Source organism: Photorhabdus hindustanensis (assembly GCF_002968995.1).
In the GTDB taxonomy this organism is placed as follows: domain Bacteria; phylum Pseudomonadota; class Gammaproteobacteria; order Enterobacterales; family Enterobacteriaceae; genus Photorhabdus; species Photorhabdus akhurstii.
This window is the reverse complement of the sequence record NZ_PUWT01000082.1, coordinates 1-46,990: the sequence shown is the minus strand read 5'-3', so window position 1 is coordinate 46,990 and position 46,990 is coordinate 1. Positions and strand designations below refer to the sequence as shown.

Below are 46,990 nucleotides of genomic sequence, written 5' to 3'. Positions count from 1 at the left end.
TACCTTCCGCCATACAGCCCAAATTTAAACCCGATAGAGCGATTATGGAAGGTCATGAATGAACAGGTTCGAAATAACCGTTATTTCGCTGATAAACATGAATTTCGAGACAAAGTCTTCAAATTTTTCACCACAACGCTACCTGATATAGCGAACTCGCTGATGTCTAGAATTAACGACCATTTTCAGGTGCTAAAAACTGCATCTTGAAGTTTCTTGGGTATATCAAAACACGTTAGGAGTTCTGGAATATGTCCGTATTAGATGAAGCAACAGCAGTAATAATTTGGCTGTTTATGATTTACGTATTGTATTTCGGTCATTTCTGGTATATCTCTGTTCCGTTAGGCTTATTTTTTGTATTCACGACAGTTAAAACGGCTAAAACAGTAAAAATTAAAATTTTATGTGCTGGATTAGCGTTGTTTTTTTTTAATTGCACCAATTACTGCATTACTAAAATATAGGGAAATTTTTTATTTGGAGTAATTTTCTGCGATCATATTAATGAGCAATTAATGTTATCCATGCGCCAATGGAAATATGTCGAATGTGGTGCTAAACGTCACTTCGATATAAATACGACTATTAATATTGCTGCAATATCTGCTTTCAATTTTTCCGGTTCATATGCCATGAACAGCAGGATATTGGTATCTAACAACAAATCCATTAGGAGTATTTTCCTTCAAACATATCAATAATTTCTATGCTGTTCATATCGTCAAAATTGGTGGGGACGCTACCTTTGCCTTTGAAGAAACTAACGATATTGGTATTCGTCTTATCGAAATTTTAAGCAGAACTTTTGGTGAACAAGCCTGTACTCAGGAATTAGCTGCCCTGCTAGCTCACCAACAACATTCGCATCCGCAAAACTGCGTTCTATCGTCCCCTTTCGTCGTTATTTCCGATTCCTAAACTCCCGCTTCAAAAACAGTTTTCATTTGCATTATGACAACACACAAGTAGAGTATCGACAAAGTTGATACTTAAAATTAAAACTGATAGAGTATCTTCATTGTTGATACTTTGAGGATTTAAAAATGGCACGAGTAGTAGTGAAAAAATGGGGTAACAGCCCTTCTGTACGTCTTCCGGTAGCTATCATGCAAGCCGCCTCACTTAATGTCGATGATACTGTTGATATTACTGTCGAAGATGGCCGAATTATCATTATTCCAGTCAGGGCGAAAGAGTATTCTCTAGATGCGCTATTAGCAGGAATTACACCGGAAAATATTCATGAAAAAATAGATTTTGGTTCTCCCGTGGGTAAGGAATTGATCTGATGGTTTCTCGTTTTGTGCCTGATGCTGGCGATATTATCTGGATTGACTTTGATCCTGTGACTGGACACGAACAGGGAGGCCATCGCCCCGCAGTAGTACTGAGTCCATTTGCATATAACAATAAAGTGGGGTTACTACTCTGTGTTCCTTGCACAACGAAGGCAAAAGATTATCCTTTTGAAGTTGAACTATCAGGAAGCCGCGATAGTGTCGCCTTAGCTGATCAGGTAACATGCGTTGATTGGCGAGCCAGAAAAGTGACAAAAAAAGGCAATGTTAATTCTTCAGAACTGGAAGATATAAGAGCTAAAGCAAAAGCGCTTATCGGATAACGAGGTTTTACATGACCAGACTCCAAACTCCTTAGTCTTAGATCTCGGAAGAAAAATATTTGAAATATAAAATTGCATTCATTGGGGAAATATAAAATTCAAATAGAAACTTACGATTTAAATTTCGTAGTCAAATATTACATTGTTGTAAATATCATTAATATATAAACATATATTTACAACAATTTCCTATCATAGATTTATATCTATCTCCGTTTTAACCTCCGAGCATAACGTTGCGCCAATACTGCACACACCATCAACTGAATTTGATGAAAAATCATCAACGGCAACAACATTACACCAACCGTCGCAGCCGGAAATAGCACATTCGCCATTGGCACGCCATTAGCCAGACTCTTTTTCGAACCACAAAAAACAATCGTAATTTCGTCTTCTTTATTAAAACCCAACCAGCGAGCGGTATAAGTATTAATAATCAGCACAATCGCCAACATAATGCAGCAAATAACCCCAATCATCAGTAGCGAATAACCATCAATTTTATGCCATATGCCCTCTACAACCGCCTCACTAAAAGCCACATAAACCACCAAAAGAATTGATGACCGGTCAGTTATATTCACTAGTTTTTTATGTTTCTCCACCCAACGTGCAATTAATGGCCGTGACAGATGCCCGATAATAAAGGGAACCATCAATTGAAGGACGATAGATTTTATTGCTGCCAATGTATCGGGGCTGCCTTCTCCCTGCGTATGGATCATCAGTCCGACTAATATTGGCGACAAAAACACGCCCAAAATACTGGATGCCGAAGCACTGCAAATAGCCGCGGCAACATTACCACCAGCAACCGAAGTAAAAGCAATAGCTGACTGAACTGTAGCCGGTAATGCGCAAAGATAAAGGAATCCCCAATAAATCGTTGGTGTCATGACTTCGGGTACTAGTAAATTCAGTCCTAATCCGATAATTGGGAATAAGACAAAAGTACTGAAAAAAACAACTAAATGAAGCCGCCAATGTCCCATGCCGGCAATAATAGCTTGACGAGATAATTTAGCGCCATGCATAAAGAACAACAGAGCAATAGCCGCTGTGGTTAACCGTCGAAATCCTACTTTTATTTCACCTTCGCAAGGAAAGAATGTTGCAATAACAACTACCGTCACTAATACCATCAAAAAAGGATCTATTTTTAATCTTTGCCACCAAGTCATTTATCATTTTCCTTGCTTTGCAAATAATTAGCCCGGCAAACCAGGCTAAGTAGTAAATTAAAAAGTCACAACAAGGTAGTAAGTTTAAATTGCCACTGTACGTTGTTGTTCTGCCGACTGAATACCGGCTTCAATTAATTTCATGATTTGAATTGCTTCACTTGCCGTGACTGGATTAGGTTTACCTAGCGTAATCGCATCACGGATAGCAGCATAATAAGCAGAATAATTACCAGGCAAAGTCGGTACATGTTCAGTCACTAACTCCTCTCCACTTAACAGTGTCATAACACCGTCACGAATATCATATCCCCAATCGGCATGCGGCGGCCTTTCCCCTGCTTTCAACCGTTCTTCCTGAGGATCAAGACCATATTTCACATAACTGCCTTCCATACCATGCAACGTATAAACAGCAGATTCAGCAGCCGCCACGGTTGTTGCATGAAGAACCACTTTAATATCCGAATAATTCAACAACACGTGGAAATAATCTACTGCTGCCGCTTGTGGGCGGATCATCCCCAAATCAGCGGTAATAGATTGTGGTTTACCAAATAGTTGAACCGCTTGGTCGAGTAAGTGAGGGCCTAAATCATACCAAATACCACTTCCTTGCCCCGCCGCTTCACGCCATCTTTGACGTATAACAGGACGATAACGATCAAAATGAGATGCGAAATATTTTAATTTGCCCAAACGATTTTCTTTAATTAACGATTTTATCGTCAGAAAACCGGAATCCCAACGGCGGTTATGAAAGACAGAAAGTAATAAATTCGCCTTTTCTGCCTGCTCTTTTAAAGATTCAGCTTGTTCAACGGTGATGGTAAATGGTTTATCCACCACAACATGCTTACCCGCTGCCAATGCCTTCCGTGCCAGAGGATAATGCGTATCATTAGGTGTCGGAATAACGATTAAATCAATGTCGGGATCATTAAAAAGATCCTCAGGGCAGGATACCACCGGAATATTTGACCAATCTGATTTCACTTTTTCAGCATCACTACTGGAAATGGCGGCCAATTTAACACCAGCAGTGCCGGCAATTAACGGTGCATGGAACGTTTTACTCGCATAACCATACCCCACCAACCCAACCTTTAACAGCTCACGCATAACAGCCCCTCAAACTCATTAATAATATGCAGCAATTCAGCATCCGTAAAAAATATCATTGGTAATGACCGTTGAGCAAATTATCTCTGAATCTACCCTTGAAGATCTTTCAACCAATCTATTCCTACAACCTATTTCCTAAGTCATCAGAATCGCCTATTATTCTTTTTTCGTATAGCTTCAAGTGGAATGATTTATGTATCAAACCAATGATTACCACCGAATTAATGGTTGGATTCTGGCTCCGGCAGCTTATCTGATTATGACCTTTCTCAGTGCCAGTATAATGCTTGCCTTATATATTGTGGCATTTTTTAGCCAAAACAGTGCATTGAGTGCCGGGAATAATCACTTTACTTTAATGTGGTTTCTTTCTGTTGCCATTACTGCGGTAATGTGGTGTTACACCCTATGGGTATTGAAACTGCTTTTCATTCGATCAAAAAGATTCCCGCAAATTTTTATTATTTGGCTTATTGTTACCATATTAATTGCATTGAAAACTTTCGCTTTCTCCCCTATTCCTGATCAAATGGCTTTACGCGCATTAGCATGGCCACTATTGGCAACCGCTATTTTCGTCCCCTACATTAAACGCTCTCATCGAGTCAAAATGACTTTCACACAAGATCGATAACCTCAACTTTCTTTGGTTGTTATCATTAACAATAGATTGCCCCTGGTAAGACAAGGGCATACTTATAATTTAATAAAAGTCAACTTAATAAAAAGTAAACAAACTCATTTTCAGGCACAGCAATGACTGACTATTTTCTTTTATTTGTTGGAACCGTATTGGTTAACAATTTTGTCTTGGTGAAATTCCTTGGCTTATGCCCTTTTATGGGCGTATCTAAAAAGCTGGAAACTGCCATCGGGATGGGATTTGCAACAACATTCGTTATGACACTGGCCTCTGTATGTTCATGGCTGGTGAATACCTTTATTTTATTACCACTGGATTTAATCTATTTGCGTACCCTGAGTTTTATTCTTGTTATTGCGGTGGTGGTGCAATTCACCGAGCTTGTTGTACGCAAAACCAGCCCGACGTTATACCGGTTATTGGGTATTTTCCTGCCGTTGATTACGACTAACTGTGCTGTACTTGGTGTGGCGCTGCTGAATATCAATCAATCACACGATTTTTTACAATCCGCTATCTATGGTTTCGGTGCTGCCGCCGGTTTCTCTCTTGTTATGGTACTGTTTGCCGCTATTCGTGAACGTCTGGCTGTTGCTGATGTCCCCGCCCCTTTCAAGGGGTCATCTATTGGTCTTATCACTGCGGGTTTAATGTCCTTGGCTTTTATGGGCTTTAGTGGTTTGGTGAAGTTCTGATGACATCATTATGGATTGCTATTGGTGCACTCAGTGCACTAGGGTTAATTTTTGGGTTAATCCTGGGGTTTGCTGCCCGCCGTTTTCAGGTGGAAGAGGACCCTATTGTTGAAAACATTGATGATATTCTGCCGCAAAGCCAGTGTGGGCAATGTGGTTATCCTGGTTGTCGCCCGTATGCTGAAGCCATAGCGAATAATGGTGAGATGATTAACAAATGCGCACCCGGTGGTGAACAAGCTATGCTGAAAATTTCAGAGCTGCTCGGTGTCGATCCACAACCATTAGATGGTGATGCAAGCGTACAAAATCCAGCCCGCAAAGTCGCCTTTATCGATGAAGAGAATTGCATCGGCTGCACCAAATGTATTCAAGCCTGTCCCGTAGACGCTATTGTCGGCGCTACCCGTGCCATGCATACCGTTGTTGAAGACTTATGTACCGGTTGTGACCTGTGCGTTGCTCCTTGCCCAACAGACTGCATTACGATGATCCCTGTAGCCACAACCACTGCTAATTGGAAATGGGATTTAAAAACCATACCCATTAAAAATATTACTGTTCAGCCATCGCACTCCGTTTCCATCAACAGTATCCCAGTTAAAAATATTGAGGCTGAACATCATGTTTAACTTATTCAATTTACTCAATAAAAACAAAATCTGGGATTTTGCCGGTGGTATTCATCCACCTGAAATGAAACTGCAATCCAGCCAAACTCCTTTACGCATTGCGCCACTACCAGAAGAGTTAATCATCCCATTGCAACAACATTTGGGTACGCAAGGCGAGTTGCTGGTTAAAGTAGGTGATAAGGTGCTTAAAGGCCAACCGTTAACGTTTGGCACTGGTCGCACAGTACCGGTTCATGCATCGACTTCCGGTACCATCATTGCCATTGAACCGTGTATTACCGCGCACCCATCCGGGTTGAAAGAGTTATGTGTTCGTTTGCGCCCTGATGGCGCCGACCAATGGTGTACACGCATTCAGACACTGGATTATCAATCATTGGATACAGAGACGATACTGAACCGAATCCATCAGGCAGGTATCGCAGGTTTAGGCGGAGCCGGTTTTCCGACCGCCGCTAAACTGCAAAGCGGTCGGCATGGCCTTAAGACGTTGATCATTAACGCGGCAGAATGCGAACCTTATATTACCGCGGATGACCGTCTGATGCAGGAACATGCCGACGAACTTATTGAGGGCATTCATATTCTGGAACATCTGCTTAAACCGGAGCAGATCCTGATTGGTATCGAAGATAATAAGCCAGAAGCGATAAAAGAACTTAAAACCGCGCTAAAAGGCGATAAATCGATTATCATCCGGGTTATCCCGACCAAATATCCTTCCGGCGGCGCTAAACAACTGACCAAAATCCTGACAGGTAAAGAAGTCCCATCCGGCGGCCGCTCCTCCGCTATCGGAGTGCTAATGCAGAACGTAGGCACAGTGGTTGCAATCAAGCGTGCCATTATCGATGGAGAACCTTTGATTGAGCGAGTCGTTACGCTTACTGGAGAAGCAGTTACCTCACCGGGTAACTTCTGGGCGCGGCTCGGTACTCCGGTACAATTTCTTCTCCAGTTAGCCGGATTTGAACCACAATCAGAACAAATGGTCATTATGGGCGGCCCTTTAATGGGATTCACGCTGCCCGACCTCAACGTACCCATCGTTAAGATCAGTAACTGTATTCTGGCGCCATCCCATCAGGAAATGGATTCAAATACAGCGGAAGAGGCTTGTATTCGTTGTGGATTATGTGTGGAAGCCTGCCCTGCCCGTTTATTGCCGCAACAACTCTATTGGTTCAGTCGTGGACAAGAGCACGAAAAGGCCAGAGATCACAATCTGTTCGACTGTATTGAATGCGGCGCCTGTGCTTATGTCTGTCCAAGTAATATTCCTCTGGTGCAATATTATCGCCAGGAGAAAGCTGAAATTCGGGCCTTGGATCAGGAAAACCGCCGTTCAACGGAAGCCAAAATTCGTTTCGAAGCTAAACAAGCCCGTATGGAACGAGAAAAATTGTCCCGTGAAGAACGACACAAAAAATCGGCCGTTCAAATTGATAATAAAGATAAAAGTGCTGTACAAGATGCACTTTCCCGGGTGAAGGAAAAACAGGCTGACGCAGGTAAAGTTGTTGCTATAGAACCGGGGCAAGTACCCGATAATTCCGCAGTAATAGCGGCTCGTCAGGCAAGAAAAGAGCAACTTCGCGCTCGTCAGGCGGAAAAACAGTCGGCTGAAAATATTAATATTGCTCCATCTGAACCAACAAGTGCGGAAGATCCACGCAAAGCCGCATTAGCAGCAGCGATTGCCAGAGCTAAAGCAAAGAAAGCAGCTCAAAATCAGGAAGTAGCGCCATCACTGGAAACAAAAGAATCTGAAACTACCGCTAGTGAACCTCGTAAAGATGCGGTCGCGGCCGCTATTGCCCGCGTCAAGGCTAAGAAGGCTCAAACTCAGCAATCAACTGAAATTCAGGCAGAAACACCGCCAGCAGAAGAAACTGATCCACGTAAAGCTGCCGTCGCTGCCGCTATTGCTCGCGTCAAAGCCAAGAAAGCTCAAACTCAGCAATTAACTGAAAATCAGGCAGAGATACCGCCAGCGGAAGACACTGATCCGCGTAAAGCTGCCGTTGCAGCCGCTATTGCTCGCGTCAAAGCCAAGAAATCTCAAACTCAGCAATTAACTGAAAATCAGGCAGAGATACCGCCAGCGGAAGACACTGATCCGCGTAAAGCTGCCGTCGCGGCCGCTATTGCCCGCGTCAAGGCCAAGAAGGCTCAAACTCAGCAATTAACTGAAACTCAGGCAGAAACACCGCCAGCAGAAGAAACTGATCCGCGTAAAGCGGCAATTGCTGCCGCTATCGCCAAGGTTAAGGCCAAAAAAGGCACTCAGGAACAACAGAAAGTTTCAATAGAATAGTGATTGTTATAAATGAAATTCAGACCCGTTCAAACTGACAATAAAAAACTAAAAGTCGCAAGTTCGCCTTTTACACACAACCAGCAAAATACCAGCCGTATTATGCTGTGGGTTGTGCTGGCAGCGATACCCGGTATCGCGGTACAAACTTACTTCTTTAGTTACGGTACCTTGTTCCAGATCCTACTTGCGGTGATTACCGCTCTGCTTGCGGAATCATTTGCCCTGTCTTTGCGTAAACAGGCAGTTATGCCTCGTTTGCAGGATAATTCTGCATTACTGACCGGTTTACTTTTAGGGATCAGCCTTCCTCCGCTGGCCCCTTGGTGGCTGATTGTATTAGGAACTGTCTTTGCTGTGATTATTGCCAAACACCTCTATGGCGGTCTTGGTCAAAATCCATTCAACCCGGCAATGGTCGGTTATGTCGTGCTGCTAATATCATTCCCAGTGCAAATGACCAGTTGGTTGCCTCCTATGGATTTACTGGCAACACAAATTACACCGCTAGACTGCCTGATGGTGATCTTCACCGGCCATACCCCCGATGGAACAACATTACAGCAGTTGCAACAAGGTTTCGATGGGATTAGCCAGGCCACACCACTAGATAGCTTCAAAACCGGTTTATTGACTCACAATATTGATGACGTTCTTCGCCAACCCATATTACAAGGATCTTTGGCGGGTATTGGCTGGCAATGGGTCAACATCGCTTATCTTGTTGGTGGGCTGATTCTACTGAACAGAAAAGTGATAACCTGGCAAATTCCTGTGGCATTTATCCTAGTATTAGGCTTATGTGCGCTCACAAGCTGGCTGATTGATCCATCCCGTTATTCGCCGCCATTATTACAACTGTTTTCCGGTGCAACTATGCTAGGCGCATTCTTTATTGCAACCGATCCCGTCAGTGCTTCTACGACACCCAAAGGTCGTTTGGTGTTTGGCGCCATGATTGGCCTGTTAGTTTGGGTTATCCGTGTTTATGGTGGTTATCCTGATGCGATAGCATTTGCGGTTTTACTGGCGAATATCACCGTGCCGCTTATTGACCATTACACCCAACCCCGCGTTTACGGGCATAAATAAGGAGCCGTTATGTTAGAAACCATGCGACGTCACGGCATCACGTTAGCCATTTTTGCCGCAATTACCACCGGGTTGACAGCTATCGTGAATTCACTCACCAAAAGTACTATTGCAGAACAGGCCGCACTACAGCACAAATCGCTGCTTGATCAGGTTATTCCGCCGGCTCTGTACGACAACGACATACAAAACGAATGCTATCTAGTCAATGCTGATGCTCTGGGCAATAACTTGCCTCATCGTCTCTATTTGGCGCGTAAAAACGGTCAACCCGTGGCGGCAGCGCTAGAAAGTACGGCACCGGATGGCTATTCCGGCGCTATTCAATTACTGGTCGGAGCTGATTTCTCAGGAAAAGTGCTTGGTGTACGGGTTACAGAACATCATGAAACCCCAGGACTAGGGGATAAAATTGAAACCCGGATTTCAGACTGGATTAATGTCTTCTCAGGGAAAACCATCACCTCTAATCATGACCGGCACTGGGCGGTGAAAAAAGATGGCGGTGAGTTTGATCAATTTACCGGCGCCACTATTACCCCACGCGCCGTGGTAAACTCAGTCAAACGGACTGCGCTTTATTTACAGACCATACCTGAACATCTCTCTTCTCTAGAATCCTGTGGAGAAAAATCATGAGTGAAACCAAAAACTTATTTATCCAAGGGCTATGGAAAAATAACTCCGCTTTAGTACAACTGCTAGGATTGTGCCCACTGTTAGCCGTCTCTTCCACTGCAACCAACGCGCTTGGCTTAGGGCTGGCGACGACACTGGTTCTAGTCTGTACCAACATTGCGGTTTCCAGCTTGCGTCGTTGGGTGCCCAACGAGATCCGTATTCCGATTTATGTTATGATCATCGCTTCGGTTGTTAGTACCGTCCAAATGTTGATTAACGCTTACGCTTTTGGCCTGTATGAATCACTAGGGATTTTCATTCCGCTGATTGTGACTAACTGCATTGTTATTGGTCGTGCTGAAGCCTATGCGGCGAAAAATCCGATCGTACCTTCAGCTATTGATGGCCTAGCAATGGGATTAGGAGCAACTTGTGCACTGTTTGTTCTCGGTGCTATTAGAGAAATTCTCGGCAATGGAACCCTATTTGATGGTGCTGATTTACTTTTGGGTAATTGGGCTAAGGTATTACGAATAGAAATCGTTCATATGGATTCCCCTTTCCTGTTAGCGATCTTACCTCCTGGCGCTTTTATCGGTTTGGGGTTAATGCTGGCAGCGAAATATCTTATTGACGAAAAAATGAAAACCAGAGCAATAAAAGAAAAAAGCAGTACAATAACAATGTCGCAAGAATCGGAGAGTTCTATTTGATATGAACAAACAGAAACGTATCGAAATTTTAACGCGCTTACGGGATAACAACCCAAAGCCAACAACTGAATTAGTTTTCACAACACCATTTGAGTTACTTATTTCAGTATTGCTTTCAGCGCAAGCGACAGATGTGAGTGTTAATAAAGCCACAGCAAAACTCTATCCCGTGGCAAATACCCCTCAGGCAATTCTGAATCTGGGTGTCGATGGGTTGAAAGAGTATATAAAAACAATCGGTCTTTATAACACCAAAGCGGAAAACACAATTAAAACCTGCCGAATATTGCTAGAAAAACATGCTGGCGAAGTTCCCGAAGATCGCGCCGCGTTGGAAGCATTGCCGGGTGTTGGCCGCAAAACGGCCAATGTGGTGTTAAACACCGCTTTCGGCTGGCCGACTATTGCGGTCGATACCCATATTTTTCGCGTTTGTAACCGTACTCAATTCGCGCCCGGTAAAAATGTCGATGAAGTCGAAAATAAATTACTGCAAGTCGTTCCGGCCGAATTTAAAGTTGATTGTCATCATTGGCTTATTTTACATGGTCGTTATACCTGCATAGCTCGTAAACCTCGTTGTGGCTCCTGTATTATTGAAGATCTATGTGAATTTAAAGAAAAAATTTACCCTGAGTAACTATTGTAATTTTCATTGCAATTTCCATACTGTCTTGCGCTATTTTGCAGATGTTGCTTGCTCGACACCGCCAATTCGCGTAAAACTGTTATTCCAAAAACTATCTGATAATAACCCTCTAACTTTCTCCGCGGATATTATGTTTCAAAACAACCCGCTGCTTGCACAGCTAAAACAGCAACTTCATTCCCAAACACTTCGAGTAGAAGGTTTGGTCAAAGGTACCGAAAAAGGATTCGGATTCTTAGAAGTCGATGGGCAAAAAAGCTATTTCATTCCTCCCCCACATATGAAAAAAGTTATGCATGGCGATCGAGTAACTGCCGCTATTCATACTGACAAAGAAAGAGAGATCGCCGAACCAGAAACATTGGTCGAACCATTTCTAAATCGCTTCGTTGGCCGCATCCAGAAAAAAGAAAACGATAACCGTTTATGGATCGTTCCTGATCACCCACTGTTAAAAGATGCTATCCCTTGCCGGCCGGCCAACCAGGTCACACATCCATTTCAACATGGTGATTGGGCCGTCGCTGAAATGCGCCATCATCCACTGAAAGGCAGCCGTGGGTTTCATGCGGAAATTACCGGCTATATTACTGAGGGCAGCGATCACTACTCCCCTTGGTGGGTAACACTAACTCGCCATAATCTGGAACGTGACGCTCCCACTATGACTGCCGATTGCCAGATGAACGATGGCGATCTTGAGCGCATTGACTTAACGTCGCTGGATTTCGTCACTATCGACAGTGCAACCACGGAAGACATGGACGATGCTTTGCATATCGCTAAGCAAGATGATGGCAGCCTGAAACTCAGTATCGCCATCGCTGATCCAACAGCTTATATCGCGGCTAATAGCGAACTGGATCAAATCGCCCATCAACGTGCTTTCACTAACTACCTGCCGGGTTTTAACATTCCCATGTTGCCGCGCGACCTGTCAGAGAACTTATGCTCTCTGCGCCCTAACTCCCGCCGCCCGGCATTGGTTTGTCAGGTTTCCATTCTGGAAGATGGTCAACTGGGTGATGATATTGCGTTTTTCTCTAGCTGGGTTGAATCAAAAGCTAAGTTGGTTTACGACGAAGTTTCCGACTGGCTGGAAGAAACAGGAACTTGGAAACCTTCTTCTGAGGCAATTGGAACTCAAATCACTCTCCTGAAAGAAATGAGTGATCGCCGTAACCAATGGCGCCACCAAAACGCGCTTATTTTCAAAGATCGTCCTGACTACCGCTTCATCCTCGACGATAATGGTTATGTACTGGATATCGTGGTAGAACAACGCCGTACAGCCAACCGTATTGTTGAAGAAGCGATGATCACTTCTAACCTGTGCGCCGCAAAAATCCTGCGCGATAAATTAGGTTTTGGTATTTACAATGTCCATATGGGTTTTGAGCCGCTGCAAATTGAACAAGTGGTTGAATTACTGCAAGAAAATGGTATAGATGCCAATACAGAAGAGTTGTTGACCTTAAACGGCTTCTGCAAATTACGCCGTGAATTGGATAAACAACCAACACAATTCCTTGATAGTCGCATTCGTCGTTTCCAGACTTTCGCAGAAATTAAACCTGAACCCGGTCCTCATTTTGGTCTTGGTTTTGAGGCTTACGCCACCTGGACATCACCGATCCGTAAATACAGCGATATGATTAACCATCGCTTACTGAAAGCGATTATTCAAAAAACGGATGTGGAACAACCCTCAGAAGAAACCTGTTTGCAACTGGCCGAACGTCGCAGATTGAATCGTATGGCCGAACGTGATGTGGGGGATTGGCTATATGCACGTTTCCTGCAACCCCATGCAGGAACAGAGCAACGTTTTACCGCGGAAATCATTGATATTACCCGTGGCGGTTTACGTGTTCGTTTGGTCGATAACGGTGCCGTAGCCTTTATACCGGCGCCATTCCTGCATGCGGTGCGTGATGAACTGCAATGTAGCCAAGAGACCGGCACAGTGATTATCAAAGGTGAAACCGCTTACCAATTAAACGACATTATTGACGTTCGTATTGAAGAAGTAAGAATGGAAACGCGTAATATTGTCGCCCGCCCTGCTGCCTGATTTCTCTCATAAAAACTTTCTGAATCAAACTACAGCGATTAAGCTGTAGTTTGTTATTAAAAATCCACAATCAAAGGGAAGAATTACATCACATTTTATCCTGCGCGGGGTGTCACTATATTGAACCAGAATGGAAAATTATCCAGCATACCAAGGAACTCATTAAACTTAGCGCGCTCTCCCTTAATTTTCACATTCCGTTTTTTCACCTGATTATCAAATTCTTCTTTACCCAGGTGAATTTTATCCAGAATAGCTTTGGCTAACGTCAATGTAACATCGGCCTGTGTCACCTGCTTATCCGTATAATTCAGTACCCCATTTTCCACGGTCAGTGTATAACGCTTATTGAGATCGGTAAGATTAATGTTCATCACCAATTTTTTACCGGCAGCTTTAGGCCCATTCAACCGCACGGCTAGATAATCAAATAACATCTCTGGTGATATGGCACGAATCGTATCCGGGCTGTTAGTATTCAGACCGCCAGATTTCGGTACACCATGACGCAGTTCCGACGCGCCTTGCAAATAGATTGAACGCCAGGAATTTGATTCAGATTGATAACCTAATTGCTCATAGGTTTTAGCTAACAATGCCTTCCCTGCCACACTATCGGGGTTCGCAAAAACAACATGCTTAAGCACTTGCGCTACCCAACGATATTCCCCTTTATCAAAATCAGCCTGCGCACGTTTAATTAACGCAGCCTCCCCTCCCATATATTCCACATATTTAATCGCGGAAGATTTTGGTGGCAGGTTGTTCAAATCAGAAGGATTTCCACTATACCACCCCATATAGAACTGATAAACCGCACGAACATTATGACTTAATGCGCCATGATAGCCACGGTTCGGAAAATAATGTGCAAGTTCTGATGGTAATCTGAGCATCTCAGAAATTTCTTCACCCGTGTAACCTTTATTCATCAGATTTACTGTCTGGTCGTGAATATATTTATATAAATCGCGTTGTTTTTTGAAATAATCCACCACACGCTCTTTACCCCACATCGGCCATTGGTGGCTCTGAAATTTTACCTCTACCTGATCCCCATATAATTCAATAACTTGATCAATATATTTCGACCAGGCTAAAGCATCGCGTACTTGGACACCCCGCAACGACAAAATATTATGCATGGTATTGGTGGTATTTTCCGCCATCCACATCGCTTTCCACTGTGGAAACCAGGTATTCATCTCAGCGGGAGCTTCCGTGCCAGGAGTCACCTGAAATACCATATCCACACCATCAACCGTCATTTTTTCGCCCGTAAGTTTGATAGTACGCGTTGGTGGGATCAACGTTACCGTTCCAGCCACCGATGCCAAACTCAAACCCGACCCCACATGCCCCTGGGGAGTACGCGGCAATACAGTACCAAACATATAAACAGCCCGACGGCTCATAGCATTACCGGCGATCACCTTCTCGCTAGCAGCCTGTTCCATAAAACCTTCTGGCGCAATAACTTGCACTTTTCCGGCTTTAACATCATCCTCGTTGACAATACCGCGCACACCACCGTAATGATCAACGTGAGAATGGCTGTAAATCACACTCACTACCGGCCTTTTACCCAAGTGTTTACTGACCAGATCGTAGGCTGCCTTTGCTGCTTCCGTAGATGTCGCCGGATCTAAAACAATCCATCCGGTATTTCCTGCAACAAAAGTAATATTAGCCAAGTCATAACCACGTACTTGATAAATATGATCGCTCACTTTATAGAGCCCATATTCCATATTCAGTTGCGCATTACGCCACAAACTAGGGTTAACCGTGTCTGGCGCCGGTGCTTTATCAGTAATAAATTTACGGTAACTATCGAGATCTAATATAACTTTACCTTTATCATCACGAATAATCAGAGAATCCGGCCTGGCGATAAGACCTCGTTTCGCATCATCAAAATCAGATTTATCATTGAATGGCAAAGTGGATGCCATTTCGGCATTAACTTGTTTAGTGATTTCCGTAGCTGGAAGGGAAAATTTATCGTGACTAAATGATGAAGGACTAAGAACGGCAAACGATACTGCGGTTGAAATGGTTAATAAGCATTTGTAATTCATAAGATAACATTCCTTTAGACAGATTAGTTAGATGACTAAAACTAGAAATAACTTTATCCATAAAATCCAAACGATATGAATCATAGCCTGGTAATAATAGATAGGAATATGGAAATAAGTAAAGGAAACAAATCCAGGTTATCGCTATTAGCACCACAACAAAAAATAGTTATTATTATAGGAAAACTATAAATAACAACATTAATCTCCCTTCTTCATTATTAAAATCAAATAACCTGACATATTAAACCTGAAAAAAGAATTATACGTAACCTTCTGTTAATAAATCGCTTTGCCGAAACTTAGCATCTTCTATATATCAAAATTTATAACACACCATTTATTCATCCTTTTATAGAAAAATATAACCATGTGATTATCAAATAATTTATATGGAAATAATTTTATTGATTGATAATTTTAAATATTAATAATTGATATTTGAAATTAACATTGATTGACTATAATCCAACGTGATCATCCATGTGATCTAAAATTTACCGAGTAACGTTTCTATATAAAGAGTAACCAAGAAAAACCAGGTTAGTGCGGTAGCTATTGTCTATAGTTCAGTGCTAATCAAAACAAAGCGATAATCGCGCTTAACATGTAATACACATGAAAAATAAAGGAAATAACTATGACCATAACAACAGAACAAATTGCTGTTGACTATCCAATACCAACTTATCGATTTGTTGTCTCCGTTGGTGATGAACAAATCCCTTTCAACAGCGTTTCGGGACTAGATATTACTTATGATGTCATCGAGTACAAAGATGGCACCGGTAATTACTATAAAATGCCGGGCCAGCGTCAACTGATCAATATTACGCTGCGTAAAGGGGTATTCCCTGGCGATACCAAACTTTTTGACTGGCTTAATTCCATTCAGCTTAATCAAGTTGAGAAAAAAGACGTTTCAATTAGCCTGACTAATGAAGCCGGTACCGAAATTTTAATGAGCTGGAGCGTAGCAAATGCATTTCCAACTTCATTAACCTCCCCCTCTTTTGATGCCACCAGCAATGATATCGCCGTTCAAGAAATAAAACTTACCGCAGACCGAGTAACCATTCAGGCTGCTTAAAGTATCACGATGACTGATATATCAGACGGGACAAAATGATGCTCAAAATTGGCATAACTGCCACCCGTCCAACTAAATTCACCATCCTACAGTTCATACAAAATATCGCCCAATAATTGGAGGCAATATATGCCAACATTAACAACTTATCCCGGCGTTTATATTGAAGAAGACGCCTCGCTATCTCTATCGGTTAATACCAGCCCAACTGCTATTCCTGTTTTTATTGGTAAATTTTTTAAAAAAAACGGCAGTCAGCCAGCAAAAGGGAGCTGTATTAGAATTACTAGTTGGTTGGATTTTACTTCTCAGTTTTCACTTTCACCGGCCATATCAGTGATGGCTACAAGTAACAGTGAGAATTCCCCAAAAACCTATACCTATGCCGCCACTGTCACAGCCACAACCATTCCTCTCAGTGCCTTTGCTGTACAACACTATTTTAATAATGGTGGTGGAGTCTGTTATCTGTTGCCGGTGGAAGAAGGAGAAGAATTAGCAACGCTGCCAGACCTGATTGAAAAACAACAGGAGATTACCTTACTGGTCTGTCCTGAAACGAATACAACGTTAAAACAGAACGTTTATAACGCCGTAAATTCTCTATTAAAGGATAAAGTAGGTTACTTCCTAATTGCTGATAGCGAAGATGGAACAAATAAGCCAGATACCCAAAAGGATAAAACCGCTGTCTATTACCCTAATTTAGAAACCTCTTTTACTTATAGCCGTCCGGCGGATGCTGATATTGCTCTGAGTGGTTATGAAAGCTTGACTAAGCTGGCAGAACTGAAATCAAAATCAACAGCGGAGTATGATAAAGCTAAAAAAGCCGTCGACGACATATTGAAAGCCACTAAAATTACCTTACCCCCTAGTGCCGCCGTTGCGGGTGCCTATGCAGCAACCGATGCCAGTCGTGGTGTCTGGAAAGCACCCGCTAATGTGGCATTGAATAATGCCAAACCATCTGAGCCGATCACAAATGATAAGCAAGGTACCATGAATGAAGCCGGTATTAACGCTATCCGTCACTTTACCGGCAAAGGCACGTTGATTTGGGGAGCACGTACATTAGACCAAACGGACAACTGGCGTTACATCCCGGTACGACGTTTATTTAATGCAGCGGAACGAGACATCAAGCGGGCAATGCAATTTGCCGTCTTTGAACCCAACAGCCAACCAACCTGGAAGCGGGTACAAACAGCCATCGACAACTATCTCTATCAACTTTGGCAACAAGGAGCACTCGCGGGAAATAAACCGCAAGAAGCTTATTTTGTCCAAATTGGTAAAGATATCACCATGACCGATGACGATATCAAACAAGGCAAAATGATCGTCAAAGTGGGTATGGCTGCGGTTCGTCCGGCTGAATTTATTATCCTTCAATTCTCGCAACATGTAGCACAGTAACCGTACTGAGACGCGGTTTAACACCGCGTCCATTCAGTCATTGAGGAGATGATAATGACAACAGAGACAAAACAGCCGGGCGTCATGATAACGGAAAGCCGTATATCTCTGCCACCAAACAATGAATTTATCGGTGTCCCCGTTTTTATTGGTTATACCGAAAAAAGCTCAAGTAATAAAACCGCCATTAAACTAAACAGCCTGACTGACTTTACCCAACATTTTGGTAAATCAGGATTAACCTATTATTCAGTGCGCCACTTCTTTGAAAACAGTGGTCGGCAAGCTTATGTCCTATCACTGGGCCATGATAAATCGCTAAATGATTTTCAATTATTTATCACTGCCCTACAACAGGACTGGGTTAAACAAGCCATTTCCACAGAGAACGAAATTACATTGATTGTTGTACCTGATATTGCTCGTTTTAGTGATACCAACACTCCAAAAGACCTTTGGCTACAATCTTGGCAATCAATACTTGAACTTTGCAAAAGCCGACGCGGCATCATGGGATTACTGGATGCTCCTGACGATCCAACATTAGCTGCTAATTGTCTGGCTGATTTTTCTTCAAGTGATCGACAATGGGGCGCCGTATACTGGCCAAGGCTGATAAGCGCCTACCAGGAGAAAGATAAACATATCGTACTTTCACCTACCGCTGCGGTCGCCGCTGTTATACAACGCAATGACAACCAAAAAGGCGTATGGACAGCCCCTGCCAATGTCGCTTTAACCAAGGTGATCAGCCCGGTACGCTCTTACATTGAAGCAGGCGCCCTCCTTAACCTTAATCAAGAAGGCACTTCGTTGAATCTGGTTCGCAGTTTCCCCGGCAAAGGCATTAAAATCTGGGGATGCCGCACACTGGACAACACGCCGGGTTCCCCTTGGCGTTATATCCAAATTCGCCGACTGGTTTCCTATATCGAAACCCACATGACCCAACTTGGCCGAGCCTTCGTCTTTGAACCCAATAACGCCATCACTTGGATGAAATTTAAAGGTCAGGCCCACAACTGGTTACGTCAGTTATGGTTAAAAGGTGGATTGCGCGGCACTCAGGAAGATCAAGCATTTGAGGTGTTACTGGGTGTTAATGAATCAATGAGTGAAGCCGATATCCTGGCCGGAAAGATGATCATGAAAATCAGGCTGGCCCTGTTAATTCCGGCGGAATTTATTGAGCTGAGTCTGACATTTGATATCCGTAACAATACTGTATCTAGCTAATCTCAACAGGGGAAAAACATGTACAACTTATACACCCCGTCAGTATCACACCGTTTTATCGCCAGTTTTCTGTTTAACAACATTCCCAGCCCACTTGATATCGCCTTTCAGCGCATATCGGGCCTGAGCCGAGAACTGCAAACCACTCAACACAGCCAAGGCGGGGAAAACGCCAGAAATGTCTGGCTAACCGAAAAGATCCAACATGGCAGTCTGGTATTGGAGCGTGGAGTCATGACCATCACCCCACTCACCTTAATATTTGATCGCGTGCTGCGCGGTGAGAAAGCGGTGTATGCCGATGTCGTCATCATGCTGCTGAACGAAAACACGTTACCTGTAGCAAGCTGGACCGTCAGTAACGCGCTACCGGTTCGTTGGTCCACCAGCGACTTTGATGCTAATAGCAACACCGTGTTGGTGAGCGCACTAGAACTACGTTATCAGGATATGCGCTGGTTAGGAGTAAAAGCATGACTGTAGAAATTAAGGAACTGATTATTCAGGCTAAAGTCACCGATCCGACGAATGATCAACTCGGTTCACGAACATTAGCCCAAGAAAAGCTGGATAACGCCCGTTTGGTTGAGATGGTGAAACGGGAAGTATTAGAGGCATTACGTGAAACAGGAGGCGATTATGAGTTTAATTGAACGCGGTTTATCCAGACTCACCTTAACAGCCTTCAAAGATCGGGAAGGCAAAATTTCCGTGGGTAGCTTACAAGCCATGTACAACCCCGATACGATCCAACTTGATTACCAAACCCGCTACCAACAGGACGAAAGTGTCAATCGTGCCAGCCAAAGCAGCCGCTATGTATTATCCCAACCTGCCGGATTATCCTTAGTCCTGCTATTTGATGCATCGATGCCCGGCAATAGCACGCCAATAGAAACTCAGCTTGCGACCCTAAAATCACTGTGTGCGGTTGATGCCAGCACCAAAGTACCCCACTTCCTTAAAATCAAATGGGGAAAAATGCGCTGGGAAAATAAAGGTTATTTTGCCTGCCGGGCCAGTGGCCTTGCCATCAACTACACCCTGTTTGACCGGGACGCCACCCCTTTACGGGCCAGTGCGACCTTATCTTTAGTGGCAGATGAAAGCTTAGTGATTCAGGATACCGAGCGGCAGTTAAAATCGCCGCCGGCCACTGCGGTTAGCGTCACAGACATGCTCTCCTTACCCTTAATTGCTTTAGGCGCCGGCGCTTCTCTGGCAGGCGGTATCGATTATCTCTCTCTGGCCTGGCAAAACGATCTGGATAATCTTGATGACTTTACCCCCGGGCAAACCTTACAAGCACGGAGGGATACATGAAAATACCCACAGTAATCATCAAGATAGGTGGTAAGACACTCAACCAATTTACCGTAATCAGCCTGACAACCAACCATCACATCAACGGCATCCCTTCGGCCAACATCACTCTAGGCATAGCCGGTGATGCCAGCCATATTTTTGACGCCAAGACGCAGGCTGAATTGACAAGCTGTCGCCCGAATCATGAAGTTATCGTGCAGATGCAAAAAACCGTGTTATTTAAGGGTGTTATCGTGCGGCAAACACTGGGGCTTAAAGGTCAAGACAGCATCATTACCCTGACAGCAAAACATCACCTGCAAAAATTAACCCATAGCTTTCACTCACAGCTATTTAATAAACAGAGTGATGAGGCGATTATCAAAAAACTCTTTAATCAGAATGGCATCCAAACGACGATCAAACAGGCGCCGCAACTCAAAACCGTTCATGAACAAATGGTGCAATTCCGTTGCAATGACTGGGCATTCCTAAAAAGCCGATTGACTGCGACTAACACCTGGTTATTGCCCGGTAATGAATCAGTTACCTTGATAACACCTAAGGCACTGAATAAGTCAACTGTGCATACCCTTCATCGGCATGCCAGCGATCAAAACATTGTGCTATTTGAAGCGGATCTCCAGTGGAATAACCAACACAACCCCAAAACCGTGAGTATACGTGCCTGGGATGTGACTCAACAAAAGCTTTCTCAGGCAATCAATACCCAAAACAGCAAGCTTGGCAGTAACAAGCTTGCCGTGGACAGTATCGATGCGCTAGCTGATAAAGAGTGGCAATGGGCTTACAGCTATCCATTGGATAATGAACAAGCCAAACATCTTGCTCAAGGCATTATGGATAATCTACGCAGTCATAATATATCCGGTAGCTTTGAAATCGAAGGTAATCATCATTACCAACCGGGGAATGTTCTGGCGTTAAACGGCTTTGGTCAGGGAATGGATGGTCAAGGAATTATCACCGGAGTAAATCAGATAATTAATCAGCGGCAAGGCTGGCGCACCCGATTAACTTTAGGCATGTTGCCGGATGTAGACCCTCCGGTGCCACAGGTAAAAGAGTTACACATCGGTATCGTGGAAAAATATCAGCAAGACAGCCAATCGCTAGGCCGTATTCCCGTCAGAATACCAGCATTAAACCTAACCCAAGGTGTACTCTTTGCACGTTTAGGTAAACCTTATGCCAGTCATGAAAGTGGGTTCTGCTTTTATCCAGAACCGGGGGACGAAGTGATTATCGGCTTCTTTGAATGTGATCCCCGTTTCCCGGTGATATTAGGCTCCATGCATAATCCTAAAAATAAATCTCCGGTAGAACCCAGTGAAAAAAATCCGGTGAAAACCTTAGTGATCAAACAAGGAGATAAACAACAGGCATTAATATTCGATAACAAAGAAAACACCGTGGCACTTAATAGCGGAGAAAATAAAGTTTCTCTGCAACAGGATAAAGATATTACGCTCAATTCAACTAAAAATCTCATCACTCAGGCTCAGGAAATTAACATACAAGCGGAAAAATCTCTGTCAGCTACAGGAAAATCCGGGGTGGATATTAAAGGCTCGAAAATTAATTTAACACAATAATGAGGTATTGAAATGACAAACCCAATATTAGCCGATATTTATGGTCGCGGCTGGAAATTTCCACCACAGTTTTCTCTTGAGACTGGCGTAGCAATGGCCGAAGGCGCCGAAAATGTTCGCCAAAGTATAAAAATCCTTTTTCTAACTGAACCCGGTGAACGGATTATGCGTGAAGATTATGGCTGCGGTCTGAATGATTATATGTTTGAAAATATCAGTGATGAATTGTTATCGGAGATTCAAACCCGCATTGAAGAGCGAGTCTTACGCTATGAACCTCGTGCTGAAATCACCGATATTCAGGTAACTCAGAAAACAGATTCATCGAATACCTTACATATTCAAGTGACCTATGCCCTAAGAGGCAGTGAAATTAGTCAACAGCTTGAAGGTATTCTTGAAGTCAACGAAGGTCGGGCAAAGGTAAGCCTATGAGTAAGCAATTGATCATCGATGGAGATAGTCTGTTATTCGAACCCTTATTCGGCAACCGGCAAGTCACCATTTTGGGACCGGCAACTATCAGAGGCAGCGGGCACGCCCAAATTCAAGGTAAAAAGATCGCCATTGTGGGTGATGAAAAAAAGGTACAGCTCCAGGCGCAATATATTACCCCCAGCCACCCAACACTCGGCATGGGTATAGTCACCATTGCCCAATTGGATACCAGCCAGCAAGTCAACTTTTGCCGCAGCCCTGCCACGATAATTATTGTCGGGCAACAATTTACGGCCCGTTTTACCCCGACACAACCGGCGATTAATCCGTCTGGCGTACCGGATATAACAACCCCCAGTATGGGAAAAGGCCGTTTTATTGCCGGTCAATATATCGTTAATGTCGGATAAATAACGCTTCAAAATTCATTATTAAATAACGATATTATTCTGTAAAAACATATCAAAAATATATTCAAATAACAGGTGGTATAATATGGGACTCACCGAATTAAAGAATAAACTCGCCGCTATCGTACCAGAGACAGAATTTAAACTTGATGAAAGAAGTACGCTGGATATTTTAAACTGGCTACAAGAATATTCTAAGAAAATACCTTTCGGTCAAGAGAAAGAAAAATTCTGGGATAGCTTCTATTTTATTCAGAAAAATAATCCTGAGAAATTAGCAGATATTTACCAAAAAGTTAATAAAGCAGATGGACATTTACCGGCACATCAAGCTTTTGTGTTGGCTTTTTTAAAACTCTTAGAAACAACCAAAGTTTTATTTAATACCTTCCCGGTACGACATCGTGATCTTTATTATCGGGAATTATTAGGATTGAAACCGAGAAATGCACAAGCGGATAGCGTTGCTTTAGGCATTACCTTAAATACAGATAAGGCAGAATATCTTATCCCTAAAGGAACCCTGTTTGATGCCGGGCAGGATAGCGCTGGAAACCCATTACAATATGCGTCAGATACTGATCTACTGGCGAACCAAGGAAAATTAACCGACCTGCGTTGGTATCGGAAAGATAACGATGGCTGGAAATCGGCAATACTACTAAACCACTCAGATAATATTAAATTGCCTGAAAACGGTATTAAGCTTTTTAGCCTAACCCCCAACGATGCTCCAATCTTATCTGGTTATCTGATTACCTCTTCTTTATTTGCTATGTCGAAAGGAGTGCGTAATATTGAGGTAACTCTAGCAAATGAGTGGATGGGTAATCCTAACAACATTACTGCTCAGATCAGTTCTGGAAAACATTGGCTTTCACTGCTAGTAAAAAAAGCAGAGACCAATCTTAAACTCATCTTAAGCTTATCAGCTAACGATGAACCCATCAGCCCCCCTGATTCCTTAGATAATATGGAGTTTAATGTCCCCGTATTAAAACTAGGCACCACTCAAGGAGCTATGTTACCCAAGATTATGGGTATTGAAATTAGCACTAACGGCAACAGTAATGTACGTTATTCCTCTGATAGAGGTGTTGAAAACGTAGGTACGACTAGTTTTCCCTTTGGGCAATCACCGTCACTAAATTCCGGTTTTAATCTGATTGCTCCTGAATGGTACGGCTTTGAAAACGCAACACTCACGATTACTCCTCAATGGGTGGGATTGCCCGAAGAGAATTTTAGAACGTGGTATAAAGCATATAACTCTCAACCCGATAATAGTGCATTTAAAGTACAGGGATATTTAGTCACTCCTCAGGGAAAAAACAAACTAAAAGAGACTAAGACTCAAAAAGAAATTAAGACTCAACCATTATTTGATGGAACGGATAAACCACAAGGAAAAAGCCTGAGTTTTCCTTTACCAGTAATGAATTGTCTTATTGCAGACAGTCAATCTCCAAATGACTGGCCAGCTTTTATTCGTATAGAATTAGCTGAACAGGATTTTATGCATTCTCAGTACAATGAAACGCCTCTAAATAAAGCATTACCCTATACTCCTCAAGTCAGTTCATTGAAAATTGAATTCAGAGCAGAAATCAAAACTGGGCAATATTCTGTTTATCCTCTCACCCCTTTTGGCTGGGACAAAGCAAACGCAGAAACGCCATCATTAATCAGCGACACATTTTATTTAGGCTTTACCGATGTATTACCTGGACAAACTTTATCCCTGTACTGGCAATTAGAAGGTATTAAAAAACTACCTTTATCCTGGTCTTATCTAAACCAAGAAAATACCTGGAGTGCATTGGATAATTTGGTACACGACCAAACCCGCAATCTATTTGATCGAGGAACTTGGCGTACCTTATTACCACAGGATGCTTCAAACCAAGCATCCCAAATGCCGAAGGGGCAATACTGGGTGAAGGCACAAATTTTACAGACGAATCAAGCAATACTGACTGACCTGTATTGGCATCGGAAAGATAACGATGGCTGGAAATCTGCAACACCTCTTCGCCTTTCAAATAACATGAAATTACCAACAAATGGTATTCAGATTTTTAGTCCAACATCTAATGATATCCCGATTCTATCCGGCTACCTAATTACTTGGCCTTTATTCACATTCCTAAAAAAAGGGCTCAACATTACATTAATTTTGGGAAGTAAATGGGAAGGTAATTCTGAGAATATAGCTGCTAAAATAAGTTCAGGAAATCACTGGTTAACACTGTCAGTCGAATATCTCAGTGACATTAATAGTATTAAGTTGCAATTACCAAACGATGATAACAATGATCCTATCAGCCCCCCTAATGCTCTGGATAATATGACGTTCGATACGCCATTATTAAAGCTGACAACTACTCAGGATTTCACTTTACCCTGGATTTATAAGATATGTATTAACAGTAACATCGTGCTCTCTGCTTCCGGCAATTCAAAAGCAGAAATCTCTCGTTTCCCTTTTGGCCAATCGCCATCACTGGACTCCAGTTTTAGTCCGAAGGTAGTTCTCCCCGAATGGATTAACTCTGAATATGCATCAAACACAACATTCACTATTACTCCTCAATGGGTCAATTTACCTACAGAGAACTTTTCATCGTGGTATAAAGGATATGCTAATAAACCTACCAATAACAATGTATTTAAAGTGGAAGGCTATCTTGTCACTCCATATAGAGGAGAGAAAAAACTTGATGAAACTCTGTCATTATTTGATGGCGAAAATGCACCACAAGGAAAAAGCCTGACTTTTACTTTACCTGACAAGTATTATTTCTATTCAAACAACCATGAGACAATTAGTATAAAAATAAAACTCGCTGAGCAAGACTTTATGCACGCTCAATACCAGCAAAGTCCTACAGGTAAAAAACAACCCTACACCCCACAACTCAGTGAATTACAGGTGGAATTCAGTGCGACAGCTTTCCGTCGACAATTCTCCATTTATCCTCTCACGCCTTTTGGCAAGGGCGAAGCCGGAAAAGATATAACACCATTAACTCACGATACATTCTATTTAGGTTTTACCGATATATCACCAGGGCAAACTTTTTCTCTATATTGGCAGCTAAAGGGCCTGAAAAATCTATCTTTGTCTTGGTTTTATCTGAGTCAAAGAAATACCTGGGAATTATTAAATAGATCAACTTACAACCAAACATATAATCTATTTGAATCAGAAGATCAAAGTATCCTATTACCTCAGGATGCTTCAAACCAAACCTCTCAAATGCCATCAGGGAAATACTGGCTGAAAGCACAAATAGAACAGGAGAAAAAGCAGATAAAGATAGTCCCTCCAGATTACCCAAGAATTAAAGGATTGTTATATAACGCCACAACAACCACGTTAATCAACACAGTAACAGTAGAACAAGATCACTTAATCAACAGATTAGCCGTTAACAGCATTAAACAGCCAGTGAACTCATTTATTGCAATCAGTGAAGTGGCTCAACCTTGGGCATCTTGGAATGGTCGTCCGAAAGAAGACGAGCAAACCTTTTTGAAACGGGTTCCCGCCCGGCTGTCCCATCGTAATCGAGCATTAAATTGGGGCGATATTGTCACCTTACTAAAAGAGCGTTTTGTCAGTATATTTGATGTCAAATACCCTTCTACCAATGAATTAACCAAAATACCAGCACCAGAAAAGCGCCAATTAATCGTCATCCCTGATAATCGTTACAAAGATAATGATGATTCACTCCGTCCAGAATTGAACCAAGCTCGATTAACTGAAATGGTCGAATGGTTAGATCAATTAAGTAGCCCCTGGACAACCATTGAAATTAATAATCCCACATACGTTGATGTCCCGATTAGCTATGAATTGGTATTTGCTTCAGGAGTTAATCCCGATTATGGCAGTCATCAATTACAACAAGAATTGCGCCGGAAATATATGCCGTGGGGAGAAAATATTGCTATTGGCGTAACACCAGGTAATCGCATTGACTATTACCAGTTATTAGCCACGATTCAACAATCACCTTATGTTGAACGGGTCACTAACTTGACTTTACAAAAAGACAGTCTATCCACAGATGCTGTAGGTAAAAGTATAGAAGCCGACGATGATGAAGTATTGATTTTAGTCTGGTAATAATCCCCCCTAAACGAAGGAGTTAACAAATGAATAATCGAGATAGACTATTTCCCATTATTAAAGACGATATTGCCTTTGATACCTTACTTACTCAGGCAAAAACCGTTATTGAGCAACAATCCGGCCAATGTTGGAACGATATGGGGGAAAATGATCCAGGCATCACCTTATTAGAAGCTTGTTGTTATGGTGCATCTGATTTAGCTTACCGCCATTCATTACCACTGAAAGATCTTCTTACTCCTAAACAAGAAAAACGGACGCCAGGCGATGGTATTTTCCCTAAAGAGTTTGGCCCTCAACAAATATTGACCTGTGGCCCTATCACCGAAGAAGATTATCGTCGGGCTTTATTAGATTTGCATAGCAACGACAAAATCGATGGTTATTTTTTCTTTAATGACGTGCAACTTATTCGTGAACCTAAAAATCAACGCTATACATACTGGTATAACAAACAAGAACGGCAATACAGTTTTATTAAAAAGCAAGATGGTAGTTCATCACAGTTAAAGTTAACACTCAGAGGAAATTATTGGCTTTATTTACTCCCTAGTCGAGAAACCGAAAAAATTCAAGATAATAGAATTCAAGCTCAGAAAAAGTTGGATGATTTTCTGAGGGACAATCGCAATTTAGGAGAATCAATCAGTAAAATTATTTGGCTGGAACCCATCGATCTACCATTGAAAATTGATATTCAACTTGATGACGACGTTAAAGATATCACTGATATATTCGCTAAAGTTTATAAAACGGCGGAACAAATGGTAGTTGAAAAACCACGACGTTATACCACCCAAGCTATGAGAGAAATGGGTTACAGTAGTGAAGAAATTTTTAATGGTCCATATTTACGTCATGGTTGGATTCCCCAATTACCTTCAAACGAAGATTACACCAAACCTAAAGAACTAAATCTAAGTCCCTTAGTTAACCAACTACTGAGAATCAAAGGAATCAAAAAAGTTACCCAATTCACGTTAGATAAGCATAATGAAAGAATTTCTAAACTACCAAACGATAATTGGTCCTGGACAATCGTTCAAGGGTACTATCCCAGACTATGGGGCAACGATCCCTTACAATCGATTACCTCATCAAATAGCCCACTCACCATTACAGCCAAAGGTGGCGTTAAAATTGTTGTTTCCAAACAAGATGTAGAGGAAAAGCTCATTGCAGAGCCACTGATTGAGACACAACCTGAATTACTGGATTGGGGTAAATATCGTAAGGTTCTGGATTACTATCCGGTAAACAATAAATTACCTCCTTGCTATGGATTACAAATTAATACCCAACAGCAAGTACAATTACATCAGTTTATGTTGCCTTTTGAACAAACTTTGGCTAATCACTGCGCGGATCTCGCCTTGTTACCAAAACTATTGGCTTTTAAACAACGAGGGAATACTGTACGTGGTACTCAATGGCCTTTTAAAGAAAATACTGTAGCTCAAAATATTCATCAAAATATAAAATCTCATTTAATTAATCAAATGAATAATGAAGCCAAAATCAATAATAATGATAAAAACTATACTAAAGAATTGGTGATGTTAGACTATCTATTGCAATATTTTGGAGCGCAATGTGCAACCCCTCTTCTATCACAAGACTCAAACTCTCAGGAAGATTTTCTATCTACTCAGCGCGAATATCTTTCTCAACAACCTAGTTTAGCCTATCAACGCAATAATATTCGTATTGATAAAGTATCAGCGCTGCAAAAACGCATTGCCGCCCGGCTAGGTCTGGGAGGGGAATGCTTCAAAGAAACACCAGAACTGGATAAACTCCCTTTTTATTTAATTGAACATCGTCAACTCTTACCAATAAAACCTAATGAAAAATTTAATAATGACCAAACACCTGATAATCTAGAAATTAAAAATGATCAAGTCATGATTACACAAATTGATACAGCAGGCCATTTAATGCAAGGTCAAGTTATTAATCTGGAATTTAGAGAAGACTACAATGTATTCAAATTTCTGAACCTAATGATCACTGAAGTGACAGGAGATACATTCACTATTAACACCAATAACAATAATGATCTAAAAAACAATCTGGACAAATTACAAAACGCATTTAAGCAGCTTAATAGCCTGCACTGGCGCAATAGTTCCGTGTGGATAGAAGATATGGATTATCAACTCGTTTATGGCAGTGAAGAGAATCAAGAAGAAACCGAAAATAAACGATGGATTACCCTTAATGACCAAAACCCCTTCCCTGCCATGATCGAAAAGAATGATGAAATCACAATAAGAACCAAGTCCGATTATGAACTTACAACCCAAATTGTGCAACTTGATAGTGCTAATAACCGGATATTACTTAGAAAAGATGTAAATTCAAAAAACGAATTTCCATCAAGAGAATATATATCACACCACTGCTTGTCCTACACAAAATATGATTACGGATACGGAGAGGAAAGCACATATAAATTGATTTCTATCGATACAACCTCAAATGAAAATGAACGCTGGATTACCATCAGAAAACAATCCGATGAATCTCCTTACGATAGTTTTCCTTTTGATATGTTCCAAGCGGATGATGAAATAATACTAAAATTTGACCCGGATTATGAGCTTAAAACACAGGTAAAAGAATTTGATCGTATAGAAAAACGAATATTAGTTGAAAAAAACATAGATCAAATAAATAATTTTCCATCGGAAAGCAACGCATCGCACTCTTATTGGTACTTCTCCGGAGAAAGATATATCCAATCTGACCAATTTTCATTTGTAGTCAGCATAGTACTGAATCGAGAACGCATTAAGAGCGGTACTACTGATTTTTACAAATTAGAATCTTGGGTGAAAACTGAAATTTTAGCTGAACTGCCCGCTCATATCTCACTCGTTATTCATTGGCTATCATCGGAAGAATTCGAAAAATTTGCCAGCACTTATAAACTTTGGCAAAATAATGGCGCTCCTTTAGGTGATCACGCATATAGAATTCTAGAAACATTAACACTAGGAAAGAAACCTTCTGCTTCAGTAGAAGAATACAGTGAAGAAATAATGATTTCATAAGGATTATTTTATGATATCTAATATTACAAAAATATCTATGAATCCAAATATTCACAAGTTATTTTAGTGTATTAATATCCTGTGGAAATTATTATTACGATTCTATGAAATATTTTACTCTTAGCTTTCTCTATATCTGTTATTTGCAAAGAGAATATTAATATGGTTTCAGAGATAAATCTGTTAAATAGGATAATCATTACTATTGAAGCTAATAATGCACAGGTAGCTAAAAAAGTCTTACATGGCTCCCTACTTAATCAATCCAGTATAAATAAATTAATAAATTCCTATTTTAACCAATATATTATTAATCAAAATATCTATTTTGAGGTACTCACTCTGAATCTTGGCGAAATAAGATTAGATGATTTTAATTCACTGTTTTTTATTCTACTTAATGATAAATTTAATCAAGTATTAAACCAATATCAGGTAAATAATCATACTGATATTGATAAATTTATTCATTACTTACAGCAACAAAATTCCATATCAAACCCAATAGCAGGAGCGAAGAATAGTGAAATTACTGATGTAAACATTAAACAATTAATCAACCAATTACCCCAGATACAAAATAATTGGACGTTATTATTAGCAAAAAGCTGTTTATCTGAGCATAGTCTGCAAAACATCCTGGCTATCAGAGAACCTGCTTTATTAACTGCCATTAATCGAAAATTATCGGAGAACACAATCACACCGCAACATCAGGAGGAACCAGTTTCCTCCTGGCAATTAATACTGAATGCTCTGAAATATATACAACAACATAATACACAAGAAATACCTGAACCCGACGCGAAAATTATCTCACGTATCACGGCTGAATTTAATAATGGAGCGATTAATATAGCATCTATTATCGCGTTATTTCGCCAGACTGCAACCTATAATTTTCCATTAAATAATTGGTTGAAACAACTCTGGCAAAAAGCACCTGTTTCCCAATATTGTAAAAAATATCTATCGGTTGAAGAATACCAATATCTGTCAGAATATTTTATTCCCAAACACGGGGATAAAAATAAATCTGGTAAAAAATCATCCGTGGATTCTGAACCAGTTTTATCACCTGAACATTCTCCTCCGCGTCAGATAAATAATGCTGGAATATTAGTTTTATGGCCGATATTACCTGCTCTATTCAATCAACTTGGTCTACTTGAAAAGCAGAAGTTTATCCATCGTCAAGCCCAATTCAACGCGGTTGATCTCCTTGATTATCTCATTTGGGGAACCGAAAAAGCACCGATAGAACGTAAAGGGTTAAACTCTATTTTATGTGGGCTAATGACTGACGAAAATATCGAATCAATATCCATTGAACCAGAGAAGCAGTTAATAATAGATCAATGGTTGGACACAGTTATCAGCCAACTTCCTGCCTGGAAAAAATTAAGTCACAATGATGTTCGCCAATTGTTTTTACAACGACCGGGTGAATTACAAATAGATGAACAAGAAATCAATATCACGGTACAACATCAACCGTTTGATGCACTATTATCTGACTGGCCCTGGCCATTAAATATCGCCAAACTACCCTGGCTGGTTCGTCCTTTATTAATCAACTGGCAAACTATTTAAAAGGTTTATATGAACTTCCCTCTGACAAATAACCACTGTATGGCAGCAGAATTGCATTGGATTTATCCTCATCTGGAGCGTATTGATCTATTATTACAACGCTACTATTACCAAAAGGGAAATTGGTACGATTCCTTACCGGAGAGTTTTTTACTGACCGAAGATGAAATAGAGCAACGTTTGGTAAAACCATTAGGCGTACCTCATTGGTTAAAACAGAGTGATATTATTGATCATAAGGAAATAGAGAATGAATCTATCACCGGTACATTATCATTGTTGATTGAGCGTTTTGAACTGACTGAATTTGAACGCGATATCTTGCTATTAGGTTTATTACCCCATTTTGACAACCGTTATCATGCACTATTTGCTTTTCTGCACGGTAACAGTAAAAAACAGTGGCCCAGTTTTGCTTTAGCAATTGAATTATTTAGCCAACGCCAAAGTGATTGGCAATTACTGAAAAATAGCTTTCTGCCTCAAACACCATTAATCAATCATCATCTGTTACAACTGAATAATGACGAGGACCCCATTTGGCTGCAAACGCAATTTCTAACACACAGTTCCGTCTGGCATTTTTTATCCAGCCAACGGGTTATTTTACCTCCCCTGATAACCTGTGCTTATTGGTATTCTTCCGTCTCACAGACTTGGTATCCACAAACCCTTTATCATTCACTTAAAAAGATATTGTTAAATGAGATAGATGAAGTACGCCCACTGGTGATCCTCAAAGGAAAACAAGACAGCGCCCAAGAATTAGCGGTCAGTAACATTATGGCACTTCATGACATCAGTACCTTAATTCTCGATTTAGCCCATCTACCGGACGAAGAGAATATCAATACTAAACCTGACCTGTTAACAGACGTAATACGGGAAGCCCGGCTACACGATGCCTGCTTATTAATCCGTAATTTTTCTTTACTTGCAGGAGAAAAAAAAAATATATCAAAGCGAATTATCCACCCTGCTAAATCAACCCCAATTACGTGTAGTTTGTCTGGTAGAACCGGGAGATTCATTCGTATGGATTCAACACCTGCCAATGGTACAAATTGAGATGCCTATAGCAACGCCGGCAGAGAAAAAATCAATGCTAAGAGAAAATCTGCCGGATAATGCCGATCAAGGAATTAATCTTACTCAGTTATGTCAGCGTTTTTCATTTACTCCCGAAACGTTACCTTTAATTATTAAAGAAGCCGTTCAATATCAAATAATCCGGCAACCAGAAGACCAATTGAAGGAGACCGATTTGCGTAAGGCATTAAATTTCCGCGCCCAACAAAATTTCGGTAAATTAGCCCAACGAATAACACCCAGACGCAATTTTAATGATTTGGTGATTTCAGAGGGATTAACTCAACAACTGAAAGAAATCATTGCCGCTATTAATTACCGAAACCAAATATTAAACGCGGGTTTTCAGGAGAAAATAGGTTATGGTACCGGTATTAGCGCCCTATTTTATGGTGAATCAGGGACCGGAAAAACGATGGCCGCAGAAGTGATTGCCGGGTATCTGGGTGTTGATTTGATTAAGGTGGATCTCTCTACTGTGGTGAACAAATACATCGGTGAAACGGAAAAAAATATCTCTCGAATCTTCGATCTGGCCGAAGCCGATTCCGGCGTGCTATTTTTCGATGAAGCCGATGCCTTATTTGGCAAACGCAGTGAAACCAAAGATTCTCAAGACAGACATGCTAATATTGAAGTTTCTTACCTATTACAGCGATTAGAAAATTATCCGGGATTGGTAATTTTAGCCACTAATAATCGTAGTCATTTAGATAGCGCTTTTAACCGCCGCTTTACCTTTATTACCCATTTTACTTATCCCGATGAAATATTACGTAAACAAATGTGGCAGGCAATTTGGCCTAAACAACTACATTTATCAGACGAACTTAATTTTGACCATTTGTCTAAACAAACAGATCTGACGGGTGCAAATATCCGAAATATTGCTTTATTAGCATCACTATTATCAGCAAATGATAATAGTGAAAAAATTGAGAACAAACATATAGAACGGGCAGTTATCCTTGAATTAAATAAAACTGGCCGATTGTTTTTTTAAATATTTAATAAAATTGGAGTCGACATGACAAATATAATTGATCCTAATAATGCGATTATTGAAGTTAATGCTGCATTGCATGAAATCTTATCCCAACATCTAAAAACCTCTAACCAAATAATCGATATTCGTTTTGATCTACTGGAAATTAATTCAATTCCTGCTAAACCTACCGTTAGTGTGTTTCTTTATGATATACATGAAGACCTACAATTACGTTCTGCGGAACCAAGGAGTTATAATCCCAACACCAGCTCATTATTACCTGGATGGATAAATATTAATTACAACTATTTAATTACTTACTGGCATTCAAGCCAACCATCAAGTGATGGTTCTAACCCCGATAGTCAACCCAATAATCAATCTGCACGCATCATGACAGCTATTTTAAATGCATTGGTTAACAATCGACAATTACCCAAAATTCCTGGCACATATACCAGAGTCATTCCACCACAAGAAAATCTAAATAGCCTGGGTAATTTTTGGCAAGCGCTCGGAAATCTCCCTCGCCTTTCTTTATTATATTCAATTACTGCACCAGTGAAACTTATGAATAATAAAGATAATATGAAACCTATTAGCCAAATCTCCACTTCTGTGGAGCAAAAACCAAATCTGGATAATTAACAAATCATTCAGGCTTTATTTGATAATTTATGTGTCGATATTAGGTGGCACAGAAGATGTTCACTACGCTCTTGCAAAAGTGAATATGACAACCAAACCCGCTAAGGAAAATAATGAAAACCAGAATAATCAAAACGTCATTCTTGAAATTTCTGGTATTACTCGTTTGGATTATTTACCCAGAATAAAAGATATTCTTTCCACATGGAAGAATAGTCATAGTGCCGTTGTTAGGATAAATGATCTTGGTATTACTATTTCAGAAGATAAATCTGACGAATTAATAGGAGTTAAACATCTCTAATTTATATTTATATAAAATCCCATTAAAATAACAATTAAAAAATTTTCATAAAACAACTTTACTTATATATTAAAATGTACTTAACTTTATTTTAGGAAAATAAAATGACAATAGTCAATCCATATAGTATTTATTTCCAACATACCTCTTACTGAAAATTAACAGGTGATAATATGGTATATGAGTACGATAAAACCATCGAGAGAAAAAGAAAACCGTCGATACAATTAGACAATAATAAAGAGCAATCATCTGAACAGGCACTAGAATTGTCTCAAAGCCATCAGAATAACCCATTACTCCACGACCTCATCACCAGCAATAATCTACGTAAAGAAGCTGCGGTCTTTGCCAAACGGGTTGGTCCCTCTTATCAAGGAATTCTGAATGGACTTGAGCGTCTCCATAATTTGAGTGGAAATGAACAATTGACCGCAGGTTTCGAATTGCATCGGCGCATTACCCGTTACCTAGAAGAACATCCTGATTCTAAACGTAATACTGCTTTGAGAAAAGTACAGACGCAGTTGGGAGATTTGATGTTCACCGGTACTTTGCAGGAAATAAGCAACTCGTTGTTGGAAATGGCGGAAACTCGCCCTGCAATGGCATCACAGATCTACCAGATTGCCCGTAATGAGAGCAAAGGCAATACACCTGGACTAACTGATCTAATGGTACGCTGGGTAAAAGAAGATCCCTATCTTGCTGCCAAAACCGGCTATCAAGGAAAAACTCCCAACGATCTGCCTTTTGAACCTAAATTCCACGTGGCGCTAGGCGCTCAGTTTGATGACTTTAAAAAGTGGTTGGACACCGCCCAGAGTAAAGGGTTACTGACTCATACCCGGCTTGATGAACAGAATAAGCAGGCCCATCTCGGCTACAGCTATAATGAATTGCTAGATATGACTGGAGTTGAAAGCGTGCAGATGGCGGTCTATTTTCTCAAGGAAGCAGCCAAACAAGCCGAACCGGGTTCTACTAAATCGCAAGAGGCAATTTTACTCAACCGATTTGCTAATCCTGCCTACCTGGCTCAACTGGAACAAAGCAGATTGGCACAAATAGAAGCAATATATCACAGCTCTCATAACACTGATGTGGCTGCTTGGGATAAGCAATTTGCCTCAGATGCGCTGACGCAATTTAATCATCAACTGAATAACGACGTGAATCTGAACAGCCAGTTGTCTCTTTTACTTAAAGATCGTCAAGGGCTACTGATCGGTGAAAGTCATGGCTCAGATCTGAACGGATTACGTTTTGTCGAAGAGCAAATGGATATATTAAAAGCGCATGGCGTGACGGTTATTGGCCTAGAGCACTTACGTTCAGATTTAGCTCAACCGTTGATAGATAAATTCCTGGCAAGTGGGAATGAACCGATGTCTGCTGAACTGGCCGCAATGCTTAAGACCAAACATTTATCTGCGAATTTGTTTGAACAAGCCAGAAACAAGCAGATGAAAATCATTGCACTAGATAACAACAGCACAACTCGCCCTACCGTGGAGGGAACACAACATGGCCTGATGTATCGTGCCGGTGCGGCTAATAACGTAGCGGTTAAGCGTTTACAACAATTGCCTGCGGGAGAGAAGTTCGTTGCCATTTATGGTAATGCTCATCTGCAATCTCATGAAGGTATTGATCACTTTTTACCAGGCATTACTCATCGTCTTGGTTTGCCGGCTCTCAAGGTAGATGAAAATAATCGTTTTACAGCTCAGGCCGACAATATCAACCAACGCAAACGTTATGATGATGTAGTTGAAGTACCCCGTATTCAATTAACATCTTATTAAGCCTTAAAAGATACATCTTTGAAAAATCAGAGCTAATACTCAACAATTGGGAAATTAAAATTAATTTTCCAATTATAATTTAAAGACATAAACATTTATTCCAATGACTCCAAATATAATAAAACAGGATTTTAATAATTATAGATTCAAATTATTAGCAGAAGATTAACTTAGAGGTAATATATATGGAACACGAATACAGTGAAAAAGAAAAACCTCAAAAATGCCCAATGCAACTAAGGGATTCTATCGGACATGATAAGGAGGATATAAATACCACAGCTCCATTGGAACTTAATTCTCAATACACTAACAAAAAAAGACCTGGGTTACAGGAACGTTTCTCGGCCACTTTACAACGCAATCTGCCAGGCCATTCTATGCTCGATCGTGAACTAACCACCGATGGCAAGAAAAACCAAGAAAGTCGATTCTCCCCTAGCATGATAATGGACAGGTTCATGCATTTCGGGGTCAGAACCAGATTAGGTAAAGTCCGAAATTCGGCGAGTAAACACGGTGGTCAAGTCACCTTCAAATTTGCCCAAACCAAAGGTACTTTCCTAGACCAAATCATGAAACACAAAGACACCTCAGGCGGTGTCTGTGAGTCTATATCCGCTCATTGGATAAGCGCACATGCCAAGGGTGAAAGCATCTTTGACCAACTCTATGTCGGGGGCCAAAAGGGAAAATTTCATATCGACTCACTGGTTTCCATTAAACAGTTACAGATGGACGGTTATCTGGATGATGAACAAAGTACCATGACAGAGTACTGGCTTGGTACTCAAGGCATTCAACCAAGCATGCAAAAAAACGACGTGGACGAACACTCATCCAAGGTAGTCGGTCAAACCGGTAACAAAGGTACAACAGACCTATTACGCGCCATTCTGGATACGGGTGATAAAGGCTCAGGCTACAAGAAAATTAGTTTTCTCGGAAAAATGGCTGGACATACTGTAGCGGCCTATGTGGATGATCAGAAAGGTGTCATTTTCTTTGATCCCAACTTCGGCGAATTCAGCTTCCCAAACATAACTTCGTTTTCTCACTGGTTCACTGACGATTTCTGGCCAAAATCTTGGTACAACCTGGAAATTGGTCTGGGGAAACAATTTGAAGTCTTCAATTACGAGCCTAAAGAGCCATAATCCGCGACGCTCACTTAACTTGTTCTCCAGATTACTCTTTCATCTCTTTTTTTAGAACAGCCATCAAATCAAGGAGCATAGATAAAATGACATCTACCTTCGACCCGGCCGTATATACCGGTACGCCTACACTCAATATATTGGCGTTCTCTCCTCCTCTGGCTCACACGATTTAACTGATTTACTCAATATCCTTATGCCACCGGCAAATGAGCAGGACCGAACGGAGAAACAACGTCGGGCCGCAGGCGCCAGAAAAGCGCTGGAAAATGCCGATTCATTTACTCTATCAGCACGGTATTTGTACTATACCGCACAAGATCCAGATTTCTTATTGTCCCTTCGCAAAGAATACAAAGATTTCAATAGCAAAAAAATTGATCGACTGATTATCAAGCCCCCTGAATGGACCAAAAGGTAGCAGAAAGAATAAACATCCATTAATCAAGCATAAAAATAGTATTTTATAAAAAAAATCTCTGGCAAATATTGTCAGGGATTTTTTTAATTTCAATGATCAAAAAATAACATTACAGCCCCAAATTAGTTTGATTTATGACCGACATCATATGAATGATTCTAGATCGATATATTGGTTTTTACATACCAATAAGTTTTTTCTATAAAAAAATAGCAATTATTGCATACAAAAATAACACAATATAAAACAATGGTATTTTTTAATAAAAAAATGTGGACACAGTTATATATTCTAAAATAAAGCGTAAATTTTATACCATTGGACTTAAAATCCACATTATGATGGATACCCCTACACCAAAGAGATAACTAACCATGTCAACAAATACAACATATCGTGTTGCCGCCGTTCAGGCGGCCCCCGTTTTCCTCGATCTTGAAGCCACCGTCGCAAAAACTATCACGTTAATTGAATTAGCAGCTAATAATGGTGCTAAGTTGATTGCTTTCCCTGAAACTTGGATTCCGGGCTATCCGTGGTTTATCTGGCTGGATTCCCCTCTCTGGGGCATGCAATTCGTCAAACAATATCACAACAATTCATTAATTATCGGTAGTCATCAATACCAACGTATTGAACAGGCCGCCGCCGATAATAATATTATGGTGGTGCTTGGTTTCAGTGAGAAAGATAAAGGCACTCTTTATATGTCCCAATCCATCATTGATCAGACCGGCAAGACATTATTAGCAAGGAGAAAATTAAAACCTACTCATGTAGAGAGAACGCTGTTTGGTGAAAGTGATGGCAGTGGCCTGAGCGTTGTCGAAACGCCTCTTGGTAAAGTTGGCGCCCTAAACTGCTGGGAACATATCCAACCTCTATCAAAATACGCGATGTTTGCCCAAGATGAACAAGTCCATATCGCTGCCTGGCCCAGTTTTTCTGTCTATAAAGGGCATGTTCATGGCCTGTCCGGTGAAATGAATACGGCAGTAAGCAGCGTATATGCATTAGAAGGTCAATGTTTCTTCATTGGCGCTTGCGCTCTGGTTTCGCAAGAAATGATCGATATGATGTGCCAAACTGAAAAACATAAATCTCTGCTTGAAATAGGCGGAGGTTATGCCTGTATATACGGCCCCGACGGCAAGCAACTTGCCAAGCCATTACCCGAAAATGAAGAAGGGTTACTGTATGCAGATATCGATCTGAGTGCGATTACCTTAGCAAAAGCGGTCGCAGATCCTGCCGGACACTATTCACGGCCTGATGTCACCTGTCTTCTTTTAGATAAAACCCGGCGTCAACCGGTTATCATGAAACAAGACTATTGCTGTGATAGCGAAGTCTGTATTGAAAAAGAGAGCATCTGTGAGCCATTAGAGAAATCGTCTACAGCGATTAATATCGATGCTAAATAATAACGGATAAAATCAGTTTATTTTAAATTTTGCAGCCGTGATTAAACGCCGTTATTCCCCAATTACACGGCTGCATTCCAATCAATAAAAAACGTTTAATTAGCATCATCCCCTCACAGTAATAACATTTCTCTTTCCATTTCTTCACAAATATGTACTATTCATACTGTTTACTATTCACCACAGAGTAACTTTAATAAACATCCCATATTAGCTACAGAAGCCTTTCAACCCACCTATCAATGGATACATTGGTTTATATTTAACCACATTATAAAAAACTATAAATAAATATTTATATATAGTTATACTAATTAATAATTTTATGATGTTATTAATTGATATTTGATATTAACCAATATCAACTATAATCACCCTGCCTTACGATTGTGACTTTAAAATCACAAAATAATATTTTTATATGGACAATCATCTCCGTAAATCAGATGAATACGGTAGCTATATAGATAAATAATAAATTTAATCAACTTGGAGGATTATATGACAAATTCCGAATACGATATCGAAAATAAAAAAGAGAGCTATCATTCAATAGAAACAGAATATACCGTAGTCAATGGAAAATATTGGGAATATAAGCGAGATAATAATAAAAATGAAGATAAGCCATTTATTTTCCTGCTGAAAGGCAATCAAGACTATCCAACTTTGATAACCTCTGATATTAAAGAAATGGCTCTATATACCATAGAAAATTTACTTTCTTATAATAAATACTCAGCTAAATTACAACAGACTTTAAAACAAGCTGTGAACGCCGTTTTCAATGAATATTCTGAGATAAAATATTCTGATTTACTGAATAACATTAATAATATATTTAATCTCTTCTTTATAAAAAATTATAATAGCGCTGATATTGATACAGCAATTAATATCTTAATATCAAAAATAGAAATTCATGAAAAAATAAGAAAAACAAGTAAGGATAAAGCCTATTTAGAACAAAATAAAGTTGATATATGGCAGGAACTAGGTATTAATGCCGAAGAACCTTTACTGAAAATATATCGTCAGGCATTCTCTACCGTAGATATCGATGATGAGCTATATTCAGATGCATTGCTAACTTTTATGTCAGATGGAAATTTAACATTAAATGACAAAGAAAAATCAGATTATAACCAACGAATCAAAGATAAAGAGGATCTTTTCAAATCCTACAAAAAAGGCATTGAAAAGGTAAATAGTTTAATTTCCGCTAATAATATTCATCCAGGCATTCCGATTATTCACTCAGAAACAAACCAAAGTATTAGTATTGGAGATGACATACTATTATCTCTACTAGCCAAAGAAGAGATAGCATTAAAAAAACAATATCGTACCGAGTATAACCAAAAAGATATTCTTAAACTGCAAACTCTACAAGCTGCTAAGTATCATCTATTAGTCTTATCTTCATTAGGCACCCTCTTATATCAGATTGCCCCTAAAGTTGGAAAAATGATTCGAGGTCATGGTGATTATCGCGATATCATTTTTGCTCAAGATCAGGCTGAATTATTATTTAAAAAATATAATATTCACTATGATACTGATCATATTCTTTCTCAAGAATCAAAACATATTGAAATGGAAGGCTGTATTATTTTAACAGCAGCAATCATTTATCGAATGAGAAAAGAAAATGCTAATGTTGAGCAAGCATTTAAGTATTCTACATTAGAAACAATAAAATTATTTGAAAATGACAAGAAAAAATTTAATCCTTTCAATAAAAGTAACGAAAAACCAGCAGGATACTTTTCTTTTATCGATTTCAAAAAGAGAGATAAATTTGATTCACAATATAACTTTAATGAACAATTTAATGTTTATAAAAACAAATATAGTCATTATGAATCCATTTTACTCAGTAAGTTAATACTTTCATCTCCGGCTGCGCAATTAACTGTTGAAGAAATTATTAACCCACCAGAAGAAGCCTTTCTCTATTCAGTCGAACAGGGTATGGGAAATGTTGCCATGATAAAAATGTATCAGGGTAATTGGTTAGTTGTCTCAACAATACAAGGCGGAGTGAAAGCAAAAAAATATACCCAACAGCAGGTTGACAGCCAGCCCACTTTACGTGCTATGTCTAGACCCAATGCTTTATTTTTAATTGAGCAAAAGATGATGATAGGCATTGGAATATTTATGGAAAATCAAATAGTCACTACAGGGAAAAGGCTGTTTCCGATTGGCTATCAGCGGGCCAAAACCTTGAGTGGCTTCTCAGAAACAAGCAGATATAAATATTCTTACGACGCATTCTGGAATGATTATTACGGTATAACTTCAGGAATGAATGTGGGGATTAGCTTCACAGATTCACCTAAATTTAATTTTTATAAAGAAGAGAACTTACTTTCTGTTACTACGAATATAGTACAGCAAGGTCTAAATGACATCGCAATAAAAAGTAAACAAGCGCTGGATATTACCTCTGGTTGGCACATAGCGGCAACTATCCTTATTCCTTTCTATAATGTTATCTACAAAGCAACAACCGATAGTGAATATAAATTAACTGGAGAAGATATTGGCTCAATTGTCTTTGATACAGCAAATGTGCTATTAGTTGTTGCTACTCTAGGTATGTCATTGACTGAATCAATGGCTGCAAAAGTCACACAAACCACATTGCGCCTCAGACAAGCCGGTCTGACCGGACGAGCTTTAATTACAGCAGTTATCAGGACATTGCCTGAGCATGGCATCACAACTTTACGCCAATCTTCTCGCATTCTGCTCGGCGGATTAATTGATTTAATCGAACCTTTACCGATCAGATCGACACTCACCTTAACTTACCGAGGAGTTGTCAGCGCAGTAGGTGCGATAAAAAATAGTATTAAACTTGAGAAAAGTTTCGCTGATATTTTTAGCAAAAGTACCATAGGGCTTGGCAAACTTAAAAATGAATGGAAAGTCAGCAATATTTCACTTGATAGAATGGTACCTCATGCAAATGAAGGAATATATAAAGGGATTTATTCAATACGCCCTGCTAGTGTGGAAACAACAATTAAACAGAACTACTATATAAAGGAATCTGGCGCTAATTATCAAGTCAAATGGGATGAAGCAAACCACACTTGGCGCGTAGCCAACCCGGCTTATCCCGAACAATTTAGTTACTGGCCTGCGGTGAAATTAGATAAAAATGGACATTGGGTTACTCATACCGATGTATCTAATAAATTTCTTATCCTGGAGCAAAGTAAAAAAATAGATCAGGAGCTTGAGGCAGCACGCAGTAATATTAATAATGATAAAATATTGGATGCATTTATTCATATCAATACCGCATTCAAAAATTATGAAAAATATGATATCGATAAACTATCAAACATTACTGATACATTAACCCATTTCCTGGAAAAATCCCTCAAACTTGGAGATAAAGAAGCCCTATTCAACACAGAGATAGTGAATATCCAACAAGCCTGGATACGTGAAGTCACTTTACCATTACAAAACAATCCATTACCAAAAAACCTCAGTATTTCAGCTGAAAAAATTAATGCTATCAAAACCGAGCTGCCTTATTTATTAAGGGAAATCTATCCCATTGAAAATCAATTACCTAATGCATCAGCAATCAATAAAATCGCCCTTGCTATTGAAGAAATACCTGGCACACCGATGCCGAAATATTCTTCTGGTAATATCAAAAAAACAATACAATACACATCCGTAGAGAGTAACCGTGTAGATATTCCTCCTGTGGGGATCACAATAACAGGTAATGATCTATTTATTAATCGAGTCACTCACGTACTCGATGAAATAAGTGAAATCCCTTCCGGAAATATTGTTATTCAGGAACTTGAAAAACAGGGCTTAAATATCGAACCACCGATGATGGATGCCATTGTACGAGAAAAAGATGGTCAATTTTATGCCCGTAATAGCGCCAATAACAGTATTGCCTTTGATCCAGATAATCATCTGATTGGCACAGAAGAAAAACTGACCGAAGAGCCTTGGCGTTCCCGTGAACCGGCTATCGCTTTATATCATGAGATGCTACATATTTATTATAATCGTTACCCAACATGGTTTACTTCTATCGATAATAAAATGATTGATCAAAAAGTCAGTGGCGGTTTTTCTTTGCTAGAAGAATCACGTATTGTGGGGACAAAATATTACGCCAACGATAAAAATACGTTATTTGATTTCAGTAATCCCGACTATTTATTGGAAAACAATTCAGCCTTATTGACTGAAAATAGATTCAGAGCAGAATATGCCATATTTAAAGGTGAAAATGAGTATATTATCCAACCTTATTATGGTAAAGGCGATAGCCAAATCCCATTGAAAAATATCAAAATAAATATCAATGAATCACACCGCAATGTTATGGGGGTGGGCAGTGAAAAACCTGAGAAAATGCCCGGTGAATCAGCTACTGATTACCGTAATAGAGTGAGGGAATGGAGAAAAGCTAATAAAAAACCGGAGGACGGCATTGGATTAGATGATATTAGAAAAACAAAAGCACAATTCAGAATTGGGCTTTTACAAAAAGAATATCCTCAATTTGAACCACAAAAAATTGAGCTTGGTGGTGCATTCGAATTATGGACAGTACCTAATGAACCTGCGAATAGATTAATGCTGAGTTCACATGGCTATTTTTTCTCTGATAGTGCAACGACGCAAGTTCCGGCGGGAAAAACGATTCAATTTCTTGGTCCTCACGGTCAAACATTATTGGAAGCACCGGAAAATCCATTAAACTCCCCTTTTGATGTCACATTAGGCAACAGCGGTTTTACGATACAACCTTATGCAACGGTAGAATCAGGCAATAAAGCAAGTTCGGCCAGTGTAAAAATAGGTGATAAAACGTTTACCGTGAACGACATTCAGAATATGGCTACCAAAGATATTGAAAATTATCTGCTAGCCACCGGAGTAGAAGCCAATACAACCAATCATGGCAGGGTAAGAAATTACGGTATCAAATATTATGAGAAAATGCCTGATGAGGAAGTGAAGGCGGCAATATGGAAAAATAGAGCAGACAGTTCGAATATCAATAAATATGACGCACTATTAGTCAGCCCGGAAGCGGGAAATCGTAAAAAATTGTCCGATATTTTTACGCTGCTAAGAACCGACGAAAGGATGGCAAAATATGATGAAATTACCTTTGTCGCCTGTCGTGAAGAATTGAATAGAATCAACATGAAATCAGTACATGATACCGGCCTTGGCGGTGGTTATGAACCTAAATTTCAACCGACGGTAGTTCTTTCACGTTCAAAACGATCGGCGACACTTATGCCTGATGGAGCAATTATTTATTCCATTATTGCAGTAAATCTGCATTATAATCTCATAACAGAAAAAATCGTCGGTATAACTCCTTTCCTGTTTATCGATAATTAAAAGGTCTTTTTGTATTACTTGAAACACTAAATTGAGGCGAGAAATGTTTTCTCGCCTTATTTATTTTAAACTGTACTAATTCTGCCTACGATTTTGACATCTTATTTAGCCTACTACGTAGATCTGCGGGGGCAATATAATAAGTTGTTCGTCTTATTTTTATAGGAAAAAATATATTCATTGCCTCAAGCTCTCTAAGTAATTTTCTAGCTGTATTTTCACTAACATCAGTTTGCGTGATTTTCCAGTAACACGCCATATGTTACGTTCAAGTGATTATAAACTTAGCACTTAATCACATTTCAATTTAGTTTGGTTTGAGAAATCTGAACTTTTGTCAACTCAACCACCGAAAGTACGCTGTAACAACCAACAAGCCGTAATGAACAGGATAACAGCAACAACACATTCCATAATGCAACGCTGCCAGGGTTTCGATATGCAGGCCGAAAACCAACGTGAGCTATAAGCCAGACCGTAGAACCATATGGCCGAGGCCGCAAGCGCCAGCCACGAATAAAATCCGATGATTGGCAGGATAAGGCGCTGCTGTTGATCCCAAGATGACAACAGTTTCCAGCAGAGCTAAAGGATTTAGGAACGAAAGACCAAGCCCACGTTTCACCATGTCGAAGGGACGGGTATTTTGTTGCTCGCCAAGGGAAACAATCTCCCCACCCTCATTCATAGCCCGGCTCCCCGCCTGAAACGTCAGAAATAGCAGGAACATTACCGTGAGTAACGTCAAAGCCACCGTAATTCCCCGGTTTAACGCAATGATACTTCCAATACCCAACGCACCTGTGATAATCAGGATTACATCGCAAATCACAAAAACTGAAGCGAGCAAACCAACCCGGTCATTCAACAAGCCAACCCGGAGAATTTCCATGATAAGGAATGTTATTGCACTATTAACACCATTACAATCATTAATTAAATTTATGTTTTATGAGAATGTTCAGATATAGACCTTAGAATGAGTCTTCTTTATTTCCTGACTAAAATTCCTTTATCTACGTTTATGCTCTGCTCTGACTGAAATATCAGGGATGCTATCAGTCGGGATTATAATCATTCTACCTATGCACCATATTGAATATTCTATAATTAATATTCTTATAAAGTTTAATATAAAAATCATAACTGAATTAAATTCCCAAGGAGTCAAATCATAAGCCTTGCTTATAAGCCAAATATCAATATAATGAGAAAATAAGAATGTATTTTACAACCAAAAATAAGGTAACTAAAATGACAATATCATTGGAAAATAATATAGATATACAAGACAGTAATATTAAATTACACCTTTTGACTTTAGAAGCGTTAGATATGATTAAAAAGAAAAATTTTAATCAGTCAGATTCTTTGTCTCCACAAGGTGTTGTATCCAGTGTATTAAGTATTTTATTAAAACTGACGTACAAAAAACTGACAGAACCTAAAGAAGTCGATGTCATTGGAATTATTCAAGATACATTAATTAAATATACCAGTGAATGGTTAGAAGCAGAGTATCAAGCCGTAAGAAAAGATGCGGAAAGTTTACAAGATGCCATCTCATCTTATCAAAAGAATCCCACAGATGAAGCAAGACAATTAATTGTAGTTCGTAATGAAATCGCGATAGCGGATATGCGTCGCTTGTGTATTCTCAGTATTAATACAGCGAAGAAAAACAGTATTCCTCTCTTATCCAGCATTTGTGCCCTTTCCTGTTTATTATACTTTTTTACATTAAGAGATACCTTGGTTAATGGATCAGAATGGGGTTATTCACTTTACAGGGCAACCGCATGAATGCTTAAATATTATTCAGATTAGAAAATCCTGCTTGTACGACTTGTTCCAGAAATTGCGTTTTCATCCAGGCTCGCATTCGTTTCTTTCTTATACTTAATTTGCTGCCTTCTGTTTTCAGCATATTCAAGGCAATTCGCCTCAATATCGCGATATTTTCCGCCGCATTTTCTCGATAA

Annotated in this window: 36 protein-coding genes and 2 pseudogenes; 33 read left to right on the top strand and 5 right to left on the bottom strand. The window is 40.1% G+C overall.

Features of this window, described 5'->3' with window-relative positions:
- The 3 genes from C6H66_RS22880 to mazF all read left to right on the top strand — a co-directional run.
- Window positions 1-210: transposase (locus tag C6H66_RS22880; RefSeq protein ID WP_181150275.1), on the top strand; the 210-nt coding region annotated here is incomplete at its 5' end.
- A gap of 836 nt (window positions 211-1,046) precedes the next feature.
- Window positions 1,047-1,292 (top strand): AbrB/MazE/SpoVT family DNA-binding domain-containing protein, encoded by a 246-nt coding sequence (locus C6H66_RS22865; protein ID WP_036805875.1) that lies wholly within the window; start codon window positions 1,047-1,049, stop codon window positions 1,290-1,292.
- Window positions 1,292-1,624, top strand: a complete 333-nt coding sequence (gene mazF / locus C6H66_RS22860) for an endoribonuclease MazF (RefSeq protein ID WP_040148713.1) — start codon at window positions 1,292-1,294, stop codon at window positions 1,622-1,624. Before C6H66_RS22865 ends, mazF begins: the two co-directional genes overlap by 1 nt.
- A gap of 206 nt (window positions 1,625-1,830) precedes the next feature.
- Here mazF and C6H66_RS22855 read toward each other — a convergent pair whose 3' ends face one another.
- Complete coding sequence (locus C6H66_RS22855; protein ID WP_105396817.1) at window positions 1,831-2,808, bottom strand: bile acid:sodium symporter family protein; 978 nt, start codon at window positions 2,806-2,808, stop codon at window positions 1,831-1,833.
- A gap of 84 nt (window positions 2,809-2,892) precedes the next feature.
- The gene (locus tag C6H66_RS22850; protein ID WP_105396816.1) at window positions 2,893-3,930 is read right to left on the bottom strand and encodes an oxidoreductase; all 1,038 of its coding nucleotides are present in this window, start codon (window positions 3,928-3,930) and stop codon (window positions 2,893-2,895) included.
- Window positions 3,931-4,126: 196 nt separating this feature from the next.
- On the opposite strand from C6H66_RS22850, the gene C6H66_RS22845 reads away from it, so the two are divergent.
- The 9 genes from C6H66_RS22845 (at window position 4,127) to C6H66_RS22805 (ending at window position 13,372) form a co-directional block, all read left to right on the top strand.
- Window positions 4,127-4,567: a DUF2569 domain-containing protein gene (locus C6H66_RS22845; protein ID WP_105396815.1), complete on the top strand. Its 441-nt coding sequence runs from the start codon at window positions 4,127-4,129 to the stop codon at window positions 4,565-4,567.
- A 122-nt stretch (window positions 4,568-4,689) separates the two neighbouring features.
- Window positions 4,690-5,271 (top strand): electron transport complex subunit RsxA, encoded by a 582-nt coding sequence (gene rsxA / locus C6H66_RS22840; protein ID WP_011146612.1) that lies wholly within the window; start codon window positions 4,690-4,692, stop codon window positions 5,269-5,271.
- On the top strand, window positions 5,271-5,903 hold the full coding sequence (gene rsxB / locus C6H66_RS22835) for an electron transport complex subunit RsxB (RefSeq protein ID WP_105396814.1): 633 nt from the start codon (window positions 5,271-5,273) through the stop codon (window positions 5,901-5,903). The genes rsxA and rsxB overlap by 1 nt, the downstream gene beginning before the upstream one ends.
- Window positions 5,896-8,223, top strand: coding sequence for an electron transport complex subunit RsxC (gene rsxC / locus C6H66_RS22830; protein ID WP_105396813.1), 2,328 nt, complete (start codon window positions 5,896-5,898; stop codon window positions 8,221-8,223). The genes rsxB and rsxC overlap by 8 nt, the downstream gene beginning before the upstream one ends.
- Window positions 8,224-8,235: 12 nt before the next feature.
- The gene (gene rsxD / locus C6H66_RS22825; RefSeq protein ID WP_036776170.1) at window positions 8,236-9,315 is read left to right on the top strand and encodes an electron transport complex subunit RsxD; all 1,080 of its coding nucleotides are present in this window, start codon (window positions 8,236-8,238) and stop codon (window positions 9,313-9,315) included.
- A gap of 9 nt (window positions 9,316-9,324) precedes the next feature.
- Window positions 9,325-9,954: an electron transport complex subunit RsxG gene (gene rsxG / locus C6H66_RS22820; protein ID WP_036805851.1), complete on the top strand. Its 630-nt coding sequence runs from the start codon at window positions 9,325-9,327 to the stop codon at window positions 9,952-9,954.
- Entirely contained in the window at window positions 9,951-10,649 is a 699-nt protein-coding gene (locus C6H66_RS22815) for an electron transport complex subunit E (protein ID WP_046396527.1), read from the top strand. Before rsxG ends, C6H66_RS22815 begins: the two co-directional genes overlap by 4 nt.
- A gap of 1 nt (window position 10,650) precedes the next feature.
- Window positions 10,651-11,289 (top strand): endonuclease III, encoded by a 639-nt coding sequence (nth, locus tag C6H66_RS22810; RefSeq protein ID WP_036776177.1) that lies wholly within the window; start codon window positions 10,651-10,653, stop codon window positions 11,287-11,289.
- A gap of 139 nt (window positions 11,290-11,428) precedes the next feature.
- Window positions 11,429-13,372 carry an exoribonuclease II gene (locus C6H66_RS22805; protein ID WP_105396819.1) on the top strand — a complete coding sequence of 648 codons (1,944 nt, stop codon included), beginning with the start codon at window positions 11,429-11,431 and terminating at the stop codon, window positions 13,370-13,372.
- A gap of 95 nt (window positions 13,373-13,467) precedes the next feature.
- Here the strand turns inward: C6H66_RS22805 and C6H66_RS22800 are convergent, their stop codons facing one another.
- Entirely contained in the window at window positions 13,468-15,453 is a 1,986-nt protein-coding gene (locus C6H66_RS22800; protein ID WP_105396812.1) for an alkyl/aryl-sulfatase, read from the bottom strand.
- A gap of 640 nt (window positions 15,454-16,093) precedes the next feature.
- Here C6H66_RS22800 and C6H66_RS22795 point away from each other — a divergent pair.
- The 20 genes and pseudogenes from C6H66_RS22795 (at window position 16,094) to C6H66_RS22705 (ending at window position 45,008) form a co-directional block, all read left to right on the top strand.
- Window positions 16,094-16,543 carry a phage tail protein gene (locus C6H66_RS22795; protein WP_036776181.1) on the top strand — a complete coding sequence of 150 codons (450 nt, stop codon included), beginning with the start codon at window positions 16,094-16,096 and terminating at the stop codon, window positions 16,541-16,543.
- A gap of 129 nt (window positions 16,544-16,672) precedes the next feature.
- The gene (locus tag C6H66_RS22790; RefSeq protein WP_105396811.1) at window positions 16,673-17,962 is read left to right on the top strand and encodes a phage tail sheath family protein; all 1,290 of its coding nucleotides are present in this window, start codon (window positions 16,673-16,675) and stop codon (window positions 17,960-17,962) included.
- Between the two features lie 54 nt (window positions 17,963-18,016).
- Entirely contained in the window at window positions 18,017-19,198 is a 1,182-nt protein-coding gene (locus tag C6H66_RS22785; RefSeq protein ID WP_105396810.1) for a phage tail sheath family protein, read from the top strand.
- An 18-nt stretch (window positions 19,199-19,216) separates the two neighbouring features.
- A complete protein-coding gene (locus tag C6H66_RS22780) occupies window positions 19,217-19,675 on the top strand; it encodes a phage tail protein (RefSeq protein ID WP_065391978.1) in 459 nt (152 codons plus the stop codon).
- A complete protein-coding gene (locus C6H66_RS22775) occupies window positions 19,672-19,851 on the top strand; it encodes a DUF5908 family protein (protein WP_040148696.1) in 180 nt (59 codons plus the stop codon). Before C6H66_RS22780 ends, C6H66_RS22775 begins: the two co-directional genes overlap by 4 nt.
- Window positions 19,838-20,521, top strand: a complete 684-nt coding sequence (locus C6H66_RS22770; RefSeq protein ID WP_036805827.1) for a CIS tube protein — start codon at window positions 19,838-19,840, stop codon at window positions 20,519-20,521. The genes C6H66_RS22775 and C6H66_RS22770 overlap by 14 nt, the downstream gene beginning before the upstream one ends.
- Window positions 20,518-22,119 carry a phage baseplate assembly protein V gene (locus C6H66_RS22765; protein WP_105396809.1) on the top strand — a complete coding sequence of 534 codons (1,602 nt, stop codon included), beginning with the start codon at window positions 20,518-20,520 and terminating at the stop codon, window positions 22,117-22,119. Before C6H66_RS22770 ends, C6H66_RS22765 begins: the two co-directional genes overlap by 4 nt.
- A 12-nt stretch (window positions 22,120-22,131) precedes the next feature.
- Entirely contained in the window at window positions 22,132-22,554 is a 423-nt protein-coding gene (locus C6H66_RS22760; RefSeq protein ID WP_046396521.1) for a GPW/gp25 family protein, read from the top strand.
- Window positions 22,551-22,967, top strand: a complete 417-nt coding sequence (locus C6H66_RS22755; protein ID WP_046396520.1) for a hypothetical protein — start codon at window positions 22,551-22,553, stop codon at window positions 22,965-22,967. The genes C6H66_RS22760 and C6H66_RS22755 overlap by 4 nt, the downstream gene beginning before the upstream one ends.
- Before the next feature lie 85 nt (window positions 22,968-23,052).
- Window positions 23,053-27,102: a hypothetical protein gene (locus C6H66_RS22750; RefSeq protein WP_105396808.1), complete on the top strand. Its 4,050-nt coding sequence runs from the start codon at window positions 23,053-23,055 to the stop codon at window positions 27,100-27,102.
- 29 nt (window positions 27,103-27,131) lie between these two features.
- A complete protein-coding gene (locus tag C6H66_RS22745) occupies window positions 27,132-30,164 on the top strand; it encodes a hypothetical protein (RefSeq protein WP_105396807.1) in 3,033 nt (1,010 codons plus the stop codon).
- Between the two features lie 162 nt (window positions 30,165-30,326).
- On the top strand, window positions 30,327-31,757 hold the full coding sequence (locus C6H66_RS22740; RefSeq protein ID WP_105396806.1) for a contractile injection system tape measure protein: 1,431 nt from the start codon (window positions 30,327-30,329) through the stop codon (window positions 31,755-31,757).
- A 9-nt stretch (window positions 31,758-31,766) separates the two neighbouring features.
- Window positions 31,767-33,849 (top strand): annotated as a pseudogene (locus C6H66_RS22735) (ATP-binding protein).
- A gap of 24 nt (window positions 33,850-33,873) precedes the next feature.
- On the top strand, window positions 33,874-34,482 hold the full coding sequence (locus tag C6H66_RS22730) for a Pvc16 family protein (RefSeq protein WP_339418306.1): 609 nt from the start codon (window positions 33,874-33,876) through the stop codon (window positions 34,480-34,482).
- Window positions 34,483-34,513: 31 nt separating this feature from the next.
- Complete coding sequence (locus C6H66_RS27520; protein ID WP_339418304.1) at window positions 34,514-34,786, top strand: hypothetical protein; 273 nt, start codon at window positions 34,514-34,516, stop codon at window positions 34,784-34,786.
- Between the two features lie 173 nt (window positions 34,787-34,959).
- Complete coding sequence (locus C6H66_RS22725; protein ID WP_105396805.1) at window positions 34,960-36,594, top strand: membrane-targeted effector domain-containing toxin; 1,635 nt, start codon at window positions 34,960-34,962, stop codon at window positions 36,592-36,594.
- 230 nt (window positions 36,595-36,824) lie between these two features.
- Window positions 36,825-37,751 carry a YopT-type cysteine protease domain-containing protein gene (locus tag C6H66_RS22720; RefSeq protein ID WP_248000787.1) on the top strand — a complete coding sequence of 309 codons (927 nt, stop codon included), beginning with the start codon at window positions 36,825-36,827 and terminating at the stop codon, window positions 37,749-37,751.
- A gap of 196 nt (window positions 37,752-37,947) precedes the next feature.
- On the top strand, window positions 37,948-38,172 hold the full coding sequence (locus C6H66_RS22715; protein WP_046396513.1) for a hypothetical protein: 225 nt from the start codon (window positions 37,948-37,950) through the stop codon (window positions 38,170-38,172).
- Window positions 38,173-38,546: 374 nt separating this feature from the next.
- Entirely contained in the window at window positions 38,547-39,596 is a 1,050-nt protein-coding gene (locus tag C6H66_RS22710) for a carbon-nitrogen hydrolase family protein (RefSeq protein ID WP_105396803.1), read from the top strand.
- Between the two features lie 501 nt (window positions 39,597-40,097).
- A complete protein-coding gene (locus tag C6H66_RS22705; protein WP_105396802.1) occupies window positions 40,098-45,008 on the top strand; it encodes a putative adhesin in 4,911 nt (1,636 codons plus the stop codon).
- A gap of 463 nt (window positions 45,009-45,471) precedes the next feature.
- On the opposite strand, the gene C6H66_RS22695 is transcribed toward C6H66_RS22705, so the two are convergent.
- Window positions 45,472-45,900, bottom strand: a complete 429-nt coding sequence (locus C6H66_RS22695) for a LysE/ArgO family amino acid transporter (protein ID WP_052739475.1) — start codon at window positions 45,898-45,900, stop codon at window positions 45,472-45,474.
- A 362-nt stretch (window positions 45,901-46,262) separates the two neighbouring features.
- On the opposite strand from C6H66_RS22695, the gene C6H66_RS22690 reads away from it, so the two are divergent.
- A complete protein-coding gene (locus C6H66_RS22690; protein WP_181150274.1) occupies window positions 46,263-46,811 on the top strand; it encodes a hypothetical protein in 549 nt (182 codons plus the stop codon).
- Between the two features lie 4 nt (window positions 46,812-46,815).
- Here the strand turns inward: C6H66_RS22690 and C6H66_RS22685 are convergent.
- A pseudogene (locus C6H66_RS22685) lies at window positions 46,816-46,990 on the bottom strand (ISAs1 family transposase); the annotation flags it as partial.

What these genes read in the sequence shown, in the direction of transcription:
- nth (WP_036776177.1), top strand. Translation starts at nt 10,651, where the DNA reads ATGAACAAACAGAAACGTATCGAAATTTTAACGCGCTTACGGGATAAC.
- C6H66_RS22780 (WP_065391978.1), top strand. Translation starts at nt 19,217, where the DNA reads ATGTACAACTTATACACCCCGTCAGTATCACACCGTTTTATCGCCAGT.
- rsxB (WP_105396814.1), top strand. Translation starts at nt 5,271, where the DNA reads ATGACATCATTATGGATTGCTATTGGTGCACTCAGTGCACTAGGGTTA.
- C6H66_RS22710 (WP_105396803.1), top strand. Translation starts at nt 38,547, where the DNA reads ATGTCAACAAATACAACATATCGTGTTGCCGCCGTTCAGGCGGCCCCC.
- C6H66_RS22755 (WP_046396520.1), top strand. Translation starts at nt 22,551, where the DNA reads ATGAGTAAGCAATTGATCATCGATGGAGATAGTCTGTTATTCGAACCC.
- C6H66_RS22795 (WP_036776181.1), top strand. Translation starts at nt 16,094, where the DNA reads ATGACCATAACAACAGAACAAATTGCTGTTGACTATCCAATACCAACT.
- C6H66_RS22855 (WP_105396817.1), bottom strand. Translation starts at nt 2,808, where the DNA reads ATGACTTGGTGGCAAAGATTAAAAATAGATCCTTTTTTGATGGTATTA.
- C6H66_RS22850 (WP_105396816.1), bottom strand. Translation starts at nt 3,930, where the DNA reads ATGCGTGAGCTGTTAAAGGTTGGGTTGGTGGGGTATGGTTATGCGAGT.
- C6H66_RS22695 (WP_052739475.1), bottom strand. Translation starts at nt 45,900, where the DNA reads ATGGAAATTCTCCGGGTTGGCTTGTTGAATGACCGGGTTGGTTTGCTC.
- C6H66_RS22720 (WP_248000787.1), top strand. Translation starts at nt 36,825, where the DNA reads ATGCAACTAAGGGATTCTATCGGACATGATAAGGAGGATATAAATACC.
- C6H66_RS22865 (WP_036805875.1), top strand. Translation starts at nt 1,047, where the DNA reads ATGGCACGAGTAGTAGTGAAAAAATGGGGTAACAGCCCTTCTGTACGT.
- C6H66_RS22770 (WP_036805827.1), top strand. Translation starts at nt 19,838, where the DNA reads ATGAGTTTAATTGAACGCGGTTTATCCAGACTCACCTTAACAGCCTTC.
- rsxD (WP_036776170.1), top strand. Translation starts at nt 8,236, where the DNA reads ATGAAATTCAGACCCGTTCAAACTGACAATAAAAAACTAAAAGTCGCA.
- C6H66_RS22690 (WP_181150274.1), top strand. Translation starts at nt 46,263, where the DNA reads ATGACAATATCATTGGAAAATAATATAGATATACAAGACAGTAATATT.
- C6H66_RS22785 (WP_105396810.1), top strand. Translation starts at nt 18,017, where the DNA reads ATGACAACAGAGACAAAACAGCCGGGCGTCATGATAACGGAAAGCCGT.
- C6H66_RS22745 (WP_105396807.1), top strand. Translation starts at nt 27,132, where the DNA reads ATGAATAATCGAGATAGACTATTTCCCATTATTAAAGACGATATTGCC.
- C6H66_RS22760 (WP_046396521.1), top strand. Translation starts at nt 22,132, where the DNA reads ATGACAAACCCAATATTAGCCGATATTTATGGTCGCGGCTGGAAATTT.
- rsxC (WP_105396813.1), top strand. Translation starts at nt 5,896, where the DNA reads ATGTTTAACTTATTCAATTTACTCAATAAAAACAAAATCTGGGATTTT.
- C6H66_RS22765 (WP_105396809.1), top strand. Translation starts at nt 20,518, where the DNA reads ATGAAAATACCCACAGTAATCATCAAGATAGGTGGTAAGACACTCAAC.
- C6H66_RS22750 (WP_105396808.1), top strand. Translation starts at nt 23,053, where the DNA reads ATGGGACTCACCGAATTAAAGAATAAACTCGCCGCTATCGTACCAGAG.
- C6H66_RS22775 (WP_040148696.1), top strand. Translation starts at nt 19,672, where the DNA reads ATGACTGTAGAAATTAAGGAACTGATTATTCAGGCTAAAGTCACCGAT.
- C6H66_RS22740 (WP_105396806.1), top strand. Translation starts at nt 30,327, where the DNA reads ATGGTTTCAGAGATAAATCTGTTAAATAGGATAATCATTACTATTGAA.
- mazF (WP_040148713.1), top strand. Translation starts at nt 1,292, where the DNA reads ATGGTTTCTCGTTTTGTGCCTGATGCTGGCGATATTATCTGGATTGAC.
- rsxG (WP_036805851.1), top strand. Translation starts at nt 9,325, where the DNA reads ATGTTAGAAACCATGCGACGTCACGGCATCACGTTAGCCATTTTTGCC.
- rsxA (WP_011146612.1), top strand. Translation starts at nt 4,690, where the DNA reads ATGACTGACTATTTTCTTTTATTTGTTGGAACCGTATTGGTTAACAAT.
- C6H66_RS22730 (WP_339418306.1), top strand. Translation starts at nt 33,874, where the DNA reads ATGACAAATATAATTGATCCTAATAATGCGATTATTGAAGTTAATGCT.
- C6H66_RS22715 (WP_046396513.1), top strand. Translation starts at nt 37,948, where the DNA reads ATGCCACCGGCAAATGAGCAGGACCGAACGGAGAAACAACGTCGGGCC.
- C6H66_RS22790 (WP_105396811.1), top strand. Translation starts at nt 16,673, where the DNA reads ATGCCAACATTAACAACTTATCCCGGCGTTTATATTGAAGAAGACGCC.
- C6H66_RS22845 (WP_105396815.1), top strand. Translation starts at nt 4,127, where the DNA reads ATGTATCAAACCAATGATTACCACCGAATTAATGGTTGGATTCTGGCT.
- C6H66_RS22725 (WP_105396805.1), top strand. Translation starts at nt 34,960, where the DNA reads ATGGTATATGAGTACGATAAAACCATCGAGAGAAAAAGAAAACCGTCG.
- C6H66_RS22805 (WP_105396819.1), top strand. Translation starts at nt 11,429, where the DNA reads ATGTTTCAAAACAACCCGCTGCTTGCACAGCTAAAACAGCAACTTCAT.
- C6H66_RS22800 (WP_105396812.1), bottom strand. Translation starts at nt 15,453, where the DNA reads ATGAATTACAAATGCTTATTAACCATTTCAACCGCAGTATCGTTTGCC.
- C6H66_RS22815 (WP_046396527.1), top strand. Translation starts at nt 9,951, where the DNA reads ATGAGTGAAACCAAAAACTTATTTATCCAAGGGCTATGGAAAAATAAC.
- C6H66_RS22705 (WP_105396802.1), top strand. Translation starts at nt 40,098, where the DNA reads ATGACAAATTCCGAATACGATATCGAAAATAAAAAAGAGAGCTATCAT.